49 protein-coding genes and 1 pseudogene (2 of these 50 cut by a window edge) are annotated in these 57397 nt (G+C 65.7%); 27 read left to right on the top strand and 23 right to left on the bottom strand.

The genetic code is table 11. The features are described from left to right. On the bottom strand, positions 1-1277 hold the 5' portion of the coding sequence (locus tag KAH28_RS12170) for a S9 family peptidase (protein ID WP_290576972.1). 796 nt of this gene lie to the left of the window's left edge; the window shows 1277 of its 2073 coding nt (coding positions 1-1277); the start codon lies at positions 1275-1277; its stop codon lies off the left edge, out of view. A 73-nt stretch (positions 1278-1350) separates the two neighbouring features. Next, positions 1351-1932: an exopolysaccharide biosynthesis protein gene (locus KAH28_RS12175; RefSeq protein WP_290576974.1), complete on the bottom strand. Its 582-nt coding sequence runs from the start codon at positions 1930-1932 to the stop codon at positions 1351-1353. A gap of 149 nt (positions 1933-2081) precedes the next feature. Here KAH28_RS12175 and KAH28_RS12180 point away from each other — a divergent pair, with 149 nt between their 5' ends. Beyond that, a complete protein-coding gene (locus KAH28_RS12180) occupies positions 2082-3311 on the top strand; it encodes an MBL fold metallo-hydrolase (protein ID WP_290576976.1) in 1230 nt (409 codons plus the stop codon). A 27-nt stretch (positions 3312-3338) separates the two neighbouring features. Here KAH28_RS12180 and KAH28_RS12185 read toward each other — a convergent pair whose 3' ends face one another. Next, the gene (locus KAH28_RS12185; RefSeq protein ID WP_290576978.1) at positions 3339-3551 is read right to left on the bottom strand and encodes a DUF3185 family protein; all 213 of its coding nucleotides are present in this window, start codon (positions 3549-3551) and stop codon (positions 3339-3341) included. 105 nt (positions 3552-3656) lie between these two features. Here KAH28_RS12185 and KAH28_RS12190 point away from each other — a divergent pair, with 105 nt between their 5' ends. Beyond that, complete coding sequence (locus KAH28_RS12190; protein WP_290576980.1) at positions 3657-4058, top strand: hypothetical protein; 402 nt, start codon at positions 3657-3659, stop codon at positions 4056-4058. A gap of 7 nt (positions 4059-4065) precedes the next feature. On the opposite strand, the gene KAH28_RS12195 is transcribed toward KAH28_RS12190, so the two are convergent. Then, positions 4066-4443 carry a DUF6746 family protein gene (locus tag KAH28_RS12195; protein WP_290576981.1) on the bottom strand — a complete coding sequence of 126 codons (378 nt, stop codon included), beginning with the start codon at positions 4441-4443 and terminating at the stop codon, positions 4066-4068. A gap of 98 nt (positions 4444-4541) precedes the next feature. After that, complete coding sequence (locus tag KAH28_RS12200) at positions 4542-4763, bottom strand: hypothetical protein (protein WP_290576982.1); 222 nt, start codon at positions 4761-4763, stop codon at positions 4542-4544. Between the two features lie 173 nt (positions 4764-4936). On the opposite strand from KAH28_RS12200, the gene KAH28_RS12205 reads away from it, so the two are divergent. Continuing rightward, positions 4937-6060, top strand: a protein-coding gene (locus KAH28_RS12205; protein ID WP_290576983.1) for an IS3 family transposase whose coding sequence is annotated in 2 segments (ribosomal slippage) — positions 4937-5189 and positions 5189-6060 — 1125 coding nt in all. Because the reading frame shifts where the segments join, the coding sequence is not laid out codon by codon here. A 92-nt stretch (positions 6061-6152) separates the two neighbouring features. Further along, on the top strand, positions 6153-6668 hold the full coding sequence (locus tag KAH28_RS12210) for a DinB family protein (protein ID WP_290576984.1): 516 nt from the start codon (positions 6153-6155) through the stop codon (positions 6666-6668). Between the two features lie 43 nt (positions 6669-6711). Here KAH28_RS12210 and KAH28_RS12215 read toward each other — a convergent pair whose 3' ends face one another. The 3 genes from KAH28_RS12215 to KAH28_RS12225 all read right to left on the bottom strand — a co-directional run bounded on the left by KAH28_RS12215 (position 6712) and on the right by KAH28_RS12225 (position 9158). After that, on the bottom strand, positions 6712-6912 hold the full coding sequence (locus tag KAH28_RS12215) for a hypothetical protein (protein WP_290576986.1): 201 nt from the start codon (positions 6910-6912) through the stop codon (positions 6712-6714). Positions 6913-6915: 3 nt separating this feature from the next. Next, complete coding sequence (locus KAH28_RS12220; RefSeq protein ID WP_290576988.1) at positions 6916-7641, bottom strand: class I SAM-dependent methyltransferase; 726 nt, start codon at positions 7639-7641, stop codon at positions 6916-6918. Between the two features lie 65 nt (positions 7642-7706). Next, the gene (locus tag KAH28_RS12225; protein WP_290576990.1) at positions 7707-9158 is read right to left on the bottom strand and encodes a PLP-dependent aminotransferase family protein; all 1452 of its coding nucleotides are present in this window, start codon (positions 9156-9158) and stop codon (positions 7707-7709) included. A gap of 176 nt (positions 9159-9334) precedes the next feature. Between KAH28_RS12225 and KAH28_RS12230 the strand changes: the two genes are divergently transcribed. Next, positions 9335-10105 carry a class I SAM-dependent methyltransferase gene (locus tag KAH28_RS12230; RefSeq protein WP_290576992.1) on the top strand — a complete coding sequence of 257 codons (771 nt, stop codon included), beginning with the start codon at positions 9335-9337 and terminating at the stop codon, positions 10103-10105. A gap of 24 nt (positions 10106-10129) precedes the next feature. On the opposite strand, the gene KAH28_RS12235 is transcribed toward KAH28_RS12230, so the two are convergent. Next, positions 10130-10651 carry a BLUF domain-containing protein gene (locus tag KAH28_RS12235; RefSeq protein WP_290576994.1) on the bottom strand — a complete coding sequence of 174 codons (522 nt, stop codon included), beginning with the start codon at positions 10649-10651 and terminating at the stop codon, positions 10130-10132. 137 nt (positions 10652-10788) lie between these two features. Continuing rightward, positions 10789-11448: a thiopurine S-methyltransferase gene (locus KAH28_RS12240; RefSeq protein ID WP_290576996.1), complete on the bottom strand. Its 660-nt coding sequence runs from the start codon at positions 11446-11448 to the stop codon at positions 10789-10791. Between the two features lie 77 nt (positions 11449-11525). Here KAH28_RS12240 and KAH28_RS12245 point away from each other — a divergent pair, with 77 nt between their 5' ends. After that, positions 11526-11891, top strand: coding sequence for a DUF202 domain-containing protein (locus KAH28_RS12245; RefSeq protein WP_290576998.1), 366 nt, complete (start codon positions 11526-11528; stop codon positions 11889-11891). A gap of 23 nt (positions 11892-11914) precedes the next feature. Here KAH28_RS12245 and KAH28_RS12250 read toward each other — a convergent pair whose 3' ends face one another. The 4 genes from KAH28_RS12250 to KAH28_RS12265 form a co-directional block, all read right to left on the bottom strand. Next, positions 11915-12409, bottom strand: coding sequence for a Spy/CpxP family protein refolding chaperone (locus tag KAH28_RS12250; protein ID WP_290577000.1), 495 nt, complete (start codon positions 12407-12409; stop codon positions 11915-11917). Positions 12410-12586: 177 nt separating this feature from the next. Then, entirely contained in the window at positions 12587-14278 is a 1692-nt protein-coding gene (locus tag KAH28_RS12255) for an NAD(P)-binding protein (RefSeq protein ID WP_290577002.1), read from the bottom strand. 6 nt (positions 14279-14284) lie between these two features. Further along, complete coding sequence (locus KAH28_RS12260; protein ID WP_290577004.1) at positions 14285-14668, bottom strand: DUF6394 family protein; 384 nt, start codon at positions 14666-14668, stop codon at positions 14285-14287. 94 nt (positions 14669-14762) lie between these two features. Continuing rightward, positions 14763-16256, bottom strand: a complete 1494-nt coding sequence (locus KAH28_RS12265; RefSeq protein WP_290577006.1) for a cytochrome c peroxidase — start codon at positions 16254-16256, stop codon at positions 14763-14765. Between the two features lie 376 nt (positions 16257-16632). Here KAH28_RS12265 and KAH28_RS12270 point away from each other — a divergent pair, with 376 nt between their 5' ends. Next, positions 16633-17817 carry an alkane 1-monooxygenase gene (locus tag KAH28_RS12270; RefSeq protein ID WP_290577008.1) on the top strand — a complete coding sequence of 395 codons (1185 nt, stop codon included), beginning with the start codon at positions 16633-16635 and terminating at the stop codon, positions 17815-17817. 103 nt (positions 17818-17920) lie between these two features. On the opposite strand, the gene KAH28_RS12275 is transcribed toward KAH28_RS12270, so the two are convergent. Further along, positions 17921-20680 (bottom strand): LuxR C-terminal-related transcriptional regulator, encoded by a 2760-nt coding sequence (locus tag KAH28_RS12275; protein ID WP_290577010.1) that lies wholly within the window; start codon positions 20678-20680, stop codon positions 17921-17923. A gap of 291 nt (positions 20681-20971) precedes the next feature. Next, positions 20972-21940: an IS5 family transposase gene (locus tag KAH28_RS12280; RefSeq protein ID WP_043770774.1), complete on the bottom strand. Its 969-nt coding sequence runs from the start codon at positions 21938-21940 to the stop codon at positions 20972-20974. Positions 21941-22293: 353 nt separating this feature from the next. Here KAH28_RS12280 and KAH28_RS12285 point away from each other — a divergent pair, with 353 nt between their 5' ends. The 9 genes from KAH28_RS12285 to KAH28_RS12325 all read left to right on the top strand — a co-directional run bounded on the left by KAH28_RS12285 (position 22294) and on the right by KAH28_RS12325 (position 34715). Then, positions 22294-22500: a rubredoxin gene (locus tag KAH28_RS12285; RefSeq protein ID WP_043769844.1), complete on the top strand. Its 207-nt coding sequence runs from the start codon at positions 22294-22296 to the stop codon at positions 22498-22500. Between the two features lie 43 nt (positions 22501-22543). Then, the gene (locus tag KAH28_RS12290; protein ID WP_043769847.1) at positions 22544-22723 is read left to right on the top strand and encodes a rubredoxin; all 180 of its coding nucleotides are present in this window, start codon (positions 22544-22546) and stop codon (positions 22721-22723) included. Between the two features lie 142 nt (positions 22724-22865). Then, entirely contained in the window at positions 22866-24536 is a 1671-nt protein-coding gene (locus tag KAH28_RS12295) for a choline dehydrogenase (RefSeq protein WP_290577015.1), read from the top strand. Positions 24537-25245: 709 nt separating this feature from the next. Then, positions 25246-27717, top strand: a complete 2472-nt coding sequence (locus tag KAH28_RS12300; protein WP_290577017.1) for an MMPL family transporter — start codon at positions 25246-25248, stop codon at positions 27715-27717. A gap of 86 nt (positions 27718-27803) precedes the next feature. Beyond that, positions 27804-29192, top strand: coding sequence for a DUF1329 domain-containing protein (locus KAH28_RS12305; RefSeq protein ID WP_290577019.1), 1389 nt, complete (start codon positions 27804-27806; stop codon positions 29190-29192). Between the two features lie 111 nt (positions 29193-29303). Further along, positions 29304-30377, top strand: coding sequence for a YCF48-related protein (locus tag KAH28_RS12310; protein ID WP_290577021.1), 1074 nt, complete (start codon positions 29304-29306; stop codon positions 30375-30377). Positions 30378-30451: 74 nt separating this feature from the next. Next, positions 30452-32485, top strand: a complete 2034-nt coding sequence (locus tag KAH28_RS12315; protein ID WP_290577023.1) for a DUF1302 family protein — start codon at positions 30452-30454, stop codon at positions 32483-32485. A 99-nt stretch (positions 32486-32584) separates the two neighbouring features. Continuing rightward, entirely contained in the window at positions 32585-33952 is a 1368-nt protein-coding gene (locus KAH28_RS12320; RefSeq protein ID WP_043769854.1) for a DUF1329 domain-containing protein, read from the top strand. A gap of 55 nt (positions 33953-34007) precedes the next feature. Then, positions 34008-34715: an isoprenylcysteine carboxylmethyltransferase family protein gene (locus KAH28_RS12325; protein ID WP_290577026.1), complete on the top strand. Its 708-nt coding sequence runs from the start codon at positions 34008-34010 to the stop codon at positions 34713-34715. 45 nt (positions 34716-34760) lie between these two features. Here the strand turns inward: KAH28_RS12325 and KAH28_RS12330 are convergent, their stop codons facing one another. After that, on the bottom strand, positions 34761-35114 hold the full coding sequence (locus tag KAH28_RS12330) for a hypothetical protein (protein ID WP_290577028.1): 354 nt from the start codon (positions 35112-35114) through the stop codon (positions 34761-34763). A gap of 315 nt (positions 35115-35429) precedes the next feature. Here KAH28_RS12330 and KAH28_RS12335 point away from each other — a divergent pair, with 315 nt between their 5' ends. The 5 genes from KAH28_RS12335 (at position 35430) to KAH28_RS12355 (ending at position 42322) form a co-directional block, all read left to right on the top strand. Further along, the gene (locus KAH28_RS12335) at positions 35430-38102 is read left to right on the top strand and encodes a LuxR C-terminal-related transcriptional regulator (RefSeq protein WP_290577030.1); all 2673 of its coding nucleotides are present in this window, start codon (positions 35430-35432) and stop codon (positions 38100-38102) included. A gap of 139 nt (positions 38103-38241) precedes the next feature. Further along, positions 38242-39384: a fatty acid desaturase gene (locus tag KAH28_RS12340; protein WP_290577032.1), complete on the top strand. Its 1143-nt coding sequence runs from the start codon at positions 38242-38244 to the stop codon at positions 39382-39384. A 12-nt stretch (positions 39385-39396) separates the two neighbouring features. Continuing rightward, the gene (locus tag KAH28_RS12345; protein ID WP_290577034.1) at positions 39397-40488 is read left to right on the top strand and encodes a 2Fe-2S iron-sulfur cluster binding domain-containing protein; all 1092 of its coding nucleotides are present in this window, start codon (positions 39397-39399) and stop codon (positions 40486-40488) included. 195 nt (positions 40489-40683) lie between these two features. Beyond that, positions 40684-41475 carry an enoyl-CoA hydratase-related protein gene (locus KAH28_RS12350; protein WP_290577036.1) on the top strand — a complete coding sequence of 264 codons (792 nt, stop codon included), beginning with the start codon at positions 40684-40686 and terminating at the stop codon, positions 41473-41475. A gap of 37 nt (positions 41476-41512) precedes the next feature. Further along, entirely contained in the window at positions 41513-42322 is an 810-nt protein-coding gene (locus KAH28_RS12355; RefSeq protein WP_290577038.1) for an SDR family oxidoreductase, read from the top strand. A 31-nt stretch (positions 42323-42353) separates the two neighbouring features. Here the strand turns inward: KAH28_RS12355 and KAH28_RS12360 are convergent, their stop codons facing one another. The 5 genes from KAH28_RS12360 to KAH28_RS12380 all read right to left on the bottom strand — a co-directional run bounded on the left by KAH28_RS12360 (position 42354) and on the right by KAH28_RS12380 (position 49003). After that, positions 42354-43325 carry a nitronate monooxygenase family protein gene (locus KAH28_RS12360; protein WP_290577040.1) on the bottom strand — a complete coding sequence of 324 codons (972 nt, stop codon included), beginning with the start codon at positions 43323-43325 and terminating at the stop codon, positions 42354-42356. 108 nt (positions 43326-43433) lie between these two features. After that, positions 43434-44990 carry a long-chain fatty acid--CoA ligase gene (locus KAH28_RS12365; protein ID WP_290577042.1) on the bottom strand — a complete coding sequence of 519 codons (1557 nt, stop codon included), beginning with the start codon at positions 44988-44990 and terminating at the stop codon, positions 43434-43436. 52 nt (positions 44991-45042) lie between these two features. Beyond that, the gene (locus KAH28_RS12370) at positions 45043-46527 is read right to left on the bottom strand and encodes an aldehyde dehydrogenase family protein (protein ID WP_290577044.1); all 1485 of its coding nucleotides are present in this window, start codon (positions 46525-46527) and stop codon (positions 45043-45045) included. 89 nt (positions 46528-46616) lie between these two features. Next, positions 46617-47750 (bottom strand): acyl-CoA dehydrogenase family protein, encoded by a 1134-nt coding sequence (locus KAH28_RS12375; RefSeq protein WP_290577045.1) that lies wholly within the window; start codon positions 47748-47750, stop codon positions 46617-46619. A gap of 38 nt (positions 47751-47788) precedes the next feature. Continuing rightward, the gene (locus tag KAH28_RS12380; RefSeq protein ID WP_290577047.1) at positions 47789-49003 is read right to left on the bottom strand and encodes an acyl-CoA dehydrogenase family protein; all 1215 of its coding nucleotides are present in this window, start codon (positions 49001-49003) and stop codon (positions 47789-47791) included. A 184-nt stretch (positions 49004-49187) separates the two neighbouring features. Here KAH28_RS12380 and KAH28_RS12385 point away from each other — a divergent pair, with 184 nt between their 5' ends. From KAH28_RS12385 to KAH28_RS12410, 6 genes are all read left to right on the top strand, one after another. Then, a complete protein-coding gene (locus tag KAH28_RS12385; RefSeq protein WP_290577049.1) occupies positions 49188-49952 on the top strand; it encodes a 3-hydroxyacyl-CoA dehydrogenase in 765 nt (254 codons plus the stop codon). Continuing rightward, positions 49949-50731, top strand: a complete 783-nt coding sequence (locus KAH28_RS12390) for an SDR family oxidoreductase (RefSeq protein WP_290577051.1) — start codon at positions 49949-49951, stop codon at positions 50729-50731. The genes KAH28_RS12385 and KAH28_RS12390 overlap by 4 nt, the downstream gene beginning before the upstream one ends. A gap of 221 nt (positions 50732-50952) precedes the next feature. Beyond that, on the top strand, positions 50953-51831 hold the full coding sequence (locus tag KAH28_RS12395; RefSeq protein WP_290577053.1) for a haloalkane dehalogenase: 879 nt from the start codon (positions 50953-50955) through the stop codon (positions 51829-51831). Positions 51832-51926: 95 nt separating this feature from the next. After that, positions 51927-53117 carry a hypothetical protein gene (locus tag KAH28_RS12400; protein ID WP_290577055.1) on the top strand — a complete coding sequence of 397 codons (1191 nt, stop codon included), beginning with the start codon at positions 51927-51929 and terminating at the stop codon, positions 53115-53117. A 170-nt stretch (positions 53118-53287) separates the two neighbouring features. Beyond that, positions 53288-55153 (top strand): fatty acid desaturase, encoded by a 1866-nt coding sequence (locus KAH28_RS12405; protein ID WP_290577057.1) that lies wholly within the window; start codon positions 53288-53290, stop codon positions 55151-55153. Positions 55154-55265: 112 nt separating this feature from the next. Beyond that, positions 55266-56660, top strand: coding sequence for a hypothetical protein (locus KAH28_RS12410; RefSeq protein ID WP_290577059.1), 1395 nt, complete (start codon positions 55266-55268; stop codon positions 56658-56660). A 31-nt stretch (positions 56661-56691) separates the two neighbouring features. Here KAH28_RS12410 and KAH28_RS12415 read toward each other — a convergent pair. Continuing rightward, positions 56692-57397: pseudogene (locus KAH28_RS12415) on the bottom strand (PA0069 family radical SAM protein) (its annotated part continues 119 nt past the right edge of the window); the annotation flags it as partial.

Genomic DNA, 57397 nt, shown 5'->3' on the forward strand with positions numbered 1-57397 from the left:
TAGTCGGCGGCATCGAAATCGCCCATCACCGGCTGTTGCTTGACGAGCGTGCGGCTGCCCGAGGCCAGCTCGTGGTCGTAGATCGTCTCCGGCGTGGTGAGCGTGGACTGGGCATAGCGCACGGTGGGGCTGGCGGGCTCCGGCGCGCCGATCAGATGAATGGCCGAGGGCGTGTCGTCGCCGGCGATGAGACGTTCGTCGCCACCGTCCCAGCGCCGCAGGCGCAGGCGCAGCAGACCGCCGACGCGCTCCTCGATCGCCAGCCAGTCGTCGTAGCACTCGAAGCCTTCGACGAGGGCGTCGTCGCGATGGGGCACGATCTCCTGCCAGCGCGCGCGCTCGGCGCCCTCGTTGAGCGGCGCGCGCAGCAGGCGGAAGTTGGGGGCGTCCTCATTGCTGCGGATGACGATATCGTCGCCGTGGTCCTCGACGTCGTATTCGTGGCCGCCGGTGCGCGGGATGACCGGGGCGAAGCCGATCTCGGGCGCATCGGCCGGGGCGAAGCGCCATTCGGAGGTTTCGGTGGCCTGTAGCGTGATGAAGACGTAGCGCCCGGAGCGAGCGCGGTGCACGCCCATGAAGAAGCTGTCGTCGCCCTCCTCGTAGATCAGCGCGGGCTCGGCGTCGGCCTCCCGGGACACGATGAAGACGCGATTGCCGAGCAGCGTGGTGGCGTCCTGCTGCACATAGAGCAGCCGCCGGCTGTCCGAGGCCCAGGCCAGATCGGGCTGGATGTTGTCGGCGCGCGGTGCGGTGGTCGCACCGGTGGCGAGATCGCGGATGCGCAGCCGGTACTGGCGCCGGCCGACGCAGTCCTCGGTCCAGGCCAGCCAGCGGTTGTCCGGGCTGACTTCCATCGCGCCGAGCCGGTAGTAGGCGTGGCCCTCGGCCTCGAGGTTGGCGTCGAGCAGGATCTCTTCGGCCGCGTCCATCGTGCCCTGGCGCCGGCAGTGGATGGCGTAGTCGCGGCCGGCCTCGTAACGGCTGTAGTACCAGTAGCCGTTGTCGAACTCGGGCGGGCCGGCGTCGTCCTCCTTGATGCGTGCCTTCATCTCGGCGAAGAGCCGTTCGCGCAAGGGTTGCTGATCCGCCGTGGCCTGCTCGAAGTAGCGGTTCTCGGCCTCGAGATGCGCGATGACTTCCGGATTCTCCCGGCTGTCGTCGCGCAGCCAGTAGTAGGGGTCGACGCGCGTGCCGCCGGCTGCCGCGACTTCGCGCGGTCGCTGCGCCGGGCGCGGTGGCTGGAGGGAAGGCGGGTGGCTCGCTGGTGGCGTCATCGGGGCTGCGTGCTGAAGCGGGCGCCCATTGTGCAGCCGATCGTGCCGCCCATCGCCTCGCGGAGCTCGTCGCTCAGGTGCTGGTCAGCAGGTAGAGCAGTGCGATCAGCGAGCCGCCGCCCGCAGCAAAACCCAGCGCCCCGAGCAAGCCGTCCTGGCCGAGCATGGCGATTGCGAGCAGGGCGATGCCCAGCGCCGGCAAGGCTGCGGCGAAGGGCAGCACCTCCAGGGGCACCATGACGCCGGCCAGCAGCAGCACGATCAGGATCAGCACCGGCTGCATCGGTCCCGTGACAAGGGCCTCGAGTCGCGGCCGCGTCAGGCGGTCGATCCGCTGCGTCCACGGTCGCAGGCGGGAAAAAGCGTGCTGCAGGCGCTCGCGCTCGACGCTGCGCTCGCGCAGCTGGCGCGGTACCCAGGGCTGGCCGCGCCCCAGCAGCCCCTGCCCGGCGATCAGCGCCAGCAGCACCGCCATGGCGGTGGGCACCAGCGGGATCATGCCCAGCGGCGAAATCACGATCAGCGCCGGCAATAGCAGCAGCGGGCCGAAGAGCCGCCCCGAGAAGGCCTCCAGGATATCCGCGACGCGGACGATGGTCGCGTCCTGGGTCTGCTCTTCGAGGCGGTCCAGCACGCTGGTGATGTTATCGGGCAATGTCCGCGTTCCCTCGCTGTGCCGTGCCGCGTCCGGCACGCGCGCCGCCGCCGCTAGCGCCGCAGCGTGGCGCGAATCGGCTGAGCCTTGCAATGTTGAGCGCGATAGTCGGATGCCTGTGCGGCGGCTGGCAATGGCTAGAATGTGTCATGGGGATCATTTCGGTGTTCTGGAAAAAGGGGGCATGCACCGCCGCGCTGCTGGCGGCAGTGACGCTTGCAGCCTGCGGTGGCAGCAGCGGCACTTCGGGCGCTGGCGCGCCGGCCAATCGCGGCGACGTGCCGGCTGCGCAGTGGCAGCCGCTGCCACCGGCGCCGGCCGTGGATGCCGAGACGCAGGCCGCACGCGAGGCGATCCTCGGTCCGGGCGCGACCGACCCCGACGCGGTGCGGCTGTGGTGGTACGGCGTATCCAGCTTCGTCATGAGCATCGGCGGGCATCTGGTGCTGCTCGACGCCTGGGAGAGCGTCGGCCTGCACGCGGACACGGTGCCCATCGGCCGCGAGGAGCTGGTGGCGCTGCAGCCGGAGGCCATCTTCATCGGCCACGGCCACTTCGATCACGCCGCCGACGCCGGCTACATTGCCGGTCGCACCGGAGCGGCGCTGGTGGCCGGCGACACGGTCTGCGCGCTGGCGCGCGAGCGTGCCGCCGACGGGCCGGATCTTCCCTTCCCCTGCCTGGTGCTGGGCAGCGAGGGCGAACCCGAGCCCGGCACGGTGCAGCCGATCCGCGTCTTCGCCGATCTGCCGGCGGTACACGTGCTGCAGCATGTGCACTCGGCGGCCGATCCGATGGATCTGCTCGAAGGCGGCACGCCGCAGCTCTTCGTGCCGGATCTGCTGACCTATCTGCTCAACCTCAATACCGATCCGCAGGAGGTCACGCGCTTCGCGCTGACACTGACCGACGACGGCGGCTTCGGCGATCCCAACGGTGGCACCTGGGCCTATCACTTCCGCGATGGCGATTTCGGCCTGCTCTGGCACGACTCCTCGGGCCCCATCGACGAGGGTGAGCCCTTCGCGGCCGCCATCCGCCAGGCCCTGAACAGCTTCCCGGACTGCGTGGATGTGCAGGTGGGCGCCATCGTCGGCTTCGGCATGCTGACCAGCGCCATGCGCGACGCGCGGCTCTATGTCGAGCACGCGCATCCCAAGCTGAGCCTGCCCAATCATCACGACGCTTGGGCACCGGTGATCGGCCCCGGTGCGGCGGCGCTGGAGCAGCCCTGGCGCGACGAACTTGCGACGCTGGCGCATCCGCCCGAGCTGGATTATCTGCGCGATCCGCAGGATTTCATGCAGCCGCGGGTCTTCGCGGTGGATGCCCCGCGCTGGAAGCTGCCTTCACCCGGATCCTCCTGCGCGCAGCCCTGAGCGCGGCGCCGCGCTGCCGGCGAGCGCTCAGCCGCGCCGGCCGCCGAAGACGGCGAGCAACAGCCCGACGATGGCCGAACCCGCGCCCGCGGCGAGATAGAAGATCGTCTCGTCGCTGTAGTTGCCGGTAATCGCCTCGCCGATCTGCTCGGCGCCCGACTGCGTGGCGTTGTAGCCGAAGTAGAGCAGGATGACGCCCACCACGAGTAGCGCGATGCCGATAATTCGTCCGGTGCTCATGATCTTCTCCCTACTGGTTGTGCTTGCAGCTTAGCTGCTCTGGCGACCGCTGGACCGCGTCGCGGCTAACATGGCCGCTGATCATTCGGTGGGGAGGCCAAGGCCGTGGCGCAGGAGCAAGCTTCAACAGGCGCGCGCATGCGGCGCGTGGCGATCACCGTCGTGTTTCTCGGTGCACTGGCCGCCGCCGTCTGGTGGCTTCTGCCGCAGCCCTACCCGGCGGATCTCTCGCGCATTGGCCAGGGCCGGCCGGCGCTGGTGCTGGTCTACGACGCCGATCTCGTGGTCAGCGGCGACCAGGCTGCCGAGCTGGATGCCGCGCGCGACGCGCTGCAGCCGGGCATGGAAGTGCTCGTGGCGAACACGGGCCGGCCCGATGCCGCGCGCTTCATCGCGCAACACGATGCCCGGCCCGGCATGCTGCTGCATTTCGACGCCGAAGGCGCTCTGATCGAGCGCCTGTCGCCGGTAGTGCCCGCCGAGAAGCTGCGCCGAATCGCCGACTGAGGCCGAGCTAGCGCGTGTAGAGCGACTCGCTGCCGGTCAGATAGGCCGGCGCCTGCTTGCGCACGGTCTCGCGATCCATTTCCTCCGAGGCGATGTGGACTTCCTCCAGCACCTCGGCGAGTTCCTCGACCTCGTCCTCGATACGCGCCAGCGCGTTCTCGAGGGTGTAGGAAAGCTGGTGGATCTCGGTCATCTCGCTGGCGGTGAGCTCGTCGCGCTCGATGATGGTGCTCAGCTTGGCGTTGTATTCGCGCAGATGTGTCAGCGCTTCGGCGATCGTCTCGGAGCGCTCGCCTTCGAAGTGTTCCGGCCGGTCGTCGTCCGCCTGTGCGGCCGTGGCAGCGCAGAGCAGAGCGAATGCGGGGATGAGGAGCGAGGGGCGCATGGCATTTCCTTTAGCGCGAATGAGAATCATAATTATATCGCAGATCGGTGTGCACCAGCGCCGTCCTGCGCTTGCCGGCCGCTCCGTCGGTGTGCATGTCAGCGACGCTGGCGCGCTCCGCGCAGCATGCTGCGCACCAGCGCGAGTAGGGCGCCGCCGGTCAGCAGCCCCAGGAAGTAGACGCCCACGACGAGCAGCGCCACCGGCAGCTCGATACGCATGGCCAGAAAGCTGATCGTCACCAGCTTCAGGTTCTGGAAGGCGAAGATCGCGACCACGGCCGCGAAGACGACGATCAGCAAGCTGTAGACGAAGCGCATGGCAGTCTCACAGAGAACCAGTCAGCAGGCTGCGCAGCTGAACGGCAATGGTCAAGCTGTGGCGGCCTTCCGAGGCTGCGATCGGGACGCCTTGCCGTGCTTGTGACCTGCCTGCCGTTTCTCGGCCCATCGGAAACTTGAGAAGATGGCCTCTGCACACGGAGCAGAGGCAGATGAGGAAGAGTCGATTCAGCGAAGAGCAGATGGTACGGATCCTGCGGGAGACGGATGCCCGGCCGGTCAGCGAGGTCGCCAAGCAGCACGGTGTCAGCGAGCAGACGCTGTATTCCTGGCGCAAGCGCTTTGGCGGGCTGGAGACCGCGGATGTGAAGCGGCTTCGAGCTGTGGAGGCAGAAAACGCGCGCCTGAAGCGCTTACTGGCTGAGCGCGACCTGGAGGTCGACGCGCTCAAGGACATCGCCAAGGGAAAATTCTAGGCGCGCCCGCACGCCGACGGGCCGTGCAGCACGCGGTCCGACTCGGTGTGTCACAGAGGCGAGCGTGCGCGCTGCTTGCCGTTGCGAGATCCACGTTGCGTTATGAGTCGGTTCTGGAGAAGCGAGATGCCCCAGTCATTGCTGCCATGCGCCAGCTGGCCGCCCTATATCCGCGCTACGGCTACCGGCGCATTCGGATATTCCTGGCCAGAGAAGGTCATCCGATGAGCGTCGAGCGCTGCCACCGGCTCTGGTGCAAGGCCGGCCTCCAGGTGCCCCGTAAGCGACCGAGGAAGCGCGTGGCCGCTTCTCGCCCCAGGCCACTGGCACCCAGCATGCGTAACCAGGTGTGGGCCTATGACTTTGTGTTCGACGCCTGCGCCAATGGCCAGAAGCTCAAGTGTCTGACGATCATCGACGAGTACACCCGGGAGTGCCTGGCCATCGATGTGGCTGGCTCAATTCGCTCCGCGCGGGTCATCGAAATGCTGAGCCGACTGGTCTGCCGGCATGGTGCACCGCAGATTATTCGATCGGACAACGGGCCAGAGTTCGTCTCTCGCGCCGTCCTGCAATGGATCACCGACGCCCGAATCGACACCGCACACATCGAGCCAGGCAAGCCCTGGCAGAACGGCACGGACGAGAGCTTCAACGGCAAGCTGCGCGACGAATGCCTGTCGATGGAGTGGTTCCGCTCCCGCACGGAGGCCCGGGTCATCATCGAAGCATGGCGCCGCCACTACAACGCCGTCCGGCCGCATTCCAGCCTTGGCTACCGGACACCGAACGAGTACAAGGCTACCCTGAGCAACACCCACCAACCCGAGGCCGGATTCCAGGAATCAGTGGGCCGATAAAGGCAGGCAGGTCACTTGTCAGTCCGGCCGTTGCCTCGGCATGATTCCGGCGGTGCAGACACGGTCGGCGAGTTGGTTGGGGGAGAGGACAAATGAGTCTGCTGGAGCACGCGCGCCGCATGGCGGCCTACAACCGCTGGATGAACGAGCGGCTTTACGAACGCTGCGCGACGCTGTCCGAAGAGGAGCGCCGACGCGACATGGGCGCCTTCTTCCGCTCCGTGCACGGCACGCTCAATCACATCCTGCTGGCCGATCGCGTCTGGATGGGGCGCTTCCTGGGCGAGCCCTTCGTGGCGGATTCGCTCGACCAGGAGCTCTACGCCGACTTCGCCACGCTGCGCGCCGAGCGCGAGCGCGAGGACGCCCGCATCATTGCGTGGGTCGAGGGCCTTAGCCCCGAAACACTGGAAGGCGAGCTTTGCTACACGAGCATGGTCAACCCCGAGCCCAGGCGCTATCCCTACGCCTTGACCGTCTCGCACTTCTTCAACCACCAGACGCACCATCGCGGCCAGCTCACCACGCTGCTGATGCAATTGGGGCACGATCCGGGCGTCACCGATCTCATCTGGTTGCCGGAGGCCGCAGTGGGCGCACGTTCCTGACGCGTGTTCCCTGCTGCAGGGCGTGCCCGCGGGAGCCGGTCGCTCAGGCCAGGCAGATTCCCAGCGGCAGCAACACGTTCTGCGCGAAGGCCTTCAGCCCGCTGCCGTTGTCGGCAGTGACTTCAGGGGCGGCCTCGGCAGGGGCGAGGCGCAAGAGGCGATAGGTCTTCCAGTGGCGGAAGGCCTCGGCGTTGCGTTCGCCGCTGAGGTACTTGCGCTGGAAGCGCATCAGCTTGCGGCGCATGAGTCAGGCGACAAGGCGACTGCTCCAGGGGTGGCGCCGCCGGGCGTAGCGCTCGATGATCTCGGCGCCGGGGCCGATCAGCTCGCGCCGCAGCTGCTCGTAGAGTTCCAGCGTGGGCGCGATGCGCGGTGTCAGGTCTTCTTCCTGCTCGACGCGCAAGCCGGCCGCGGTCAGTGCGGGGTGCAGCTCGCGGTAGCGGTGCCCGCCGCCCATGGGCTCGCGGCCGGTAGCCTCGGTGCGGAAGAAGTCGCAGATGAGGATCTGCCCTGCCGGGTGCAACAGGCGTCGGGCCTGCGCCAGGGCGGTAGGCATCGGGATGTACTGGAAGCTCTCGCTGAAGAGCACGAGATCGAAATCGGCAGTCGGCTCCAGATCCTCCAGACGGCAGCAGTGCAGCCGCGCCCTGTCGCCGACACGCTCGCGGGTGCGCTCGGCCAGGACCCTGGAGGGCGATACACATTCGACCTCGTGGCCGCGTTCCAGCAGCTTCTCGGCCATGACACCGGCGCCGCAGCCGACATCCAGCACGCGCTGCGCTGTCGGCGGGATGCGCGCAAGCACGTATTCGGTGTAGCGACGCTGAGCCTCGGCGATATTGGATATCCGCACGGGAAGATCCTCGTCCCAGAGGCCGTAATGCAGCTCGTCGGTACCGGCACAGGAGCGCAGGGCGAGTAGCCCCAGCTCCAGGCCGAGTTCCCGGCTGTCGCTTTCGTGCTGGTCTGCCATGCTTCGGCGGCGCTTGGGCCGCGGGGGGATCGGCCCGCATCTTCCCCACGCCCTGCCGGTGCGTGTCAAGCCGTCCCGCAGTCCTTCGTCGGCGCCCACTGGGCGGGTTCCGTGGCCAGCCGGCCGAGCTGTGCCAGCGCTTCCGCGACCTCCGGCGTCCAGGGCTGCGCGCAGCTCAGGCGCAGGCAGTTGCGGTAGTGCTCCGTGGAGGAGAAGAAGGGCCCCGGGGCGAAGCTTATGCCGGAGGCAAGCGCTCGCTGCTGAAGGGCGAGGCTGTCGTGGCCAGTGGGCAATGCGACCCACACGACGAAGCCGCCGCGCGGCCGGGCGACCCGCGTACCTGCGGGGAAGTGGCGCCGCACGTGATTGATGACGCGCTGCACCTGCTGCTCCAGCCGTCGCCGCAGGCCCCGAAGGAAGCGCTCGTAGCCTCCCTGCTCCAGATAGTCGGCGACGGCGAGCGTTGCCATGCTGGCTGTGGCCTGGCCGGTTGCGTACTTGAGATAGGTCACGCGCTCGCGGTAGCGGCCGGGCGCGATCCAGCCCACGCGCAGGCCGGCGCCGAGCGTCTTGGAGAAGGAGCTGCAGTAGAGCACGCTGCCGTGGTCATCGTAGGCCTTGGCCGCCCAGGGGCGGGGCCCGTGGAAGCCCAGCTCGCCGAAGACGTCGTCCTCGATGAGCGGGACGTCGCGCGCCTGCAGCAGTGCCACCAGCTCGGCCTTGCGCGCATCGGGCGCAAGATGCCCGAGCGGGTTGCCGAAGCTCGGCATCATGACGCAGGCGCGGATCGGCCAGTTGTCCAGCGCGCGCGCCAGCGCCGCCGGCGACATGCCTTCGGTCGGGTCGGTGGCGATCTCCAGCGCCCGCATGCCTTGCGATTCGATGGCCTGCAGGATGCCGTAGAAGGCCGGAGATTCGATGGCCACGACATCCCCCGGCTCCGCCACCGCGCGCAGCGCCAGCAGCATGGCGTCCTGGCAGCCGCTGGTCAGCACGATGTCGTCCGGGCCGAGGGTACAGCCGGCCTGCGCCATGCGTCGGGCGACCTGCACGCGCAGCTCGGCGTTGCCGGGCGGGAAGTCGTAGGCGGCCACGCGCGCGCGCTGGCGACGCCGCACGCGGGCGAAGCTCCGGTCCAGCGCGGCAGAGGGCAGCAGGGCCGCCGCCGGTGCGGCGGCTCCGAAGGAGATCACGGCCGGGTCGTTGTGCGACTGCACCAGCTCCAGCACCCGCTCCTGGCCGGAGACCAGGCTCGGACCGGCGAGCGCTTCGTCGTTGTCCTCGGGCTCCGGCAGGTCACGCGCCCCGTCGCGCACGAAGAAGCCGGAGCGCGGGCGCGCCTCGAGGATCTCGCGCTGTTCCAGCAGCTCGCAGGCGGCGACGACGGTGGCGATGCTGACGCCGAACTGGCGGCGCAGCCGGCGCACGCCGGGGAGGCGGTCGCCGGGCGCATAGGTGCCCTGCTCGATCTGCTGCGCCAGTTCCGTGGCGACGCGCTCGTAAAGATGCTCGGCCATGGCGTGAGTCTAATCTGTACCGGTCGATAATGAGAGCAACTGCATCTGTATCGATTCCCTCGGACCGCGCACCATGCGCTTCCGTCGTGTGGCGACACCGGCGCGGCGCCTGAATCTATGCGCCGCTCCCTCTCTCGCCTTGCCGCACGCCAGAACATTCACGACAAGGAGCATTCATGTCCGAGGTTCTCAATGCCGATACCGGCAATCAGTATCGACAGTACACCCCCGATTTCGCCGATTACTGGGACGATCTGGTGGGTTGGGAAACGCGCCTGGCGCGCGAGGGCGCTTTCTATAACCGTCTGCTGAAGGCGCACGGCGCGCAGGAAGTGCTGGATATCGCCGCCGGTACCGGTGTCAATGCAGTCTCCCTGGCCAAGGCCGGCTTCCGCATGACCGCCGCCGACGGCTCGGAGAACATGGTCGCCAAGACCCGCCAGAACGCAAAGCAGTACGGCGTGCAGTTGACCGATACCCAGGTCGCCGACTGGCTGTCGCTGGATAAGCTGCTGGGCAGCGAGCGCTTCGATGCGGTCGTCTGCCTGGGCAATTCCTTCACCCATCTCTTCGACCACGAGGACCGGCGCACGGCGCTGCGCGCGATCTTCCGGGTGCTGCGCCCCGGCGGCATGCTGATCATCGACCAGCGCAACTACGACAGCATGCTCGATCAGGGCTACAGCTCGAAGCACGCGTACTGCTATACCGGTGACGGCGTCGATGTCGGGCCGGTGGAGCTCAACCGCAAGCTCGCGAAATTCGAGTACGTCTTCGCCGACGGTGCCCGCTTCCAGCTCAATATGTATCCGCTGCGCCAGGACTACCTCAGCCATCTGCTCGAGGACGCCGGCTTCGTGAACGTCGAGCGCTACGGCGACCTGCAGCGCCCCTATGCGCGCGATGAGGTCGATTTCGTCCAGCAGATCGCCTTCCGTCCGGCCTGAGTCGGAGTGGCCCGCGCGACAGCGCTATCCGGTCCGGTGGAGGGGCTTGGCGGGCCCGGTTGCGGGTCCGCCGGGCGCAGCGCCTACGCGGCGCCTCGGCCGAAGCAATGCGGGCAGCTTGCGGAGCGTCTCGCGCCAGTGCTGCGGCTCGTTGGGCTGCTGGAGGACCTCGCGCAGCAGGTGCTCCAGCCGCTCCAGCTCTACAGGTGTCGCCGCGACCTCGCTGCCCAGGTACAGGCCCGCCATCGACCAGTCGCCGAAGGCGCGTTCGGGGATCTCGCGTTGCAGCAGGATGCGGAATTCGAGATGACGAACATCGCGTCGTATATTGGTCGCCAGCTGCTCGACGGCGGAGCGCTCGCCCTCCAGCACCTGGATGAAGCGGTCCCCCAGCGTCAGGAAGATGCCGGTTATAGCGAAGGCCGTGTTGCGCGTCGCGAAGCGTTCGCACATCTCCCGGAAGTGCGCTTCGTCGGGCGCGACGCGTGCTCGGCTGCAGTAGCTCAGCTGGTAGAGCGAGCTGCCGGCAGTGTCGGGACTAGACATGGCGGGCGACCGAAAGGGCGGGCCTGCATCATCGGCAGCGCGAACCGCATCTCGCGATTGTGACAGCGTTATCGGTAGACGCGACCGGACCGACGGCCAGGCACCGGCCCTGGCGGGGCGAGCCGGCGCTCTATGCGCTAGCGATTGCGCGTCAGTCCGTAAGCGCTCTCCCATAACCGGCTCAGCCCCTTCTGGCGGAAGCGCTCGTTGTCGGCCAGCGTGTCTTTGCGCGCCAGGCATTCGACCGCGAAAGCCGGCTCGAAGAGCTGCCGGATCTCGCTATCCGGCACGCTGAAGGGTGGCCCGGCCATTTCGCTTTGATCGTAGTCCAGCGCCACAAGCAGGCCACGGCCGTCAGCCGGCAGCGCTTCAGTCAGTAAGGCCGCGAAGCGCTGGCGCATTGGTGGTGGCAGCGCGATCAGCGAGGCGCGGTCGTAGAGCGCCGAGCAGTCGGCCAGCACGGCCGCCGGCATCGCGAAGAAGTCGCCCACCCAGATAGCGATTCCGCCGGCGCTGTAGACAGTGAAGCCGTCGCGCTCATGGGTCTCCGGCTGCACGTCCTGCTCGGCGAAGAGGGCGCGTGCCGCCTTCTCGCTGAGTTCGACGCCGATGACGCTGTGCCCGCGTGCAGCCAGCCAGGCCATGTCCGGCGTCTTACCGCAGAGTGGCACCAGCACCTGCGCGTCGGGCGGGATTGCCAGCGTGGGCCAGTGCGCGGCGAGCAGCGGATTGCCGTCGGGCTGGTGAAAGCCGATTTCCTCATTGTCCCAGCGCGCAAGCCAGAAATCCGGATCCAATTGCGGCCTCCTGCCTTGAAAGTGTTTAGCGTAGCGCTTCGGCGAATCGATCGTGCCGATTGAGCAGAGGAGCTTCCATGTCTGACTTGAGAGATCCGCGCGTCTTCCTGGCCGCCGAGCGCACGCTGCTCGCCTGGCAACGCACGGCCCTGGCGCTCATTGGCTTCGGCTTTCTCGTGGAGCGCTCGGGCTTGCTGCTGGCGCTGCTTGCACCGGCAAAGGCACAGGGCACGCTCGGCCTTTACTGGCTGGGGCTGACCTTCATTGCTTTCGGCGTGGCGTTAGCGACGGTTTCCGCGTTGCAGCATCGCAGGCTGCTGCGCAGCCTGAATCCCGCCGAATACCCACCAGGCTACGGCACCTGGCTCGCACCGCTGGCCAGTGCGCTTATCGCCCTACTCGGCCTTGCCTTGGGACTGTACCTTGCACTGAATCGCTATTGAGCCTGGAGCCGCGACGACCGCTGTCAGTCGTGCCCCTTGCCGTGCTTGCCTTTCATGTGCCCGCCACCGCCGCGGCCGTGCCCTTTGGCATCGCCGCGGTGTTGGTCCTTCATCTCTTGCCGGTGTTGTTTGTGCGCTTCCGCCATTTTTTGGCGCTGCTCCGCAGTCAGAATGTTCGCCATCTGCTGCCGATGTTCGGCCCGCGTCGTGGCTGCCTTGACCTGGAATCGGGCGCGCTCCTCGGCCAGTTTGCGGCTGCGTTTTATGAAGTCCTTGGCAGTCGGATCCAGCGCGCGCTCGGCGGCTCGCAATTCACGCATCTTCTGGTGATGCGCGCGCATCTGCGGCATGTGTTCGCCGTGTAACTGCTTCAGCTCGGCCCGTTGGTCGTCGCTCAGCTCCAGCTTCTCCGCCCATTTCTGAAAATGCGTCTCGTGTTTGCCCTCGCCCTCAGCGAGGACGGATCCGCCCGCCATCAAGCCGGCGATCAACAAGGTGGTGCTGAAAATTCTTGGCATGGTCCGTCTCCGCTTTGTGCCGGGTCGAAGGGAGGCGTTGACCCGACCGTGTGACATTGGACCATCGTCGCGCCGAGTCGTGCGGTGGGCAGGCATTGGAAGCGAAATCGACTGGCCGAGGACCGCCCGCGGTCGTGCGCCAGGCTTCCTGCATCCGCTCGCGCAGAGCCCTTTTCTCTAGCTGCGCCAGCGAGCGATGCGGCGCCAGAGCCAGCCCGCCGGCCGATCCTCGCCGTCGAGCACGTAGGCGCCGTCGCTGGGGTCGTGGAGCGTGTACGCCAGCAGCCGCGGATGATCTTCATGCGCGCAGAGCAGCAGCTCGTCGCCGAGGGCAAGGGTGATGTCGGCGTCGGGCATCAGCAGGGGCCCATCGCCGTCGCGTTGCAGCATCAGCGCCAGCACGGGGAGTTGCCGCGTGCGATCGCGCGGGTCGCGCAGCAGCGTTGCCAGTGAGATGCGCTGGCCGGCCGCCAGCCGCTGGGCCAGCATGGGGGCCTCGGTGGCATTGAGGCGCAGCGACCAGGTGGCGGGCGTGCGCTCGCCGCATCGCGCGCGTATCTGCTCCAGCGTGGCGGCGGCGCGGGGCTCGTCCTCGCTGCGCATGCGCGCCAGGAAGTCGGCGAGCAGCGGTTCGTGGATCAGCGGCAGCATGCGCCATACCGCCATGCGGTTGACCTCCATGATCAGGTCGATGTGCGCTGCCTTGTAGATGGTGCTGTCGGCGCGCTGATCCTGCCGAGCGATGACGTAGATGTCGGGGTTGAGCGCGCGCGCCGTCATCACCGCCGACAGCGTGTTGGGGTCCGAGTCCAGCCCGCAGGCGATGCCGACTGCCGTTTCGATGCCGGCCTCGCGCAGCGGTCCGGCGACCGTGCCGCGACCGACGACGCCGCCCTCCGGCACCTTGGCCGGGTTGCTGTCGATGACGGTGACGCGGTTGCCGGCTTCCTCCAGGGCGCTGGCAGTGGCTTGTCCGAAGCGGCCGTAGCCGCAGACGATCCAGTGGCCGCGCGGAGGCGGCGTGGGTCCCTGGCGCTCGTAGCCGGGCAGGCTGATCAGCCAGGCGTGCAGCAGGTGCAGGCTCGGCCGTGTCTGCGTCATCAGCAGATGCTCGCCGAAGACCGAATAGGCGTGAATGACGTCGTCGGTGTCGAAGGAACTGAGGTTGTCGGCGGCTTCGGTGGTGCCGGCCCGGGCGATGACGTGCAGCTCCGGTCGGATGAGCTTGGCGGTGACCGAAATGCGGATGTTGTCGTCGTTGTCGTCGGTCATCGCCACCACACCCCGGCACAGGCGGCGACGCATGCCGGATTCGAGCAGATGCAGGGTCTCGCTGGCGTTGCCGCAGAGCGCCGGGATGCGCGGGCCGTAGTTCTCGATCTGCAGCTGGCTGATCTCCGACTGGCGCCGATCGAGCAGCACCACCTGCACGCCACGGCGTACCAGCGCGTTGACCAGCAGCTTGCCGGTTTCGCCGTAGCCGCAGATGACCCAGAAGGGCGTGTTCAGTCGTCGCACCGCGCGGACAAAGCGCGCTTCGCCCACGGCGTTGCGGAAGCTGTCCTCCTGTACCAGCGCAAAGATGCGGCCGATGGCGTAGAGCCAGGCCGTCACCGTCAGGAAGATGCAGAGTGTGACCCACAGCCGCTGCGCCGGCGTGAAGGCGTAGGGAATCTCGCCGAAGCCGATCGTCGAGCCCATGTAGGACACGAAGTAGAAGGCGTGCAGGAAGTCATAGCGCCAGGGCTGGCCCTGGTCGTCGACGCCCGGGATGAGCACGAGCCCGCCCACCGACACGGCATAGGCGCCGATGAGCACGAGCAGCGGCGTGCGCAGACGCCGCAGGACCAGCCAGATGATGGTGTCCACGGCCGCCTACCGGCGCAGCGTGAAGCTCTCGATGATCAGGATCGTGACCGAGGCGATGTTGGCCAGCAGCGCGCCCGCGGCCAGCGAGACGACGCTGGCGATCACGCCCGGGGTCGTGCCGATGCCCAGTACCTGCGTGGCGACACCCCAGACCAGCGCCGCGGCGATGAGCTGCAGGTCCGCGACCAGGCTGGCCGCCAGTAGCAGCGCGCCGATGTGCGAGCGGTCACCGATCTTGAGCACGGTGGCGATCAGGCTGACGACCAGCGCCGCGAAGAGCTCGTAGGCGCCGTGATGCGCCGGGTTGTCGATCTCGCCGAGCACGAAGCCGAAGTTCAGCGTCAGCGCCAGCAGCACGAAGAAGCCGAAGACGACCTTTTCCGTATTCATTCCCTGTCCTCTCGCCAAGAGCAGCCGCGGGGGGCGGCTGCGCCGGAGTCAGGTTAAACCGGCGCCGCTTCGCGTGCTGCGGGCGTACAGTGGCTCAGAGGCGGTCGCCGAAGCGATCCACCGCCGTCAGCCGCTGGCCGTCGGGGTCCGGGCTGGCGTCGCCCGGGATCCAGGCGGCCATGCACTGGCGGTCGAGCACGCAGGGGTCGGTGAGCGCCTCCAGGAAGGCGACGAGGGCGTCGACGTCGCGGTCGGTCAGGCTGACGGTCGGCAGCTTGGTGTCACCGCTGGCGCGTGCGGCATCCAGATGGGCCAGCGCCGCCTCGGTATGGGCACGGGCGCGGGGGTATAGCTGCTCTCCGTTGCCTTCGAACTGGTCGAGCTGCCCCAGGCCGAAGTCGAAGGCGGCCACGGCGCTGTGCGCGTCCAGGTGGTGCAGCACCGTCTCGCGCAGGCTGTCGTAGGCGCCGGCGTGCCCGAAGGGACCGGTGACGGCGACGTTCAGCAGCGTCGGCGTGCGGAAGGCGAAGCGCTCGGCCGCAATGCCGGTCTCGCGGTAGCGGCCGAAGTCGCCGTCGCCGTCGTCCCCCTTGCCGGGGCCGATCTGGGGCATGGCGATGTTGTGGAAATCCTCGTCGGTGAAGAAATCGCCGCTGTGGCAGCTCGCGCAGCCCGCGCCGCCGGCCTCCGGCGCGCGGAAGAAGACGAGGGCGCCGCGCTTCTGCTGATCGTCGAGCGCGCTCGTATCGCCCTGTACGTAATCGCGCCAGGGTGTCGCGACGAAGGTCTGCGAGCGCTGATAGGCGGCCAGCGCCTCGGCGATGTTGGCGTAGGTGATCAGGCTTTCGGCGGGCTCATCGCTGCCGAAGGCGGCGCGGAAAGCGGTCAGCCACTGGCTGCCGGGCAGCTCCGCCTGTGCGTTGCCGTAGCCGCCCAGCCGCTCGGCGAGATGCCGGCGCACGTCGGCGTTGTTTCCGCTCGCCTCGAAATGCTCGCCGCGCATCTCCTCCATGGAGGTCACCGGGAAGCGCGCCTGCGCGGCCAGCAGATCGATGCCGGCCGCCGGGTCGGCGCTGCCCAGCGCGACGTCCGGGGTGCGAATGCCGCTGCCGCGCCCCGCCATGCCGGCTTCCTTGCCCAGGCTCTCGACGCGGCCGTCGAGGAAGAGGTACTGGTCCCAGAGGGCGGTGTTGAAGGTGGTGGGCGCGTTGCGCGGCACGGTGGGCTGGGCGCCGGGGTGGCGCCGTCCCGGGCCGAGCAGATCGGGATCCACGGCGCCGACCCCGATCGAGAGCGAAAGATCGTCGCCGCCGCCTAGCATGGGGTGGTGGCAGCTCACGCAGGCGGCGTCGCTGTCACCGCCGAGCGCCTTGCTGAAGAAGAGCTGCATGCCGAGCTGTGCCAGCGGATCGTCAATGCCCGGAAGCTGACGACCGGCGCCGGGATCGCCGCTGAGTCCGCGCGCTTGGATCTCCGCGTGCAGTGCAGCGTCGACGCTGGATTCCCCGCCCTGGCCGCGCGTGGCGACCCCGTCACAGGCTGCCAGTAGCGCAGCTGCGCCGAGCGCCACGATGATCTTGGTATGCATGATGCTGCGCTTTCCCTTGTTGCGATGATGAGCAGTGCGCAGCCAGTTCGCTGATGCACGGCAACAGAATAGGGCGCCGGCTGAAAGGCGGGGACAGGGTGTGTCGGCTGGGCGCTACCTTCGGTCGGTTTCGGCGGCGTTACCGCGATCGCTCGCAGGTTTAAGAGCCCAGAACGAGATTGCGGCTTGCCGAGGCGTCGGCCTAGGGGCCCCAAAAACCTTCCTTTAGAAAGGCGAGCATTGCCGGCCATCGCGTTCCAATAGCGTTAAGAAACAGCTGCCCGTGGCCCGCGTGATGCTTCCGTGCATCGCATGCCGATTCGGGGCGGTTGTGGTGAACGCAACATGGTGAATGGGTGGAATTATGAGCAACACGATGACGCAGACTGACGCCGCAGACCCTCTGGCCGGATATCGGGACGGAAAGCGCTATTTCTGGCCCCTGGCGGCCGTGTGGGTCATGACGCCGGTTATCGGCATCTACCTGGCCCAAGTCACCGGTGTCCAGAGCCTTACCTGGTTGACCGTCGGGGTCTGGTTCCTGGTGCTGCCGTTGCTGGATTGGCTCCTCGGAGAAGATGGCAGCAACCCACCGGAAGGGGCTATTCAGGCGCTGGAGTCGGATCGCTATTACCGCTTTCTGACCTACATGACGGTGCCGCTGCACTACGTCACGCTTGTGGTGGGAGCTTGGGCGGTTGCCACGCTCGGGTTTCACTGGCTGGCCTACTTGGGCGCCGCATTGTCGGTGGGCATCATCAACGGTCTGGCGATCAACACCGGTCATGAGCTGGGCCACAAGAAGAGCCGCTTGGAAAAGAACCTGGCGAAGGTGTGCCTGGCCGTGACCGGCTACGGCCACTTCCTGACTGAGCACAACAAGGGGCATCACAAAGACGTGGCCACTCCCGAGGATCCTGCCTCTGCGCGCATGGGCGAAAGCATCTATCGCTTTGCGCTGCGCGAGATTCCGGGGGCATGGCGCCGCGCCTGGAACACCGAGAAGCTGCGTTTGCAGCGCCAGGGCAAGGGAACCTGGAGCCCGGATAATGAGGTGTTGCAACCGCTCGCCATCACGGTATTCGTTTATGGCGGTCTGATAGCCGTATTCGGGCCCATCGTGGTGCCCTTCCTGTTGATCAGCATGGCCTATGGTTACTGGTTCCTGACCAACGCCAACTACATCGAGCACTACGGATTGCTTCGTCAGAAGCAGCCGGATGGCCGCTACGAACGCTGCCAGCCGGCGCATTCCTGGAACAGCAACCACCTCATGTCCAATCTCGTGCTCTTCCATTTGCAGCGGCATTCGGATCATCACGCCTGGCCGACTCGGCGGTATCAGTCGCTGAGGGATTTCGACGATATTCCTACGCTGCCCTCGGGCTATCCCGGGATGTATGGCCTGGCACTGGTCCCGCCCCTGTGGCGGGCGGTCATGGACCCGCGGGTTCTGGAGACCTATGACCGCGATGTGACCAAGGCCAACATCGACCCGGCCAAGCGCGAGCGTTACCTGCGCCGTTATTCGGATTACGACGGCGCATCAATGAGCGCCTGAGGGGTGCACAGGCCACACTGACTGCGGGGGCTTCGTTGTCGCCGCAGTTCAGTGGGCTCCGGTGCGCGCTAGATCGCGCCCGAAGTGCCGGCAGGGGCGCGCATCAGCTGTCAATCAGCTGGAGATGGCGGGCCTGCGCAATGGCCGCAACGCGATTGCTCACGCCCAGCTTCCCGTAGACGTTGCGAAGGTGCCACTTGAGCGTGCCCTCGCTGATGAACAGCGAATCGGCAAGCTGGCGATTGGAAAGCCCCGACTGCAGCCTGTTCAGGATGTGCGCTTCTCGTGTCGTGAGCGGCTCGATAAGCGGCCGCCCGTCTGTCGCCGAGCTTTCGGCCCGCGGCTCCGCTTGATCCCGTCCGGTCAGTCCGACTGCTGCCGCCAGCTTGTCGAGATAGGCGCGACGGACCGGTCGCTTGTCATCATCCTTCTGGCCATGCCTCTGAAGATAGTTGCTTAGTAGCGTCCGCAGTGGCGGCCCCTCGTCGACAAAGGTACGTACGTATCCCTCGGGCAGGGCGATGTCCAGGGCGTCATGAAACACGGTGAGTGCGTTGTCGGTCTCTCCGGATTCCTGCAGTGCCATGGCCTGAATGAGCAAGAGTTCGACCTGCTTCTTTTTCTGGCCGGTACGTTGGGCGCGTTGCAGAACGGGCATCAGCAGCTCACAGGCGACGTTGGCATGCCCTTTCAGTAGCGCGATCCTTGCGTGAATGCGCCCGGACTTATCCGCCAGCGACCGGTCGAAGCCATGCACGGAACTCCTGGCCGGGGCCCCGCTTTCCATTTCCTCCCAGAGCGCTTGCGCCTGAGTCAGCTCGCCTTGGCGCAGGAGCAGCACCACGCGCTCGGCGCGAAGCGAGATCGTCAAGCGGGGGAGCCCTTGCGCCGTACCCATGGCTTCGCCCTCGGCCAGGGTCTCCAGCGCATCCAGATGCGCAAGCTGTACGGTCTGCAATCGGGCCAGCGTGACGTACCCGACGATCATAGGGTCGGTCGAGCTTTCCTCGATCAGGGTGGTTAAGCCGCGATCGATGGCATGGGCGGCGTCGGACATGCGGTCGAACTCGTAGAGCAGGCCGGCGCGCATGGCGTGCAGCATCATTACCGATCGAGACCATTTGCCCAGTACCGGATCCAGCTCCGCCAGGTATTGGTCACATTCGTGCAGCGCTTGCCGGTAGTCCCCGCACTTGATCAGGTTCGCGACGGTCAGCATATGGGCCCATGCAAGGGCGTAGTAGCCGCCGCATTCCCGTCCAAGCGCTTGAGCCGTGCGTGCGTGTCCAACGCCGTCGTTGAAGTTGCCCAGTGCCTTGGTGGAAAAAGCCAGAACGCAGTGCGCGGCAGCCTTATCGAAACTGTTGGCGTCTGGCCACCTTGTCAGCCAGCGTTGCGTGCGCGACGTGCTCTCCTCGGCGTGATCGCGCAGCGCTGGCTCGATGCAGCGCTGAAGCTCAATGGCTTCCTCGAGCTGCCCCGCAGTGATCGCGCTCTCGGCGTCCTGCTCACGGTGTTGCTTGCTGGTGAGCGGGTATTGCTCCAGCTCACGGCGGATGCGCTCGGCTTCGTCGTGGCGTCGCACGAAATCCAGGGACCAAGCCTGCTGCAGGCGAATCTCGGGAAATCGCTTGATGGTCTCAGCCGGTAGCTTGTTGACCCAGCGCAGATAGGTGGTGTGGCGCCCGAAGATGCGGGTGGTTTCTGCCGCGTGCTCGTTGATCAGCTTCGTGGCAGCGTCCAGGGCATCCGCATCCAGGCAGACTTCGATAGCGCCCTCGATCCTTCCCCGGCTCACCAGCCATTCGACAGCCCTTTCGCGCGCCCGGGCCACTTCCCCGCTAGCGGATTGCTTGAACTGCTGGAGCAGGAAGTCTCGCACCAAGGGGTGCAGAACGTAGATGGGCTCTTCGGCGTTGTCACGACTGATCGGAAGCGCCCGGTGCTCGAGTTCCTCCAGGAGCTTGCCGGCATCCTCCATGTCTGCCACGTACGTCGCGAGCTCGAGCGAAAACTGGCGGAGCAACGACAGGCGAAGAAGCAGCTGATGAACACGATTCGGCAGCTGAGCGAGAAGGGCTTCGTTCAGGTAATCCGTTAAGGACCGCGGGCCCTCGGCGAGTCCGGTGAAGAAGGCGTCCTGCGACGCTTCATCCTCTTGAAGCGACAGTGCTACCAAGCGCACGACTGCGGGCCAGCCATCGGTCCGCTGCAGCAGCTGGGTAACCAGCTCTTTGCGCGGTTGAATCTTGTGTTGCTGCAACAGCTCCTTGGTTTCCGCCTCGGTAAATGCCAGTTCCTGCACCCCGAACTGGTACAGGCGCCCCTCGAGCAGAGGCTTGCTCAGAGCCGCGGCGGGGTGGGAGCGGCCGCTGACGACAAGCAGCAGCCGCTCCGGCTGATAGCGAAGCATCAATCCCAGGGCCGAGGTCGTCGAACGGCCCTTTAGATGGTGTGCATCGTCGATGAACAGTGCGGTCCGAAAGGGTTGCGCGTCCAGCTCGGCGAGCAATGCCTTGACAAGCGCGAGTCGTCCCTCGCCGCCATAACTGTCCAGAACGGTTTCGCCGCTTTGCACATCCTGCAGGCCAACGGCAGCGGCGAGCTCCATGAGAAGGTTGTCGCCGTCGTCGTCATAGGGCTCGGCAGTCAAATGGATGATCCGGTGCCCGCTGTCTCGTCCTTGCTTGCTCCACTGGCTCAGGAGCGTCGACTTCCCGAAGCCTGCGCCGGCGCCAAGCGCAACCACAGGCTGGGAGGCTTCCCAGACCTCTGCGGGAAGTTGCAGCCGCGGGCGCGCCAGTTCCCAGGAGGGGAATGTCGTTCCTGCTTCCACTTTCGCCGCCTTCGAGTCGGTCGTCATGCCCTACAAAAGCTCCAGCTGTGGCTTGGCTCGAGCGCCGAGCATCGCAGACTGTGGGGTGGCGCAGCTTCACGTTTGCGGTTCAGCGCCACCTCCTCGCCTTGCGTCAATCGTGGCCGATTAACGAAGGCTTGCGCAGGCTTGAGCTTACATCGGCAGCCTTAGGGAATGTCTGATCAAAGTCGGATGAGTGACCGCGAAGACATTGCAGGCTGCACACCGGGTGAAATGAAGGCTGTTTCGGGGGCTTCAGCCTCTGCAGAAGCCCGATTTCGTTGTCATTGGACGCACCTATCCTGCCGCCAGCAGCTGTCTTCGGGCCGCCACGAGGTTGGCCATGGCAAACAGGCTGTGCAGGTGCGCGGTGTTCTTGGTCAGGCCGCGATAGCGGACCTTGGTGTAGCCGAACTGGCATTTGACAATCCGAAACGGATGCTCGACCCGGGCTCTCAGAGACGCCAGACGTCGGTTGGCGGCGCGCTGCCATTCCAGCAGCGCCTTGCCGGCACTGCGCACGTAAGGCGTGACGATGCGCGGTCCACTATCGGGCGCCGGGGCATCCAGGCTGCGGCCCGTGCGTCGATAGCCGGCATCGCCCAGCACGATGCGTTCTTCGCCGTGCAGCAGGGCTTCGGTCTGGGTGATGTCGGCGACTTTGGCCGTTGTGCCGATAACGGTGTGCACGAGGCCACTGTGGGCATCGGCGCCGATATGCGCCTTGCAGCCGAAGTACCACTGGTTGCCCTTGCGCGTCTGACTCATGTCGGGATCCCGCGTACCGCTCTGGTTCTTCGTCGAGCTGGGCGCGTGGATCAGCGTGGCGTCCACCAGCGTGCCTTCGCGCAGCATCAGGCCCCGCTCGCGCAGGTGGGCATTGACCTCGGCAAAGATCTGCTCGGCCAGCCCGTGCCGCTCCAACAGCCGCCGGAACTGCAGGATCGTGCTCTCGTCAGGCACCGCCTCATCCGTCAGCGTGATGCCGGCAAAGCGGCGCATGGCATCGGAGTCGTAAAGCGCCTCTTCGGCGCCTGGATCCGACAGCCCGTAGAACTGCTGCAGGCAGTAGATGCGCAGCTTGGTGGCCAGCGACAGCGGCCGGCGCCCCGGCTTGCCCGCCTTGGGCTTCGGGTAGTGCGGCGCAATCAACGCCTCCAGGCGCGACCACGGAATAACCGCATCCATCTCCGCCAGAAACTTCTCGCGGCGCGTCACCTTCTTCTTGTGCGCCTGCTCAAGATCCGCGAACGTCCGCTGCTTCATCGACTGGCTCACCATCGTCTCCGTGCCCCGGCATCATCCCAGATCGGGGCGATTGATCAGAGTTTCCTTAGGTCCGCTTGATGGCGCCGAGGCGCCGCTCGTGTGCCCTGGCTTGGTGTAGCTCTTTGAGCCGACGTTCGCTCCTGAGCTTCGATCCCCTCCTTTAGTTGGGCGTCCCAGACGCAGCGTCTGACGTTTAATAGCCACCTGCTTCATAGCTTGCGTATTACTCAATAGCGCGACCTCACCCCGCCACCGGGAGCCTGCAGCGAAGAACCTGCGGTGTCGGTGGCGCAGATCAGCCGCGCTGAAACATCGGCGATGTTGTGCCCGGTCCCGTCCAGGAGGTCCTGATGTCCGCAATGCAGTATCAATGCCCCGGCTGCGGGTACATCTATGATGAAGCCGAAGGCGATGAGCGGGAGGGCTTCCCGCCGGGGACGCCATGGAGCGCGATTCCCCAGGACTGGTTCTGTCCCGACTGCGCGGTGCGCGACAAGCCCGATTTCGTCGCGCTCACGCAAGGCGAGGCGAAGGGGGAGGCCCGGTCCGCCTCATGATCGACGGATCTTCCCTGCTCGGCGCCGCCCGCTGGTGCGCTAGATGACGGCGAGCCGGAAATGGCAATGCGCTGTATGCGGCTTCATCTACGACGAGGCCGTCGGTTTGCCCGAGGACGGGATACCGCCAGGCACGGCTTGGGACGATGTTCCCGACGACTGGATGTGTCCGGATTGCTCGGCGCCCAAGTCCGATTTCGACATGGTGGAGGTTGCGCGTTGAGTTGAAACGCTTCTGAGAGGGAGAGCGGCGGGCGACGCCTGCCCGTTCGTGCATCGAATCAATCGTGACGATCGTGCTGTCAGGACGAGATCGCGCATCTAGCGCGGCATAAGCACGTATCGACCAGCCAGAGGAGGCATATATGTACGACTACATCATTATTGGTGGAGGATCGGCCGGTTGCGTGTTGGCGAACCGGCTTTCCGAGGACCCCGAGACCACCGTCTGCCTGCTCGAGGCCGGACCGGCTGACAAGAGTCCCTTCGTGAGGATTCCGTTGGGCATGGCTGCCCTTCTGCGTTCGCCCAGCCTGAACTGGGCTTTCAGAACGGAGCCGCAGGCCGGCCTCGGCGGCCGGCGCGGCTATCAGCCGCGCGGCAAGGTTCTGGGCGGAAGCAGCTCGATCAACGCCATGGTCTATATCCGTGGCCACCGCAGCGACTACGACGGCTGGGCGGAGGCTGGCAATAGCGGCTGGTCCTTCGACGAGGTGCTGCCCTACTTCAAGCGCGCGGAGAACCAGGAGCGCGGCGCTGACGCGTTTCACGGCGTCGGCGGACCGCTGAATGTCGCTGACTTGCGCTCGCCGCACGCGATCTGCGATGACTTCATCGCGGCGGCTGAAGAGCAGGGCCACAAGCGCGTCAGCGACTTCAACGGCCCCGACATGGAGGGCGTCGGCTATTTCCAGGTGACACAGCAGGCGGGCGATCGCTGCAGCGCGGCCAAGGCCTACCTCGAACCGGTTGCCGATCGCCCGAATCTGACGATCATCACGGAGGCCTACGCCACGCGCATCGACATGGAAGGCAAGCGCGCGGTCGGTGTTCGTTATCGCAAGGACGACGCCAGCCACCACGTCGGTGCACGCAAAGAAGTCCTCGTCAGCGCTGGTGCGTTGCAGTCTCCGCAGCTGCTCATGCTCTCGGGCATCGGGCCGCGCGAGGAACTCGATCAGCACGGCATCCCGATCTGCCATGAACTGGCCGGTGTCGGGGCCAACCTGCAGGACCACCTCGACTACGTCACGGCCGTGAAGTCGCCCTCCAAGGAGCCCTTGGGAATCTCCCTGTCGGGTGGCTGGCAGATGCTTCAGGCCCTGCGCACCTACCGACGCTTCCGGACCGGGAAGCTCACCAGCAATGTGGCTGAAGCGGGTGGCTTTCTGCGCAGCGATCCGAGTCTGGCGGCCCCGGACCTGCAGCTGCATTTTGCGGTTGCCATCCTCGATGATCACGGTCGCAAACTGCACTCGGGTCATGGCTACTCCTGTCACGTCTGCCTGCTGACTCCCAAGAGTCGGGGTCGGGTCGGCCTGCACAGCGCCAACCCCATGGCTGCCCCGCGTATCGACCCGGCCTTCCTCTCCGAGGACGAGGATCTCGAGCGATTGGTGAAGGGCTTTCGCAGGATGCAGGAGATCCTGAATGCCCCCGCCATGGCCAGGCATCGCGGCAGGGATATCTATACCGCCCATGTCCGAACCGACGAGCAGATCCGGTCGGCCATCCGGCAGCGTGCCGACACGGTTTATCACCCCGTCGGCACCTGCCGCATGGGGCGGGACAGCGACGCGGTCGTAGACGAGCAGCTCCGGGTTCACGGTGTTGCGGGGTTGCGCGTGGTTGATGCCTCGATCATGCCGACCGTGGTGCGCGGCAACACCAATGCGCCGACCATCATGATCGGCGAGAAGGCTGCCGAGATGATCCGCTTTCCGGACGTCGCCAGTAGCAGAAGCGCGGCCGTCACGAAGTCGGCCGCCCGGTCTGCGCCGAAGCGGCGGGCGACCCGTGCCACGGAGCCGGCATGAGCCGGCCCGTCAGGCAGCCATGCCTGCCGTTCCAGCCGCCCGGGCGATACGGTGCGTTCAGGTCTATCGGCGCGCCTGTCGCGGTGCCTGCCCCCTTCGGGGTAGCCAAAACTACCCGTTTGTGTAGTACCGCGTCCCCAGGGCGGTGCCTACTATCAGCAGTGACAAAAGCACGAGCGTGGCCTCAAGAGCGCTACGCCATCAATGAGGGAGGAGACATGGTGACTGCGGCGTTAAAGCGCTCGCTGGATCGCCCACCGTGCGATCCCCCCAAGGAGGCAGCCTGCACCCAGCGCGCGGTTTCGTTGCGGTGTGTGGAAGGCGCCCGGCAAGCGGGTGCTTCTCGCCACGTCCTGACCGGATGGCGCAAGCGGGCAGGCCGCAGCCAGGTGGCGTCCGTGGCGAAGCTCTGGAGCCGCGCTACGCGATCCCCGACTTTCGGATGGGGTCAAGGTCGCACGCGCATTGGCCCATGCGTCCCCAGAGCAACAGCAATTCTGGAGCGTCGCTTCTGCCAGGTGCAGACGGCCGGCTTGCTGCGCGCCTTCCGGGCAGCGGGGTGGTCAGGCGCCCCTCCAGTACGGGCTCGCTTCGCAAGCAATGGCAGCAATCTGCCTGCCGCGACTTGCCATTGAGTCGCCTTTCCCAGCAGGGCGGAAGGGGTCTCCGCTCGCAATTCATTGCCATTGAAATCTAGAAAGAACCGATAATGAACGCAGCCCGTTTCAAAATTGCTCAGTGGATCATGGCGCACCGCGCCGTGGTCAGTGTTCTGTTCGTGATTATTACGATCATATTCGCGGCAGGGCTTGCGCGTGTTGAAGTTCGCACCATCTTTTCCGACCTGTTGCCGGCGGATGATCCCTTCGTGCAGACCTTTCTGGATCACCCGAATTTCGGTGATCCGCTGACTGCGGTCGTGATGATCAAGCGTACCGACGGGGAGACGCTGTACAACCCGGAGACGCTGCAGAAGGTCTGGGATTTCACGCGGAGCTTCCATCTCATCCCCGGGGTGAATCCGGACACCATTCTCTCCATCACCACGGAGAAGGCGCGCTACGCGGAGGCGACGCCTTACGGCATCAATATGCGTCCTCTCATGGGCGACAAGGTGCCAGAAGATCCAGAGGAGCTCGACGACTTCCACGTTCGCGTCGATCGATCCCCGGTATCGCGCACATACCTCGTTTCAGAGGATGGTACCGCCACACTTATGAGTGCGGGCTTCTACGAGGATCAGCTCGAATACGATGTCGTCCTCAAGCATCTCCGCGATCTGGCAGAGGAGGCCTCCGACGAGAATCACGAAGTCCATGTGGTCGGGCAGCCCGCCCTCACCGGCTGGGTCTACGAGCTACAGCAGCAGACCTACCTGATCTTCGCGATCACCGTCTTCCTGCTCATCATTGCGCTCGCGCTCTATGTGAAGAACACGGCCGGCGTCGTGGTCCCGGTCGTCGTGAGCATGACTTCCGGAATATGGGGCTTCGGCCTGGTCGGCTGGCTCAACGCGCCCATCGAGCCGCTCTTGATGATCGTGCCCCTGTTGCTCGTTGCCCGATCATTCTCCCATTGCGTCCAGTTTTCGGATCGCTACTACGAGATCCTGAGTGAAGTCGGTGACAAGAAGAAGTCCGCGGAGATCACGATGGGGGTCATGCTGGCTCCCAGTATTCTCGGCATCATCACGGACGCCCTCGGCATTCTCTTCATCGGTCTGGCCCCCATTCCCGCGATGCAGCGCTTCGCCCTGTTCGCGGGCTTCTGGGCGCTCTTCCTGATCCCGACCGGCGTTTTCCTGATCTCGATCCTGCTGTCGTATCTGCCGACGCCCCGCAATGTCGACGAGATCACGGGCAAGAGCAAGCTCAAGGGTGTGCATCGATGGCAGCAGAGTGCGCTTGCCGGCATCGCCGGCATCGTCACCGGCAAGAAGGCGCCGGTTACCGTAATGGTGATGGTCATCCTCTCCGCCGGTGCGATCTATACGGCGGCGCAGATCGAGGTCGGCAATCCGGTGGAAGGCAGCAATCTGCTCTGGCAGGACTCGGAATTCAATACCGGCGTGCGCACCGTGAATAACCACTTCCCGGGCGTGAATTCCCTGGAGGTGATTCTCGAATCCAAGGATGACGGCAGCGATCCGAGAACAGCCCGCTCTGCCGAGGCCTACATGGTTTCCAAGAAGATCCAGCGCCTCGCCGAGGAGGGGGTGGGTGAAGGTGGCCTCGCCGCCCGCAACACGCGCTCCTTTGCGGACTTCATGGAAGAGGGCAATCGCCTATACGCCGGTGGGCATCCGAAATGGCTTCCCCTCGATCCCAATGACGGCGCCACAGGCGCGGCCGCCATGGCCATCTCCTTCGGGCAGAACCCCTTGAATTTCTCGCAGGTCAGCGATTTCGAGTTCCAGAACTCGACCATCTCCCTGTTCTATCGCGACAACAAGCAGGAAACCGTCGATGGCGCGCTCACCACCGCCCGGGCGGCGATTGACGAGGTGAGCAACCAGGAGGCGGCGGTGTATGACGGCGAGTCCCTGCGCGTCAGCGCCGACCGAATGACCGGCACCATCCCCCTGCAGCATGCGATGAACACCGTAGTGGATCGCTATCACTGGCTGATTCTCGCGCTGCTGGCCGTTGCGATCTTCGTGATCGCGAGCTTTGCTTATAAGTCCTTGACTGCGGCGGTGGTTGTTCTGGTCCCGGTGATGCTCTCCAACTTCTTCCTGACGGCGGCGATGCATCTCATGGGGATCGGCCTGGACATCAATTCGGTGATGGTGGCTGTGCTCGGTGTGGGTGTCGGCATCGACTACGGCTTTTATCTCCTGTCCCGTATTTGTGAGGAATATTCCGCACAGGATAAGGACTGGGGTAAGGCGATCAAGCACGCCATCCAGACGACCGGCAAGGCGATTCAGTTCACCGCCGCGATCATGGTCATCGGCATTCTGCCCTGGTATTTCCTGTCGGACCTCAAGTTCACGGCCGATATGGGGCTTCTGCTCTCCGTGATCATGCTCATCAACATGGTGCTCGCGTTGATCGTGCTGCCCCTGTTGATGTGGTTCCTGAAACCCAAGTTCGCCGCCCGTGAGGACCTCATGGTCGGGGAAAGTGTCGATCTGTCACTTTTTACAGATCAAGTCGGTGACGCGCATCGACCTGCGTGACCCCCGATGTATAAAGCAGTCCTTCGGGCCCCCGCCCCGTTGGAGCATCCGTCATAAGCGCCACGAGGCGTTAGGAGGAGTGGAAAATGAGGATACGTAAATACGATGTCGACTACACGCGTCGTCGCCTTATGCACAACATGGCAATGGGTCTTGGCGCCGGCGTCCTGATGCCCCTCGACAAGCTATGGGCGAGCGAGGCCGGATTGCAGGATCTCACCAAGGCCTATCCCGAGGAAGCCTTCTCGATCGAGGCGCAAACCAAGGGCAAGATCAAGGTCGGCGACATCATTGATGCCAACAACCTTGAGCATGTCGAGCATCTGTTGAGCCCGACTTTCATCCAGCAAATCCGCGAAGATGGCAGGCGCATCCGCATTGGTAAGCCGGAAACCGACATCACGCGGATGTTCACCCACCAGAACCTGCAGAAGACGCTGGAAAACAAGGCGTCGGGTTACCTGGCGCAGTTCGACAGTACCGGCAACGTCGTCGGTCCGGACGGCAATCCCTGGCAGGGCGGCTTTCCCTTTCCGAATCCGAAGAATGCTGAAGAGATCCAGGCGAATGCGGCGCTGAGCTGGGGGCGCGCCGACGCGAACTTCTACGCTGTCCGGCAGCGCGATTTCGACAGCAATGGCAGTCAGCAGTACGCCTACGATTTCGCCTGGGTCGAGTTGCAGATGCAGGCCCGCATGGACGGCAAGGCCTTCCGTGGACACAAGGACGAGATTCGTCGGCAGACGGTGTATTTCGAAACCTCTGACGAGGTCAAGGGCACTTCCTTCCTGAGTATCTGGAAGTACGACCAGCGGGAGATTCCGGACCTCTACGGCTATCTTCCCCAGTTCCGGCGCGTGCGCCAGTTCCCGGCCAACCAGCGCTTTGAGCCGCTGATTCCCGGCGCGACCTGGTTCCTGACCGACCCCTGGGCTGCCGGCGATCCCATGCGGACTTGGGGCGAATACAAGATTGTCGAGCGCAAGCCCATGCTCGGAACAACCTCCGGGAACTTTGCGCAGAAGAACGACAACTGGGAGCTGCCGGTTCAGGAAGACAATCCGAAATACTTCGACCTTGAACTCAGCATGATTCCGGATGTTGCCGTCGTGGAATCCAAGCCGATCGGCTATCCACGCGCTCCCGTCAGTAAGCGCCACGCGTATTTCGATGTGCGCAACTCGACTTACACGAGCTGCATTCGTTTCGACCTTCAGGGCAAGCCCTGGGTGGATTTCGAAAGCGGCTTTGGCTATTACCAGGATGGAGACCGGATGGTCGTAGGCCACGATGGCAAGCATCCGGCTTGGTCCTGGACCTATGTGATGAGCTACAACCTCCAGAACAAGCGCATGAGCCGGGTGGATCACCCGCTTTCGGCTGCTGGAATTCGTAGCGACTTCCAGATGGACGAGGACTACATGTACGACAGCTACCTCACGACCTCTGCGCAGCAGGCGCTCGGCCGCGTTTGAGGTAGAGCGGAAGTCGGTATTGACCAGAAGGTGCGTGCGCCGGGCGCGCACGCACCTTCCCTTCCGGAACAAATAATGATTTGCCTATTTTCTAGAAACGCTTTGAATTCGTTGTCTGGCCTGCTGCTCGGATTAACGGCAGCGGTGGTTCCGACAAGCTATGCGCAGGACGGCATGGAGAATGCCTCGCCTGCCGAAGAAGCCAACGCCCCTTCCGGCGCGCTTGGCGAGATATCAGGGGATGGGCGCGTGCTCGTCGAAGGTGTCCGCCAGGAACGTTTCTTCGGCATGGATTTCCTGGGCGACAAGGGCATCGTGGTCGGAAGTTTCGGTCAGGTCATGGTCACCGAAGACGGTGGCGACACCTGGGTGGAAGAAAAGGCGCCCACGGAGCTCGCGCTCTTGGCCGTTGCGCTGTACGACGGGGGCGCGATTGCGGTAGGTCAGCAGGGGCTGGTGCTGTTGCGCGACCCGGGGGGCGAATGGGAAGAAGTCTCGATTGACACCGACGAGCGCCTGTTGAATGTGTCGGTGAACCGGCACGGTCGGGCGATCATCGTCGGCGCCTTCGGAACGCTGCTGGCCTCGTCGGACGGCGGCCGCAACTGGAATGACGTCGCACCGGAATGGGCTGAACTCGCCGCATCGGCGAATGTGCCCGCCGACGCGACCGGCGCCACCGCAGAGCCCTCGATGTACGACGCCGAGGTCTTCGACGACGGCGTCATTCTCATCGCCGGGGAGCTTGCCTACGTGCTGCGTTCCGGCGATGGAGGCAACAGCTGGGAGTTCGTCAACTTTGCGGAGACCCTCGCTGAAGGCCAGGAAGGCGTGTCCGCCGCCGCACCCACCATCAATGACATCCAGATCCGCGCCGACGGCAATGGTTTCGCGGTGGGGCAGTCGGGGACGGTGTACAAGACAACCGATTCCGGTCGCAGCTGGAAGAAGCTGTCCACGCCATTGGCCGAGATCAACCTGCTCTCGGTCGCCAGCGACGGTAAAGGCGCGGTCATCGCGGTCGGCATGCGTTCGGCCATCTTCAGTGAGGACGACGGCGAGAGCTGGCAGACCCTGGATGCTCTCGATCTCGATATCAACTGGTACAGCGCGATCCAAGTGGCGCCGGACGCCAGAGAAATGCTGGCGGTCGGTCACAGCGGACGCATCATCGCTTTGCAATAAGACTTATTAATCGAGCGCGAGGAAGGCAGGGCTAAGCCGCCGGACGCAGCTCGCAACTGGAGGAGGGGTGTTTCATGACCAATAGACAATTCATGGTGTCCGCGGCTGCCTATCTGGCGCTCAGTGTCACCACCATTACCGCGCAAGCCCAGGGCTTCTATCCGCTTTCGCGCGTATTGGAGGACGCAAAGCTCAGCACGGCCATTCGCATCGACGCGGCCGCACGAACCACTTCTGCACAGAATTTCAACAACCAGGGCACGAACTACTTCAACGACGTCACCGTTGATCGGCAGGCTTTCGTGCCGCCGGGCCTGGCGGGGCTGCCGCAAACTCAGGGCAACGACTGGGCCATTCCGTTGCCCGGCTTCAACGATTCGTTCCGCCGTGGCGATCAGGTGCCGATCGACGATCCGGACATGAATCTGCTCCAGACGCGCATCGAGAGCGAGATGGAGCTCAACTTCTCCCGCTCGCTGCGCTTCGTTGCGCGAGTCCGCGGTGTCTACGATCCCGGAATCTACGACGATTTCGATGCGCGCAGCGTGTCAGGGGCGCAGGGCAGCGGCATCGTCGGCGGCGATCCCAACCTCTACGCGGGTGAGCCGAACTACATGGAGGCCATCGCGCCGAACGGCCGCAACATCAATCCGCTGGAGTTCTCGGGTCAGAACTACAACATCGACTTCCCGGCCTTGTTGTTCGAATACCGCACCCGCGGCTTGACCCTGCGCCTCGGTAATCAGCAGATCGCCTGGGGCCAGTCGATCGCCTTCCAGACCTTCGATATTCCCAACGGCCTCGATTTCCGCCGTCATTCGATTCTGGACCGGGCCCAGGAGGAGTTCAGCGACAAGCGCGTTCCCACGCTCTCGCTGCGCGGAACTTACCAGTGGGGGCGGATGGTGTTCGATGGCTTCGTGGGCAAGTTCCAGCCGACGATCCTGTCCAATCCCAACACCCCGTACAACGTGATCCCCACGCAGTTCACCGTGCGCGAGGACTATTTCCGGGGCGACTTCGACGAGAAGATCAACGGCGGCATCCGCCTGAAGGCCGACTACAACAATTGGGGCTGGCAGGCCATGGTGGCGTCGCGCTACAACCCGCTGGGCGCCTTCAGCTGGACCCGTAGTGGTGTCACGACGGATGTTGCCGACAATCTCTTCGGTGGGCTCGCGGCGACGTTATACGGCGTGAAGAGCCCAGGATGTGAAGGTTCCCAGAACCCGCGCAACGGCCCGCTGCCGCAGGCGCTGTGCCGCAATTCCGGGAGCCTCGGCGAGGCCCTTTCAAAGACCCCCGTCGTGGCGGAAGCAGGCGGCGTCACCAGCGGGCGCGAGTGGTTCACCTATGCGGCCGAGGCCAAGCTGAACGGGCTCGAAGGCTGGAACGTGATGCTCAACGAGTTCCCTGATGCCTTCGATGTGTATCTGCGCGAAGCCGACAGTATGGAGGAGCTGAGGAACCAGCTGGATACGGTCATGTATGCCGCCGGCGGTGGCTATCGCGGCTACATCAATCGCGAGTATTTCCGAGAAGAAGTCTTCGGTCTCGGCGGTAAGTTCGTCACCACCAGCGACAACAGTCTCCTGAACGCGATCATCCTAAACGTGGAGATGCAGTACACGCCGGAGCGGGTCTTCACCGCCCCGACCCTGTCGAACGATCATCTCAAGAGTGATGAGTTCATCGCGTCATTCGTCGCCGAAAAGTGGACGCGCTGGTCGGCGAAGTACCCGGCGGCCTACCTGGTCTTCCAGTACCAGTTCCGCAGTGAAAGCGATCTGGTGGGCTTGAATCTGGATGGTTATGGTGGTGACGAGAACACCATTCCGGAAGGCATCCCCAACGCCAACTACTTCGTGCTGGCCGGCTTCCAGCCCACACCGGGCCGTACCTTCGTCTTCGAGTTCACCAGCCTCTTCGACGCCAGGGGCGGCATCCTGGTCCAGCCCCTGCTGAAGTGGAACATCGGCAGTGGCTTCAAGGCCGACTTCTTCTACAACTATGTCGACAGTGGCGTGTGGGGCAAGCGCAGCGAGTCGGTCTTCAGCAATGTCGACTACGCGGACGAGGTCGCGGTGCGGTTGAGCTACTCCTTCTAGGCTGCGGTGGTGCGTCCGTTGGGGCGGCGCATCACAAGGCGGCACCTGCTCCGGTCTGCTTCCCGTGGACCGGAGTCTTTCTTTAACCGCGGTGAAACTATGGCAGCGATCAATACGAGCAGACGACGTTTCATGAAGTCGAGCGCGGGCGCGGCGCTGGGTTCCGGCGTGCTGGCGCCGCTATGGTCGGTGATCGCCAAGGCCGGTGATGTCACCAAGGCCTATCCGGACGAGCTGCTGTCCATCGACGCCTACACGAAGGGAAAGATCAAAACTGGCGACTACATAACGGCGGATAACGTCGATATCGTCAAGGACCTGATGGAGCCGGCCAAGTACGCGCAGGTCAAGGAAATGGGGCGCCGCCTGAAGGTGATCCCCACCACGACCGACTACATGAAGCTTGGGCCCTGGGAGTATCTGGAGGCCACGCTGAGCAATCGTGGGAAAGCGCGCTTCGACGACAAGAAGAACGTCGTCACCAAGGATGGTGAGCCGTGGATCGGGGGCAACCCATTCCCGGATGCCACTACGGCGCTCGAGCTCTTCGCCGGCCTGACCATGAGCTGGGGGCGCCATGATTCGAGCGTCTATGCGGTCAAGGAGCAAGATGTTTCGAGCAGCGGGCATATCGATTACGAGTACGACGCGGTGTGGGCCGAGCTCATGCCCGTCGCGCGCACGGTCGTCGATCCCAAACCCTACTGGGAAGAGCACAAGGACAAGCTGCGCTTCAACTCGGTCATCATCCTGTCGCCGTCAACGGAGTCAGGCACTTCCTTCGTCAATATCTGGCCTTATGACCAGCACGAGTTCCCGGAACTGTTCGGCTACATCCCGGAGTTCCGGCGCGTTCGGCAGTATCCGACCAATCAGCGCTTCGAGCCGCTGATCCCCGGTTCGACGCTGTATCTTTCCGACGCTTGGGCGGCCGGCGACCCGCTTCATACTTGGGGTAATTACAAGATCATCGGTCGACAGCCGATGCTGGCCGGCGTTTCCGGCGGCTGGAACAGTCAGCACCCGAACTGGGAGCACGGTCTGCACGGCGGCCCAGAGGGGCAGTCCTTCTTCGACAGTGTCGTCGAGTTGGTTCCCGAGGCGATCATCGCCGAGGCAGAGCCGACCGCCTTCACTCGAGCGCCCATCTCCAAGAAGCGTGTCTGGTTCGACGCACGCAATCAGATGCCCATCGCGATGGTTTCCTATGACCTCCAGGGCAAGCCGTTCAAGTCATTCGACGGTTGCTACAGCCTGTATGACGATGGCGAAAACAAGGTTATGGATGGCAAGCACCCCTATTGGTCCTGGACCTACGTGCATGTCTACAACTTCAAGAGCAAGCGCATCACCCGGCTGGAGCAGGTGCAGAAGGTTGCTGGAAACCACCGAATGCGCGTGAACGATCCCACGATCTACGACGAATATTTAACGCAACAGGCCATCATGCGCCTCGGTCAGATCTAGGCAGGAATATCTCCGGGCGCTTAGGCCTCCGTCTAAGCAGACAGCACACAGAGCCATGAAACAGATCTTCGCGGTTTCCAGCGTATTGGTAGGTCTGGCATCGCAGGTGCTGCTGGTCGCCTTCCTGCTCGATTTCACCCCGGTGGGGATCAATCGGGGCGAGCCCCCGATGCCGTGGCTCGCGATCGTCAATAACGTGGCGCTGCTCGCGCTTTTCGCGCTTCCGCACAGTCTGATGGCGCGACCGGCTTTCAAGCGCCGGTGGCGTCTTCTGGTGCCGGATGCCATCGAGCGTTCCGCCTACATCTTCGTCAGCGGAGCGCTTCTGGCGCTGCTCTGCCTCGCCTGGCAGCCGATGCCGACTCTGCTTTGGCAGCTCGATCACGAGCTAGCCCGGGGAGCGCTGCGCCTTCTGTTCGCGGCTGGCCTCCTGGTTCTCGCCTGGTCCATTTTCAGTATCGATGCCCTGCATTTTCACGGTCTGAAGCAGGCATTCGGTCGGTGTGACGATCCGCCGTTCGCCATGCGTGGCCCCTACCGCTACGTGCGCCATCCCATCCAGAGCGGCCTGATCGTCGCCCTGTGGGCCACACCGGATATGACGGCCGGGCATATGCTGTTTGCAAGTGTGCTGACCTTCTACAGCGTCACCGCCTCATTGATGCTCGAAGAGCGGGATTTACGCTCGGCTATTGGCGATTCCTACCGGGAATATCGAAGCCGGGTGCCGGCCTTCATTCCCGCGCTACGGCGGCGCGGATAGCGCGGCGCCGCATTCAGGAATCCGCGCCGGCGGCTGCAGCACACCTTAGCGCGTGAAGGTCGCCAGATAGAGCAGGCAGAGGCCAAGGACCCCAACGCTACCGTGCCCGAGCGCCAACCAGACCGGAGCCCGGCCCGGCATCAGAACGCGGAAGAAGAGCATTCCGCCGACGAAGCCCCCGATAAAGACCACAAGCGCCCACCAGGCCAGCGCCGGGAGCGCCTCACCAAGACCGAGATTGACGCCGAAAAGGAGTGCGAGACCGGCGAGTGCCGCCATCCCGTGGGCCGTGCCCAGCCATCCCGGAATCGTGACACCCGTCGCCATGAGCGCCGCCATCCCGACGCCGCCAGCCGCGATCGTGGCGAATACCCAGAAGCAGAGTTGTAGCCAGTCCATGTTCCTTTTCCCTAACGGTTTTGATGCGAGAGGCCCCGATTCTGCTGTGAATCGGCTCCCTTCGATCCCAATCTATCGTCGGGGCCGGCCGCTGGATCGGGCGCGCTGCCATCTCGCCGCAGGCCGCGCGCCAGCAGGGCGAGGCCGGTCCCGACGGCGCTGGAGGCGCTCCGGCGAAACCCCTGCGCTGGCGCCTCGACGGCGTAAACTCGGCAAGCAACGAGCCGCGCGCATACGACAGACGCAACCATACGGAGGACGACGGTGAGCACGACAGCGCCCTGGCGGCGAGAGCCGCCCGAATTCGCTTTTCCGGTGGTTCGAACCGCCGAAGTGGCGACGTTGTTCGAGGCGGCGGTCTTGCCGGCGCGCGTGCTGACCGTGACCGCGCCCACCGGCTACGGCAAGACCGTGCTCCTCACCGAACTCTATCGGCACCTCGCGGGCGTCGGGCTGGAAACGATCTGGATAAGCCTGGACGAGCGCAAGCACAGCACCGAGGACGTCATCCAGCTCCTGGAGGCCGCGCTGCTTGCCGCCGACGACCAGCGCGACCTCAATGTGGCGCTGCACGAGAGTGGCATTCCGGTCGAACGGCGCGTGGAGGCGCTGCTCGAAGCCCTCTCCCTGCTGTCCCGCTCCGCCGTGCTCTTCATCGACAACATCAGCTACTGCGAAGACGAGACGCTGGGCCGGCTTCTCGACGCGCTGGGCTTCCAGACGCCGTCGTGGTTCTCGCTGGTGCTCGGCGGCACGCACGAGCCGCCGCTCAATACCACCCGCGCCAAGCTCGAGGGCAAGCTCAAGCAGCTCACCTACTGCGAGCTTTCCATGAAGGCCGGGGATGTCGCGAACGTTCTCGGGCCGGATCTCTGCGCGCGTCTCGGTCCGGGCGCGGTCGATCAGATCGCCCAGCGAAGTGAAGGCTGGCCGGCCGCGGTACGGCTGATGCAGATCATCCTTGCCGAGGCCGACGATCCGGAAGCGACGCTGGAGCGCTTCTCGGGGTCGGACGAGGACCTCGCCGCGATGCTGAACCGGCAGGTGCTCACGGTATTCGACGAGTCGCTGCACACCTTCCTGCTCAAGATTGCCGGCTTGCGCAGTTTCTCGGCAGAACTCTGCGAAGCCGCAACCGGCGACGACAAGGCCGCCCGGCGCGTCGCGGAACTGGTGCGGCGCAACCTCCTCGTCATTCCCCTCGATCGCAACCAGCGCTGGTATCGCCTGCACGGTCTGTTCCGCGAGTTCCTCGTCGACGAGGCGCGCCGGACCCTGTCCCATGCGACCCGCAAGGGCATCTGGTTGCGCGCGGCGCAATGGTGCGAACAGGAGGGCGCTCTGGCGGACGCGATGGCGTATCTGCTGGCAGCCGGCGAAAGCGCGAAGGCGGCGGCGCTCATTGACCGTGTGGCCTCGCGCTTCGTCCGGGACAACGGCGATCTGCACAAGTACATCCAATGGGTGGAGCAGCTGCGCGAAGCGGGTCACGAACTCGGCGCGGAGGTCGAGTTCTGGTACGTATGGGCGCTGGTCTTCCATCGCCGATACGACTACGCACGATTGCAGCTGGAGCGTTTCAAGGAACGCATTGCCGCCCAGTCCGGCGAGGCCCTGGCCGGTGCGGACCTCCAGCGGCGCATCGGGATCCTGACGACCATCATCGGGACCTACACCGATCACCTCGACGACGCCCGCGGGGCGGCTGACCACTGGCTGGGACAACGCGAAGCCGACGACCCCTTCGATGTCGCGACGGTCGCCTGCGCGGCGTCCATCCAGGCCTCCGCGGAGCTGGATTTCGCCGTCGCGAACGGCTATGTCCGCATCGCCCAGGCCAGCATCAAGCAGGCGGAGAGCGACTACGGCAAGGCGTGGGTGGGCGTGCTCGCCAACCTTCCCCGGATCCTGCAGGGCGAGTTCGTCGACGCAGTCCAGGACCTGAATGCGGTGCTGAAGGGCGCGCGGTCGCAGCTCGGCGAGCGCACGGGTATGGCCGGCACGCTGGCACTGGCCACCGCTCTGTGCGAGATCGAGTGCGGCGATGACGCCGCTGCCGAGCGGCTGCTGCGCGACGGCCTGCCGCGGGCGCACAGTCACGGCATTCTGGAAACGGCGTCTCTGGGCCTCGAGGCCGCCGTCAAGCTGTGGGGCGGTAGCGACCATGGGCAGCAGATTTCCATCGCGGAGCTGCGCGAGATCGCCGCCGGCTATCCACCACGGCTGGCACCCATGCTTTCCTGCTATCTGGTGCAGCGGCTGTTGCGGCTCGGACGGCGCGAGGATGCCCGCCTGGAAGCCATGAAGATCGGTCTCGGCGTCAACGGGGAAGGCCGCAAGCCACCGGAAGCGTTGCTCGTCAACGCGCGCGGGCGTGTCCTGTACGCGATGACCGAGCTCGAGCTGCTGCTCCACGAAAGCCACTTGCGCCAGGCCGAGACGCAGGCGCGCGAGCTCGCCAAGCTGGCCCGCGACGGGGCGCGCTGGGGGCAGCTCGTGGAGCTCGAGCTGATCCAGATGCATATCGCGATCTGGTCGCACAATCCCTCGCCTGCGGCCAGTCATCTCACCCGCGCGATCCATCTGGCGGCCAAGCGTCGCATCATGCGTCCCTTCCTCGACCGCATCGAGCTGGTAGCCGGTCTCGTCAACGAGACCAAGCCGCAGAGCTGGGGCTTCACCCAGAATGACGAGTGGCAGTTCTTCGCCCGGATCTGCGAGCGCCTGCCCAGCGCCAACAGCGCGCTGGCCGAGCAGCTCGAATCCCTGGATGTCGAGACCCAGTTGCTCGAAAGCCCGACCGCGCGCGAGATGGAACTGTTGGCGCTGATCGAGGCCGGTCTGTCGAACCAGCAGCTCGCCGACCGCCTCTCGGTGTCGGTCTCCACGGTCAAGTGGCATCTGTACAACCTCTACGCCAAGCTCGGGGTGTCCAGTCGCTCGGCGGCGGTGGCCAAGGCGCGTGCGCTGAATCTGCTGACGCGCTAGCGGGCCGACCCGGCAGCGCCCGCCGTGACCGGCAGCCCCGACGACCAAACTAAGGGTTGGGGAAGCGACCGGTGCGCGCACGCACTCTCGGTCTCGACATTCCGAACGGCCCGCGCCGAAACCGGGCCTGGAGCGAGACATGACCGACCACATCAAGTATCTGCTGTCGCCCGCGATCCTCGGCCTTCACGGCTACGGCATGTGGCTCGGCGGCAACTACGCCTGGCTGGGGCTGGGCGTGTTGCTGGCGGTGCTCTTCTTCGACGCCTTCCTGGAGAATGATTACCGCATGCGGACATCGAGCCACTACTGGCTTTACGACCTCATCACCGCGAGCACGATGGTGATGGGCGTGCTGATGATCGTTTTCTATGCTTGGCTCGTCGGACAGGGGCACTTCGCCACGACCTCCGCCGCCGTCGGCGCCTTCGTGAGCATGATGATCGTGGGCTTCGTGGTTACCGCCCCCACGGTGCACGAGATGTTCCACCGCGAGAACCGGCTGCTGCGCTTTCTGGGCCGTACGGCACAGGTTGCGATCTTCGACCCGTGGCGCGAGATCACGCATGTGGTGACGCACCATCTGCATGTCGCCACGCCCAACGATCCGGATTACGCCCGGCGTGGCGACACGGTCTACGGCCATATCCTGCGTACCTTCCCCAAGCAGTGGGCCGAGTCCTATCACCTGGAGAAGCAGCTCTGGGAAAAGCGCGGTCGCAAGTGGTACGACCCGCGCAACGGCTGGGTGAAGAAGGCGGGCACGCTCGCGGCCTTCACCGGCGTGTTGGGGCTCGCGGGCGGCTTCACCGGCGCGGCGCTGGCCATCCTGACCTGCCTTCTGGGGCCGCGCATGTTTCTCGAGGTCTTCAACTATTGCAATCACTACGGCCTGATCTCGGCCACGCCGGGGCGCTTCAAGAATCATCACACCTGGAACCATCTGACGCCCTTCGTGCGCATCCTGGCGCTGGAGATCACCAACCACGCCGGCCATCACGACGACAGCTACAAGCCCTTCTACGAGCTGGAGCCGGATCGCGACGGGCCCAAGCAGCCGCAGTTCCTGATGTGCGTGCTGTTGGCCTTTGTGCCGCCGCTGTGGTTCATGGCCATCAAGCCGCTGCTCAAGCACTGGGATGACCACTACGCCACCCAGCAGGAGCGCGAAATCGCGTGGCGCGAGAACGCCCGTGCCGGCTGGCACGACCTGAACCCGCCGGACTACCAGCCGAGCAAGGGTGTGGGCGACTACGGCCACGGCTGGCCGGCAGCGGCCTGACGCGACCGCGCCATGGCAAGCACCACCGATGCCAGGACGGCATCATCGAAGACGGCCCGGCAGTCGAGCGGCTGCCGGGTACGCGCCGTCCATCGCGGCGAGCTGCAGCACAGCTTCAACGTCGGCCGGAACGAGCTGCTTCTGCTCTCGGCTCTGGGGCAGGGCATCGACTACCCGCACAACTGCCGCGTCGGCGTCTGTGGCAGCTGCAAGACGAAGCTGATCTCCGGAAAGATTCGGCCGATGATCGACTTCGCTCTGTCGCCGCTGACCAATGCCGAGCTGGAAGCGGGCTACATCCTCGCCTGCCAGTCCAAGGTGCATTCGGACCTCGAAATCGAAGTCAAGATCGGTAACCACAAGCCGCCCTCCGTCAAGACCGTAGCTTCGCAGGTCGTCGGCTGGCGGCAACTCCCCGGCGAAGTCGTCGATCTGCGTCTGCGCCTGGACGAGCCGCTTTCCTTCGAGGCGGGGCAGTACTGCTCGCTGGCCGAGTCCGGCTCCTTCGTGCGGCGCAGCTATTCCATCTACGATCCGCCGCCGGGTGAGGAAGGCGCGACCGAGCTCGGCTTCATGGTCAAGCGGCTTCCGGGCGGCGCTTTCTCGGAGTGGCTCTTCAACGAGAACCGCGTCGGCACCAAGATCTGGATTGAAGGGCCCTTCGGCGTCATGGGCGTGCACGACGACGATCTCGATCGCGACGGCCTCTGCGTGGCCGGCGGCACGGGCCTGGCGCCGGTGTTGTCCATCGTCGCCGATCGCCTCGCCCGTTCCGACAAGGCGCGCTTCACGATCCTCTTCGGCGCGCGCACGCAGGCCGACCGCTTCGCCGAACCCTGGCTGGACGCGCTGGTGGCGCAGGCGCCGGATCGGGTGCGCGTCGTCACGGTCCTTTCCGACGAACCAGCGGGCTCGGACTGGGACGGCCCGCGCGGGCTGATCACCGAGCCGCTGAAGGACGAGGGCTTCGGCATCGATTTCAGCAAGACCGCAGCCTTCGTCTGCGGCGCGCTGCCCATGGTCCAGGCTGTCGAGGCGTTGTTGATAGAGCGTGGCGTCGACCCGGATCGTATTCACGCTGACAAGTTTCTTCCCACCGGCTGAGCGCGGGGGCGAAGGCAGTCCCCGCAGCATGCACGCGGGCGGCGCGGCGTACCGCAACGCGCCTTGCAAGTGCGCCACGCACTGTCGGCCCGGTGGTAGATGCAAGGCCCTGGTGCGCGCCGTGCCCCGCCCAAAGTCGGGGGGGACGGCGCGTCGCTGCGGCGAGACTTCGATGACAACCTGCCGGAGTCCTTCATGACCGCACCCGTCGACGGAGCCTTCGATGCCGCATCCGGCATCGCGACCATCACCATCCAGCGTCCGGAAGTGCGCAACGCCATTGACGTTGTTACCGCGCAAGCGCTGCATGCGGCGGTTGTCTCGCTGACCGAGCAGAGCGGGCTGCGCTGCGTGGTGCTGCGCGGCGCCGGCCGTGCCTTCGTGGCCGGCGGCGATCTGCAGGCCTTCGCGGCGGATTTCGACCGCGCCGGCGAGACGCTGGACGCCCTGCTTGATGGGCTCGAACCGGTGGTGCGCACGCTGCGGCGTATCGACGCGCCTGTGCTGGCGGTGGTGCACGGCGCGGTGGCTGGTGCCGGCCTGAGCCTCATGGCTGCAGCCGATCTGGTCCTGGCCGCCGAGGGCACGCGCTTCGTCTGCGCCTACGATCGCATTGCCGCGGCGCCGGACTGCGGCGGCAGCTACTTCCTGCCGCGCCTCATGGGCGCGCGCCGCGCCAGCGAGTTGATGCTGCTGGGTGATATCTGGGACGCACGCGCTGCACACGAGGCCGGCCTCATCAACCGCGTCGTGGCCGAGGACGAACTCGACGCCACAGCGGCCGAATGGGCAGCTCGCCTGGCGGCCGGGCCGACACGCGCCTACGGCCACTGGAAGCGGCTCAGCGACGCCGCATTCGGTAGCACGCTGGACGCGCAGCTGGCTGCTGAGCGCGAGGCCTTCAGGGACGCCACCACCAGTGCCGATTTCCGCGAGGGCGTCGGCGCCTTTCTCGAGGGTCGCGAGGCGCACTTCGCTGGCCGCTGACCGCTACGCAACATCGCTTCATCAGAAGGAGACAACCATGGCCGAAGCATCGGTCCGCGACAAGATCATCATGGTGACCGGTGCTGCCGCCGGTTTCGGGCGTCACTGCGCCTACACCCTGGCCGCGGACGGCGCCCATCTGGTGCTTACCGACCGCGACGCCGAGGGTGTCAAGACCGTGGCCGAGGAATGCCGTGCCAAGGGCGTCCGCGTGCTCGACGCCGAGCATGACGTCGCCGAAGCTGCCGCCTGGCAGCGCGTCATCGCTCAGGTGGAGGCGGAGTTCGGCAAGCTCGACGCGCTGGTCAACAACGCCGGCTTCATGCTGACCAAGCCCTTCCTCCAGACTTCGCTGGAGGAATATCAGCAGGTGCAGCGCGTCAACGTCGACAGCATCTGGATCGGCGTGCAGACAGCCTATCCGCTGCTCGAGAAAGCAGCCAAGGCCAGCAACGGCGGCGCTTCGGTAGCGAACATCTCCTCGGTCTTCGGCCAGGTGGCCGGCTTCGCGCAGGCGGCCTACTGCGCCAGCAAGGGCGCGGTGCGCTTGCTGACGAAGTGCCAGGCAACGGAGTTCGCGCGCGCCGGAACCGGTATCCGCGTGAACTCGGTGCATCCGGGGCCGGGCAACACCCAGCTGGCGGCCAATGGCATCAAGGAGATGCTCGAGGGCGGGCTGGCGGAATCGGAGGAGCAGGCCATGCAGTTCATCAGCAGCATGATACCCGTCGGGCGCTTCGCCGAGGCCGAGGATGTCGCGGACCTCGTTCGTTTCCTCTGCTCGGATGCCTCACGCTACATGACCGGCGCCGAGCTGACGCTCGACGGGGGCTACACCGCGGTGTAAGCGGGGCGTGCCCCCGCGCGCCACCGCGGAATCAAGCCGCGAGCTGTCCGGCGCGGCTCAGATGGCTGCGACAGTCGGCAACCATGCGCGTCAGCAGCTCCGCGCAGCTGGGCACGTCGTCGATCAGCCCGACCGTCTGCCCGGCCCAGATCAGCCCCTTGCCGGCGTCGCCCGTTTCGAGTGCCTCGCGGCCCTTCGTGCCGGTGACCAGGTGCCGAATATCCTCGAAGGCACAGCCGCCGGGCCGGTTCTCGATGGCGATGACCTCGTGGGAGACCTCGGTCTTCAGAACCCGGCCGGTGTTGTGCAACGTGCGGAAGATCAGGTTGGTATCGCGCTCGCTGGCCGCGACCAGCTTCTGCTTGATGTCGTCGTGGATGGGCGCTTCGACCGTGGCGCAGAAGCGGGTTCCCATGTTGACGCCCTCCGCACCCAGGGCCAGCGCAGCGGCCATGGTGCGGCCGTCGGCAATGCCGCCTGAACCGATGAGCGGAATCTTCACCTGGCGCGCGGCGGCTGCGAAGAGGATCATGCCACCGACCCCGTCCTCGCCGGGGTGGCCGGCGCACTCGAAGCCGTCGATGGAGACGATGTCGACGCCGTGGCGCTCGGCCGACAGCGCGTGGCGCACCGAGGTGCACTTGTGGATGAGGACGACGCCGGCGGCCTTGGCCTTGGCGATGAACTCCTTCGGATTGTTGCCTGCGGTTTCGAGGATCTTGACGCCGGAATCGAGCACGACGTCGAGATAGGCTTCGTAGGGCGGCGGATTCTGGGAGGGCAGGATCGTCAGATTGACGCCGAAGGGCTTGTCGGTCATCTCCCGGCAGCGGGCGATCTCCGCGCGCAGGTCCTCCGGCGTGGGCTGGGTCAAGGCAGTGACGATGCCCAGGCCGCCCGCATTCGAGACCGCGGCGGCCATCTCGGCGCGCCCCACCCACATCATGCCGCCCTGGATGATGGGATAGTCGATGCCGAGCATGTCGCTAACGCGGGTGCTCATGCGGGATTGGGGTAGAACGCGGGCTTCATCCATGGAGGGTCCTGTGTCGAGTATGCGGAGCTGCGGCGTCTGCCCGCGGCCGATATTGTTGGCGTCGGAGGTATGCGCTCAGTTCACCGCCCGCTCGCGGTGTTCCCAGCGCGCCTTGCGGAGCTGGTTCTTAAGCACCTTACCGGCCCCCGAGATCGGCAGCGCGTCGAGGGTGTCCATGCTGCGTGGCACCTTGTAACCGGCGATGCGCTCGCGGCAGTGCGCCCGCAGCGCGTCGATGTCGAGACTCTGTTCGGACTTGAGCACGACGCTGACGTGAACCGATTCGCCCCATTCGTCGCTGGGCACGCCGTAGACGGCGCAGGCGGCCACGGCGGGGTGGCTGGCAACGGCATTCTCGACTTCGACGGAGTAGATGTTCTCGCCACCGGAAATGATCATATCCTTGGCACGGTCGACGATGAAGACATAGCCGCCGCCGTCCATGTAGCCCAGATCGCCGGTATGCATCCAGCCATCGCGCACCGCTTCTGCCGTGGCCTCGGGTTTGTTGAGATAGCCGTGCATGACGGTCGGTCCGGTGACGATGACCTCGCCGACTTCGCCGCGCGGGCATTCCCGTCCCTCGCTGTCCACGACCCGGACCTGCACGTGGTAGGTGCCCCGGCCCCCCGAGCGCAAGCGACCGAGGTGTCGCTTATCCGGCAGATGCATGGCCGGTGGCAGCACGGTGATGATCGCCGACATCTCGGTCATGCCGTAGACCTGAGTCAAGGACGCTGTGGGAATACTCGTCATCACGCGGTCGAGCAGCGCCTCGGCCGCCGGTGAAGCGCCGTAATAGATGCGCTGCACACTGGAGGTATCGGCCTTGGCACAATCCGGGCTGTCGACCAGCGCCTGCAGCATCGCCGGCACCAGCAGCAGGTCGGTGACGCGGTGCGCGCGGACGAGTTCAAGCACGGCGTCGGGCCGGAAGGCCGGCAGCATGATGTGCGTGCCGCCGCGCAGCAGCAGGCAGGTGACCTGCATCATATCGGCCAGATGGAACATCGGGGCCGCGTGCAGGCCGACGGCGTCTTCCGGGAACGCGCCTTCGGCGAGCAGATCCAGCGCCGCGCTGCAGATATTGAGGTGTGACAGCAGCACGCCCTTGGGCTTGCCCGTGGTGCCGCCGGTGTAGAAGACACCGAAGATCTCGTCGCCGCCGGCGTTGACGTCGTCGACTGCTTCACCGTCTGCGATCAGGGCGTCGTGCGAGAGCAGATCCGGCGGGCAATCGCCGTCACCGCAGTGCACGTAGAAGCGCAGATCGCGGCACTCGGTCTGGACCGTCTCCAGATGGGGGAGAAAGGTGTCGTCGATGAAGAGCGCCACCGAGCCGGAGTCCTGAAGCGCGTAGACGATCTCCGCCGCGCTCCAGCGGAAGTTGATCGGATTGACGCGGGCACCCAGCCACGCTCCGGCGAGGTAGAACTCGAGGTGCCGATCCGAGTTCAGCGCCAGGATGGCGATGGTGTCGCCGCGTACTATGCCGCGCGCCCGCAGCGCGCCCGCCAGTCGCGCCACGCGCTCGTGGAGCTCCTGGAAGCTGCGCTGGCGCCCGTTGCAGATGGTGGCGATGGCTTCCGGCTGTTGCTGCCGGGCGCGGTGGAGACCCTGAGTGAACTGCATGACCATTTCCTCCTCCTCTGAGCCGGTGTCGCGACCGCGCCCCGTCCCGTGTTCAGGCCAGGCTGGCGATGACCGACTTGGTTTCGGTGTAGTGAGCGAAGACGTCTTCGCCGTTCTCGCGGCCCCAGCCGGACTGCTTGAAGCCGCCGAAGGGGATGTGCGGGTCCGGCGACAGCTGGGTGTTGATCCAGACCGTGCCGGCCTGCAGCTGCGCGGCGAGACGGTGGGCAAGCCCGAAATGCGACGTGTAGAGATTGGCCGAGAGCCCGTACTCGGAATCGTTGGCCATGGCGATGATGTCGTCGAGCTCGTCGTAGCGCGTGGCTGTCAGCACCGGCCCGAAGATCTCTTCGCGGTAGGCGGGGTTCTGCGCGTCGTCGGTTACCAGGATCGTGGGCTCCAGGAAGTAGCCCTCGCGGTCGAGGCGCCCGCCGCCGCAGAAGGTGCTGGCGCCGGCTTTCACGCCGGCCTCGACCTTGCCGAGGATGCTGTCCATCTGCTGCTGGCTGACGACGGGTCCGAGCATGCTGTTGGGGTCGAGGCCGGCGCCGACGGGGAAGCTCTTGGCGGCCTCGGCCACGCCCTCGAGAATCCGGTCGAAGTGTTTGCGCGGTGCGAAGAGGCGCGTGCCCGCGAAGCAGATCTGTCCCGAGTTGACGAAGACGGCCTGCGCGGCCCCCGGAATGGCCGTCTCCAGATCGGCGTCGGGCAGGATGACGGTGGGCGATTTGCCGCCGAGCTCCAGCGTCACGCGCTTGAGGTCCTTCGCCGCACTGCTTAGCAGATGCTTGCCGACAGCGGTGGAGCCGGTGAAGCTGATCTTGTCGACGCCCGGATGATCGACGATGGCCTGGCCGGTGGTGCGGCCGTCGCCGAGAACGACGTTCACGACCCCCGGCGGAAAGCCGGCGGCTTCGATCAGCTCCGCCAGCTTCAGCAGCGAGTAAGGCGTCTGCTCCGCCGGCTTGATCACCACCGTGTTCCCGGCGGCGAGTGCGGGTGCGAGCTTCCAGATCGCCAGTACCAGCGGGAAGTTCCACGGCACGATGGCGCCCACGACGCCGATTGGCTGGCGCAGCGTGTAGGCGTGATGGCTACCAGTGGGCTGCACCGCCGGATGCATGCTGCGGCCTGAGAGCTTGCTCGGCCAGCCCGCGAAGTAGTGCAGCCACTGGGCCGACAGCGGTACATCCAGCGTGCTCGAGAAGGCGATGGGCTTGCCGTTGTCGAGGGACTCGATGGTGGCCAGCTCATCGGCATGCTCCTCGACGAGCGCTGCCAGGCGGTGCAGCAGGGCCTCGCGCCCCATCGGAGGGAGATCGCACCATGCCGGATCGTTGAAGGCCTTGCGCGCCGCACGTACGGCTTTGTCCACGGTCGCTGCGCTGCTGCAGGAAATCTCGCCCAGTACGGTTTCGCTAGCGGGGTCGGTGACGGTGATGCGCTCCGCCCCCTTGTCGTCGTCCCACTCTCCGGCGATGAAGTTGCGGCCTTCCGGCAGGCGCGGGCGCGTGGCTGATTCGCTGAACGTGTTCATGGTCTTCCTCCGAACTTGTAGACGCTCAAGGTGGACTCGCGGGGACCGACGCGACCCCGACCAAAGGCTGGGCAGTCGCTGCCTGCGCCTCAGGCAGCCGTGAGGCCGCGGCCGATGATGATCTTCTGGATGTCCGAGGTGCCTTCGTAGATCTGGCAGACGCGCACGTCACGGGCAATGCGCTCGACCGGGAAGTCGCTGACATAGCCGTAGCCGCCGAAGGTCTGCAGCGCCGCCGAGCAGACGCGCTCGGCAACTTCGGAAGCGAAGAGCTTGGCCATGCAGGCCTGCTCCAGACAGGGCACGCCGGCGTCCTTCATGCGCGCGGCCGACAGCACCAGCTGGCGTGCGGCTTCCAGTTCCGTACGCGCGTCCACGAGGCGGAAGGACACGGCCTGATGCGCGAGCAACGGCGTGCCGAAGGCAGCGCGCTCGCCGGCGTAGGCGATGGCGGCGTCCAGCGCCGCCTTGGCCATGCCCACACTCTGGGCCGCGATGCCGATGCGGCCGGACTCCAGCGCCGACAGCGCGATGCGGTAGCCCTGCCCAGGCTCGCCGATCAGCGCTTCAGCTGGCAGGCGCAGCGCCTCGAAGCGCAGGCTGCAGGTATCCGAGGCCTTCTGGCCCATCTTGTCCTCGACCTTGGCAACCTCGAAGCCGGGCGTGTCGGTTGGTACCAGAAAGGCCGAGATGCCTTTCTTGGGGTTTTCGGGTGCGGTAACCGCGAAGACGATGATCTGGCCGGCAATGCGCCCGCTGGTGATGAACTGCTTGCTGCCGTCGAGGATCCAGGCATCACCGTCGCGGGTGGCACGTGTGCGCAGCGCGCTGGCATCGGAGCCGGCCTGCGCTTCGGTCAGTCCGAAGGCGCCGATGAACGCGCCACGCGCAGCAGGCTTGAGCACGGCCTGCTTCTGCTGCTCGCTGCCGTAGCGTTCCAGGATCTCGCAGAAGGGCGCGTTGTGGACGCTCATCATGGTCGATACCGCGCCGTCGCCTTCCGCGATCGCCATCAATGCCAGCGCATAGGCGACGTAGTCGGCGCCCGCGCCGTCGTAGTCGCTGGCCACCGTCATGCCGAGCAGTCCCATTTCGGCCAAACCTTCGATCACGTCGCGCTCGATCGCGCCCGCGGCTTCGCGCGCGGCGGCACCGGGCGCCAGCAGCTCGCGCGACAGCCGTTGCGCGGCTTCCTGGATCATCTGTTGCTCTTCGCTCAGCATGGCGTTCCTGTCGTTGTCGTTCGGTGTTGCAGGGTCAGTCAGCCCGTCATCTCGCGGCCGAAGATGCGGCGCGCAATCACCCAGCTCTGGATCTCGTTGGCTCCCTCGTAGATCTCGCCGATCTTGGCGTCGCGGTAGATCGACTCCAGCGGGTAGTCCTCGTCCGGCCCCGAAAGATGCCGCACGAAGCCGTAGGCGCCGCAGACCTGGATGGCGTCGCGCGCGACGTCGACGGCGAGCCGCGAGCCGGCGATCTTGGCCATGGGGGCCTCCGGCTCGGCGCTGCCCTCGCGGTCGAAGCGCAGCGCCGCCTTCTGGTAGAGATTGCGCGCGCTTTCGATCTGCAGCGCGTGCTCGGCGAAACGGTACTGCCAGTGCTGGAAGCGTGCCAGTTCGCGGCCGAAGACCTTTCTTCGGCTCATGTAATCGGTGGCGTAGTCGAAGGCCGCCTGTGCCATGGCGACGCCGACGGTACCGATGCCGATGCGGCCCAGCACCAGCGCGCCGACGGCCGCGCGCATGCCGCCACGCTCGCTGCCGACGAGGTGATCGTCGGGCACGAAGACATTCTCGAAGCGCACGTCCGCGGTCAGCTGCGCGTGATTGCCCATCTTCAGGTCGGGCGCCGAGACGTGGACGCCGGGGTCGTGCATGTCGGCGAGCAGCATGCTGAGGCTGTCACCGGTGCGGCAGAGCACCAGGATGATGTCGCCGGCCGGCGAGTTGGTGATCCAGCGCTTGGTGCCGTTGATGCGCCAGCCGCCGTCGACCTTCTCGGCCACGGTCTGCAGCGAATCCACGGAGAGATCCGTGCTCGCCTCCGGCTCGCTGGTCGCGAAGCAGCCGACAAGCTCGCCGCGCATCAGCCGCGGCAGATAGTGGCTGCGCAGCGGCTCCTGCGCATTCTCGAGGGTCTTGCCCACCAGGATCGCCTGACCGTCGTACAGCGCCGAGGCGAAGCCGCGCGCGTAGTAGCCCAGTTCTTCCAGCACTGTGACGGTGGCGAGGGTCGGGTGCGCCAGGCCGCGACCGCCGACCTCGGTGGGATAGGGGATCTCGTAGAGCCCGGCGCGGGCCATCGCCTCGAACTCGGCGCGCGGGAAGGAGTCGGCGGATTCCGGGGTGCAGTTCAGGCGGTGGGCTGCTGGCGCCAGCACCTCGTCCGCGAAGGCGCGCGCTTCGCGGCGGACCGCCAGGGTTTCTTCCGGCAGGAAGGTGTCGCTGAACAGCTTGTCGGCTTGGCGTAGTGGCAAGAGGATTCTCCGAATGGCGAGGACGACACGATAGGTGACGGGCCGCAGGGCACCGCCAGACTTTCGACTTGCCGGAGCCCGAACGAAAGTTTGTGGGGCCGTGCCGGCCCATCCGCAGAATGGGCGACCGTCCCGGCGACGCGCACCCCGTCGCGCCGCCTTCCAACCATCCAGGGATTGCCTCATGCAGATCAACGATCGCGTCTTCGTCATCACCGGCGGTGTTTCCGGCATCGGCCGCGCCAACGTCGAGTACTTCCACGAGCGCGGCGCGCGCGTGGCCATCTTCGACATGAATGCCGAGGCCGGCGAAGCGCTGGCCAAGGAGCTGGGTGACAAGGCCGTCTTCGCCGAGGTCAACGTCACCGACGAAGCTTCGGTGCAGGCCGGCATCGCCAAGGCCATGGAGGCCTTCGGCGCCATTCATGTCTGCCTCAACTTCGCCGGTATCGCGCACGCGGCCAAGACCCTGGGCAAGGAAGGCCCCTTCCCGCTGGACCAGTTCAACAAGGTCATCCAGATCAATCTGGTTGGCACCTTCAATGTTCTGCGCTTGGCGGCCGAGCAGATGGCCAACAACGAGCCGGTTGAAGGCGAGCGCGGCGTCATTATCAACACGGCCTCGGTGGCGGCCTACGAAGGCCAGATCGGTCAGGCCGCCTATTCGGCTTCCAAGGGCGGCATCGTTGGCATGACGCTGCCCATCGCGCGCGATCTCGCCCAGCTGGACATCCGCGTCAACACCATCGCGCCGGGCTTGATCTACACGCCGCTCTTCGAAGCACTGGGCGAGAAGGTCGTCGATGCCCTGTCGCAGCAGGTGCTGAACCCGCAGCGCCTGGGCCGGCCGGAGGAGATTGCGCAGATGGCGCAGTCCATCGTCGAGAACGCCTACGTCAACGGCGAGACCATCCGCGTCGATGGTGGTATCCGGATGCAGCCGCGATGAGCAGCATCTACCGCGACGATCTCCTGGCCGGCAAGAATGCCTTTCTCGCCGGCGCGACCAGCGGCATCAATCTAGCGATCGCCAAGCGCTTCACGGAACTGGGCGCAAAGGTCTTCATCATCAGCCGCTCGCAGGACAAGGTCGATGCGGCCGTGGCCGCGCTGGGCGCCGATGCGAGCGGCCAAGCCGCCGATGTGCGCGACTACGAGGCGGTCGAGAACGCGATGGCGGCCTGCGAGTCGGCGAATGGCGCCATCGACATCGTCGTCTCGGGGGCTGCGGGCAACTTTCTTGCGCCCGCGGCGGAGCTGTCGTCGAAGGGCTTTCGCACCGTCATCGATATCGATCTGGTGGGCAGCTTCAATGTCCTGCGGGCGGCTTACCCGCATCTGCGCCGGCCGGGTGCCGCGGCTCTGACCATCTCGGCGCTGCAGTCCTTCATGCCGGCGCGCCAGCAGGTGCATGCCTGCGCCGCCAAGGCGGGTATCGACCAGATGATGCGCTGCCTGGCGCTGGAGTGGGGGCCGGAAGGCATCCGCGTCAATTCCATCGCACCGGGGCCGATCGGTGACACCGAAGGCATGGCGCGACTGACGCCGACCCCGGAAGCAGAGGCGCGGCTGACCGCGACCATCCCGCTGCGGCGCTACGGCGAGACCGGCGACATCGCCGATCTCGCGGTCTACCTGTGTTCGGAAGCGGGTCGCAACGTCACGGGCGCGCTTATGGTCAGCGACGGCGGTCAGGCCGTGGGCGGAAGCGCCATCGAAATGGGGTAGTAGCGCGTGCCGCGCCCCCGCATGCGCTTGGCCTCCAGCGCAGTCGGCCATCGCGTCTCAGGCGGAGCCGTGTTGCGGGGCGCCCCTCTCTTTCGGAAGGGGCGCGAGGCCTGCGCAGCCAGCATGCTCCTCGCCCTGCCATCGCATGCGCGTCGAAGCGAAAGAAGTGGCTCCTGGCCATGCGTTCGGCAGCTGAATCGATGCATCGACAAGGGGGGAGCATGTCGTCAGAACGCCTGTTGAAGAAGCGGGTCACCGTCAATGACCTGTCCATGGCCTATGTTGAAAGCGGGCAAGGCCATCCCATCTGGTTGCAGCACGGCAACCCGACGTCTTCCTATCTGTGGCGGAACATCATTCCGCACCTGAGCGGCCTGGGCCGCTGCATCGCGCCCGACCTGATCGGCATGGGCGACTCCGACAAGCGGCCTGGCGACGACCCGGGCCGGTACCGCTTCGTGGAGCACCGCGCCTTCATCGACGCCTTCATGGATCAGGTCCTCCCCGATGAACCGGTGATCCTTGTCCTGCACGACTGGGGGTCGGCGCTGGGCTTCGACTGGGCCCGGCGTAACCCCAGCCGGGTGCGAGGCATCGTGTACATGGAGGCCATCGTCAAGCCGCTGACCTGGGAAGAGTTCCCGGGGGCCTTCCGCGAAACCTTCCAGGCCCTGCGCGGCCCGGAAGGAGACAGCATGATCCTGGACCAGAACCTCTTCATCGAGGGCATCCTCCCCAACGCGATCCTCCGCGATCTCACGGAAGAGGAAATGGCGGTCTATCGCCAACCTTTCTCGGCGCCGGGTGAGGATCGCCGTCCGACGTTGACGTGGCCGCGCGAACTGCCCATTGCCGGTGAGCCCGCCGACGTCATCCGCCTGGTCGAGCAGTACGGTGACTGGCTGGCGGCCAGCCAGGTGCCCAAACTCTTCATCAACGCCGACCCGGGAGCGATCGTGACGGGGGAAGCCAGGAGCTTCTGTCGCAGCTGGCCGAACCAGGAGGAGATCACCGTCCCCGGTGTGCACTTCGTCCAGGAAGACGCCCCCGACACGATCGGCGAAGCCATCGCGCAATGGATCCAGCGCCTGAACGTCTAGCGCGCAATCACCGCAATCCGAACCGAACCACCAAGCAACCAATGCGAAGCCGCTGGCCGCAACGGTCGGCGCTCGTGTCACAACGGAGATATCCCATGGCAAGGCCCGTCACTCGCGCCTTCGGCCCATTGGCCGGTGCGCTGCTCGCTCTTGCAGCCACCCAGGCACAGGCCTCACTCATCGTATCCCCCCACACCGCAACCCGCGACGCCGACCTTGCCGGCGCGGCGGGCGCCTCGCCGGACGACGCCGGAAGCGCCTCGCTGACGAATCCGGCCGGCGTGGTCGGACCGCTGAGCGGGCAGATCGTCGTTGGCGTGGCTGCGGTGAACTTCACCGCGCACTACCAAGACCGGCGGCGCGACTTCGACCAGACCAGCAGTGAAACTCCGATGTTCCTCAATCTCTGGTACGGCTTGGGCGAGCTGGCTGGCTGGCACATGGGCATCGGCGCTTATGGTTCTGTAGGCACGGCTTTCGAGTTCGCTGCTGACGGCGGGCAGGACACCCCCTTCCTGGGCAAACTCGCCCTCTTCAATGTCGGTTTTCTGGTCGGACGACAGATCACGCCCGATCTGCGTGTCGGTCTGCAGATTGCACCCAACTACGCCGAGCAGAGCGTGAAGCTGCCCAGCCCGCTGGGCCCCGTTGAGTTCGATGGCCTCAAAGGCGCCGGCATCGACGGCGCGGTCGGTTTGGTCTACGACGCTTCCGAGAAGCTCTCGCTGGGCCTCAGCTACCGCACCCGCGGCTATACGCGACTGGAAGGCGACGGTCGCGTCGGGGCAACCGAACAAGATTTGGTACTGGACCTCTATACCCCGCAAAGCGTGACCGCGGCGTTCGACTATGAAGCGCTGCCAGGGCTGCACCTGATGGGCCAATCTAAATGGACACGTTACGAGGATTTCGAGTCCGGACGCTTTGACTTCGAGAAGAGCGACCCCCTGGACCAGCCCTATATCGCCAATACCACGAATCGTTTCCGCCATTGGCTGGCCGTCGAGTACACCGGTCTGAGCAACCGCGTGCTGCGGATTGGTTATACCGCAGAGCCGTGGATGATCGAAGGTGAGGCCATGCGGCCGACCCTGTTCGACACGGCTGACTACATGCTCATGCTGGGCTACGAGATCCAGCACGAGAACTACAACATCGGCTTCACGTATGGCTACACCGGTGGCCGCCAGCGCGACATCTCAGCCGAGCAGAACCCCGATTTCGCGGGCAGCTATCACAGCGAAATCCGCACCGGTTTCGGTGTGCACTTCACCTGGAAGCCCTGAGGCAGGCCGTGGCGCGTTTCGGCTTCTAGAGCGCAGCCAGTGGGTACAGGCAATCGTGCGGTGTGCTCGGTGCCGGCCGTCCCCTGCCTTTCGGCAGGCGCTCATGGCGAGACCGCCGGCTAGGCTCGGTTCTTCATTGTGAGACCAGAGTCAGCCCGGTTGCGCAAGTCATGAGCCAAACGACATACCCTCGACGCGAGCGCGAAGCGCTGGAGCAGATCGTTTCCAAGCCGGCATTCCGGCGCATTCATGCCCTACCGCTCCTGGCATGGCAGGAAGTGCTGCTGGTTGCCGGCTGCTACGGCGCCTTGGTCGGTAGCTGTTACCTCCACCTCACGGGTGGCATGCCCTACGCTGTCGCCCTGGCGATCAATGCGTTGGCGATCTACGCCATCTTCACGCCACTGCACGATGCCGCGCACGGCAGTCTATCCAGCAACCGGCGCGTCAACGACCTGATCGGGACGGTCGCGGCCTTGCCGCTCTTCCCGGGCTTTACCGCGCAGATCTACCGCTATCTCCACCTGGAGCATCATCGCCATACCGGTGTCGCGCATCGCGATCCGGACGAGATCATGGTCTCGGCGCGGATGCCTTGGCGGCTGCTCGTCCTGGCCGGCATCGACCTCTACTGGATGGTCTGGTATGCGCGCCGCCTGAAGCAGCGCCCGATCGCCGAGGTGGCCAGTGCCGCGGCTAGCGCGGTCTTCTTCATCGCCTGGCATGTGCTGTGGCTGACATCGCCCTTCGCATGGCAGTTCGTGCTGTTGTGGCTGATCCCCCAGCGCATCGGTCTGATGCTGCTCACCTACACCTTCGCCGCCATCCAGCACCCCGAGGGTGTCCCGCAGGCGGAGCGCCCCCTGCAGGCGACGCGCATGTTTCGCGGTGGGTGGCTGATGCGGTGGATGACGCTCTCGCAATCGCAGCACCTCATGCACCACATGTTCCCGGCAGTGCCCTACTACCGGTACAACGCTGCCTGGAAGCTCGCGGAACCCGAGCTTCGCGACCATGAGATTGTCTGGGACTGGCCCGTGGGGCCGTTGCACCATCCGGAAGCCTCGCCCTTGCCGTCATCCGAGCTCCCGCTGAGAGCGCGCATCGTCGAGGCCGCGCAGGTTTCCGAGGCGGTACGGGCCTATCTCCTGGAACCCGCTGAGGCGTCGCCCTTTCCGGCCTATTCCGCGGGCGCGCACATCGACGTGGAGGTCGCGCCCGGGCATATCCGGCAGTACTCCCTGGTCGGTGCGCCGCGGGCGGACGGCCGCTATCGCATCGGCGTGAAGCGGGAAGATCACGGGCGCGGCGGCTCGCTGGCCGTTCACGAAGGTTTTGCGCCCGGCCGCGTCATCCGGATCGGGGTGCCGCGCAACCGCTTTCCGCTGGAGGAAGCGGCCGCCGGCGTCGTTCTCGTGGCCGGGGGTATCGGTATCACGCCCCTGCTGGCGATGGCGGATGCGCTGCATGCCAAAGGCACGCCCTTCACGTTGCATGCCTGCGCGCGCAGTCGCGGATGGCTGCCGTTCCGGGAGGAGCTGCTCGCGTCGCCCTTTGCGGAACAGCTGCGCGTCCATCTCAGTGACGACCCGGCCGCGCCACGCCTGTGTGCCGCGGACCTGCCCGAGTGGCGTGCCGGCCAGCACATGTATCTATGCGGGCCGGAAGGCTTCATGGCACACGTCACCGAGCTGGCTGGCGCGCGGGGCTGGCCTTCGGACGCGATCCATACGGAAAGCTTTGCAACAGCCGCCAAGGATGCTGCGACGGAGAAGCCCTTCACCGTGACGCTTGCACGTTCGGGAAAGCGCCTCCAAGTGCCAGCCGAAAGCTCCCTCCTGGAAGTGCTGCATGCGCACAACTACCCGGTCCCCTCGGTGTGTACCCAGGGCCTGTGCGGGACCTGTAGCTGCACGGTCATCGAGGGCGAGGTGGATCATCGCGATGCCGTGCTCAGCCCCGAGGAACGCCAGGCCGGGCGCATGACGACCTGCGTATCCCGCGCGGTCGGGGAAGGCTTGCTGCTGGATCTCTGACGCGCCCCGGCAGGGCGTCAGCCATGCTGTGGGCCTGCCCCAAACTTTCGTCGGGCCATGGCGTCGATGCCAGCCGCGAGGCTCCTCGCGTTCCAATGAATAGGACTCGACCGTGCTCCACCGCCTAGCCGTGCCCGCATCGATCGCCGCCGGTCTGATGCTCAATCTCATGCCGCCGCTGGCTCTTGGCAGTGACGATGGCGACGAAGTCACGGACCTCGGGGTCGCCGTCGGCGAATTCGTGGAGACGTGCTATCCGCGCTACCGAGAGATCGATGCGGCCGTGGAAGAGGCCGGAGCCGGCGAGGCCTCCTACAAGAAGCTTCCGGGCTTCCCCTATCTGCGCACCAATCGGATGCTCGCCGATGTGCTGCCGACGCTTTCGAGCCGCGCCGAGATCGATCTCTGGCTGAGGGAGCTCCGCTATAACGACGCCTTCGCCAGAGAGATCGAGCTCAGGAATCTCGGCTGGTCCGAAAGCGAGCGAGCGAACGCCATGGATGACATGCGGCTCTGCGGCGTGTGGCTGTCTGCGATGGAACTGCAGAAGGACGAGACCTGGCAACGTTTGACGCGCACGCTGGAATACGCGGACGCACTCGCCAAGTCGTCCGTTCAAGCCGGTGGCAGCGACGTTGGCGACGACCTCGCGAGCAAGCGCATCGCGGCGGCCTCTCAGCCGAGCGGCGAGACGAAGAAGGCGCTCGCGTTCTGGCGCGCTGCGCCGCACGAGGATACCGAGCGCGTGCTCGCCGAGTTCGACGAGCTGCCCCGCGACCGTCTCGGGCGCGTCGGCATGGTGAGCAATCTGTGGAAGGCGCTGGCGGTGCACCATGCACCGAGGCTGGCCATTGCCTCGGACACGCCCTCCGAGCGGCCCAGTCGCATCCATTGGAAGAACGGCGAAATGCATGCCGATAGCGGCAGGCCGACGGTGTACTACCTGCCCACCTTCGCGCGCGTCGGCGACGAGATGCTGCTGCAGTTCAACTATGTCATGTGGTTTCACGAGCCTTCGCGGCAGGGCCATGGCGGCCCCCTCCATGGGCGCGTCTGGCGGGTGACGCTCGACCCCGACGGTCGGGCGCTTGTGCACGAGACGATCGCGACGACGGGCGAGAATCATCGCTGGATCTCTGCGGCTTCGGATGTAATGACGGAGGATGATGGCGGTCCGGCGGAACGCGCCCCGCGCGTCGCGGCCCTGGCCCGCGAGAGCAGGAATGGGGAGTCGCCGGTCCTGGCGGCGAGTGCAGTGCGCGAGACGGATGAGCGCTATGCCCTGGTTTCCTACGACGATCTGCTCTTTCTGCCACGCGGGAACGGCGGTACGCGCAGTGCCTTCGATGCGGAGGGCCATCTGCTGAAGACGCAGGGCGGCAAGGCCCTGAACCAGCAGCAGTTGCAGCACCTACGGGTCGGCGGCGATGCGGGCGACCCCGCCTTCTATGACGCGGAACTGCTGCGCCGCCTGGTGGCGCTCGCGCGCGCGGATTCCGGCCGCTGAGCCTTTGCGCATCGCCGTCCCGGCGCGTCGCCTACAAGAGGCTCAGCTGGCCAGGCTTCGCTGGCGGGCAGAAGCTGCTGCAGTCCAGGGCGAAGGCTTCGCGCCCGGCCATGCCGTGACGCCGGCAGGCCAGCCGGAATCGCTGCGCGATCAGCGCGACAAAGGGCCCCTGGCCGCGCATGCGCTGGTGAAAGTCCGAGTCGTTGTCGCGTCCGCCGCGGCTTTGCTGCACGAGGCTCATGACATGCGCAGCGCGGTCGGGAAAGTGCGCCTCCAGCCAGTCGCGGAACAGCGGTGCCACTTCGAAGGGCAGACGCAGCAGGATCCACCCGGCGCGCTGCGCGCCGGCGTCGGCGGCACTTGCGAGCAGGGCTTCGATTTCATGATCGTTGATGGCGGGAATGACCGGCGCCAGCAGGGTGCCCACGGGGACGCCGGCGTCGCGCAGCTTGCGGATCGTGCGCAGCCGCGAGGTCGGGCCCGCTGCCCGCGGCTCCAGGCTCCGCTTGAGGTCGGCGTCGAGGCTGGTCAGGCTCACCCACACGCCCACCAGATCATGCTCGGCGAGTTCGGCCAGCAGATCGAGGTCGCGCTCGATGAGTGCGCCCTTGGTCGTGATCGTCAGCGGATGGCGATGCTCGAGAAAGCATTCCAGCAGCTCGCGGGTGATGCGCAGATCGGCTTCGACCGGCTGATAGGGATCGGTGTTGGCGCCCAGCGCGATGGGGCTGACCGTG

This window comes from Algiphilus sp. (assembly GCF_023145115.1).
GTDB lineage: Bacteria > Pseudomonadota > Gammaproteobacteria > Nevskiales > Nevskiaceae > Algiphilus.

Coding starts and splice junctions, on each gene's coding strand:
- KAH28_RS12180 (WP_290576976.1), top strand. CDS start 2,082: ATGGGGATCATTTCGGTGTTCTGGAAAAAGGGGGCATGCACCGCCGCG.
- KAH28_RS12185 (WP_290576978.1), bottom strand. CDS start 3,551: ATGAGCACCGGACGAATTATCGGCATCGCGCTACTCGTGGTGGGCGTC.
- KAH28_RS12195 (WP_290576981.1), bottom strand. CDS start 4,443: ATGCGCCCCTCGCTCCTCATCCCCGCATTCGCTCTGCTCTGCGCTGCC.
- KAH28_RS12200 (WP_290576982.1), bottom strand. CDS start 4,763: ATGCGCTTCGTCTACAGCTTGCTGATCGTCGTCTTCGCGGCCGTGGTC.
- KAH28_RS12210 (WP_290576984.1), top strand. CDS start 6,153: ATGAGTCTGCTGGAGCACGCGCGCCGCATGGCGGCCTACAACCGCTGG.
- KAH28_RS12215 (WP_290576986.1), bottom strand. CDS start 6,912: ATGCGCCGCAAGCTGATGCGCTTCCAGCGCAAGTACCTCAGCGGCGAA.
- KAH28_RS12220 (WP_290576988.1), bottom strand. CDS start 7,641: ATGGCAGACCAGCACGAAAGCGACAGCCGGGAACTCGGCCTGGAGCTG.
- KAH28_RS12225 (WP_290576990.1), bottom strand. CDS start 9,158: ATGGCCGAGCATCTTTACGAGCGCGTCGCCACGGAACTGGCGCAGCAG.
- KAH28_RS12230 (WP_290576992.1), top strand. CDS start 9,335: ATGTCCGAGGTTCTCAATGCCGATACCGGCAATCAGTATCGACAGTAC.
- KAH28_RS12235 (WP_290576994.1), bottom strand. CDS start 10,651: ATGTCTAGTCCCGACACTGCCGGCAGCTCGCTCTACCAGCTGAGCTAC.
- KAH28_RS12245 (WP_290576998.1), top strand. CDS start 11,526: ATGTCTGACTTGAGAGATCCGCGCGTCTTCCTGGCCGCCGAGCGCACG.
- KAH28_RS12250 (WP_290577000.1), bottom strand. CDS start 12,409: ATGCCAAGAATTTTCAGCACCACCTTGTTGATCGCCGGCTTGATGGCG.
- KAH28_RS12260 (WP_290577004.1), bottom strand. CDS start 14,668: ATGAATACGGAAAAGGTCGTCTTCGGCTTCTTCGTGCTGCTGGCGCTG.
- KAH28_RS12265 (WP_290577006.1), bottom strand. CDS start 16,256: ATGCATACCAAGATCATCGTGGCGCTCGGCGCAGCTGCGCTACTGGCA.
- KAH28_RS12270 (WP_290577008.1), top strand. CDS start 16,633: ATGACGCAGACTGACGCCGCAGACCCTCTGGCCGGATATCGGGACGGA.
- KAH28_RS12275 (WP_290577010.1), bottom strand. CDS start 20,680: ATGACGACCGACTCGAAGGCGGCGAAAGTGGAAGCAGGAACGACATTC.
- KAH28_RS12280 (WP_043770774.1), bottom strand. CDS start 21,940: ATGAAGCAGCGGACGTTCGCGGATCTTGAGCAGGCGCACAAGAAGAAG.
- KAH28_RS12285 (WP_043769844.1), top strand. CDS start 22,294: ATGTCCGCAATGCAGTATCAATGCCCCGGCTGCGGGTACATCTATGAT.
- KAH28_RS12290 (WP_043769847.1), top strand. CDS start 22,544: ATGACGGCGAGCCGGAAATGGCAATGCGCTGTATGCGGCTTCATCTAC.
- KAH28_RS12295 (WP_290577015.1), top strand. CDS start 22,866: ATGTACGACTACATCATTATTGGTGGAGGATCGGCCGGTTGCGTGTTG.
- KAH28_RS12300 (WP_290577017.1), top strand. CDS start 25,246: ATGAACGCAGCCCGTTTCAAAATTGCTCAGTGGATCATGGCGCACCGC.
- KAH28_RS12305 (WP_290577019.1), top strand. CDS start 27,804: ATGAGGATACGTAAATACGATGTCGACTACACGCGTCGTCGCCTTATG.
- KAH28_RS12315 (WP_290577023.1), top strand. CDS start 30,452: ATGACCAATAGACAATTCATGGTGTCCGCGGCTGCCTATCTGGCGCTC.
- KAH28_RS12320 (WP_043769854.1), top strand. CDS start 32,585: ATGGCAGCGATCAATACGAGCAGACGACGTTTCATGAAGTCGAGCGCG.
- KAH28_RS12325 (WP_290577026.1), top strand. CDS start 34,008: ATGAAACAGATCTTCGCGGTTTCCAGCGTATTGGTAGGTCTGGCATCG.
- KAH28_RS12330 (WP_290577028.1), bottom strand. CDS start 35,114: ATGGACTGGCTACAACTCTGCTTCTGGGTATTCGCCACGATCGCGGCT.
- KAH28_RS12340 (WP_290577032.1), top strand. CDS start 38,242: ATGACCGACCACATCAAGTATCTGCTGTCGCCCGCGATCCTCGGCCTT.
- KAH28_RS12345 (WP_290577034.1), top strand. CDS start 39,397: ATGGCAAGCACCACCGATGCCAGGACGGCATCATCGAAGACGGCCCGG.
- KAH28_RS12350 (WP_290577036.1), top strand. CDS start 40,684: ATGACCGCACCCGTCGACGGAGCCTTCGATGCCGCATCCGGCATCGCG.
- KAH28_RS12355 (WP_290577038.1), top strand. CDS start 41,513: ATGGCCGAAGCATCGGTCCGCGACAAGATCATCATGGTGACCGGTGCT.
- KAH28_RS12360 (WP_290577040.1), bottom strand. CDS start 43,325: ATGAGCACCCGCGTTAGCGACATGCTCGGCATCGACTATCCCATCATC.
- KAH28_RS12365 (WP_290577042.1), bottom strand. CDS start 44,990: ATGCAGTTCACTCAGGGTCTCCACCGCGCCCGGCAGCAACAGCCGGAA.
- KAH28_RS12370 (WP_290577044.1), bottom strand. CDS start 46,527: ATGAACACGTTCAGCGAATCAGCCACGCGCCCGCGCCTGCCGGAAGGC.
- KAH28_RS12375 (WP_290577045.1), bottom strand. CDS start 47,750: ATGCTGAGCGAAGAGCAACAGATGATCCAGGAAGCCGCGCAACGGCTG.
- KAH28_RS12385 (WP_290577049.1), top strand. CDS start 49,188: ATGCAGATCAACGATCGCGTCTTCGTCATCACCGGCGGTGTTTCCGGC.
- KAH28_RS12390 (WP_290577051.1), top strand. CDS start 49,949: ATGAGCAGCATCTACCGCGACGATCTCCTGGCCGGCAAGAATGCCTTT.
- KAH28_RS12395 (WP_290577053.1), top strand. CDS start 50,953: ATGTCGTCAGAACGCCTGTTGAAGAAGCGGGTCACCGTCAATGACCTG.
- KAH28_RS12400 (WP_290577055.1), top strand. CDS start 51,927: ATGGCAAGGCCCGTCACTCGCGCCTTCGGCCCATTGGCCGGTGCGCTG.
- KAH28_RS12405 (WP_290577057.1), top strand. CDS start 53,288: ATGAGCCAAACGACATACCCTCGACGCGAGCGCGAAGCGCTGGAGCAG.